This is a genomic window from Streptomyces sp. NPDC034084 (genome assembly GCF_055575535.1).
In genome coordinates this window covers 562,593-615,928 of sequence record NZ_JBVISK010000001.1, presented here as the reverse complement: position 1 = coordinate 615,928, position 53,336 = coordinate 562,593, and the positions used below count along the sequence as shown (strand labels likewise).

The following is a 53,336-nucleotide window of genomic DNA, read 5'->3' as shown; positions in this document are numbered from 1 at the left end:
CCAGCTCCGAGCCTCGCCGACGCCCCGCGCCGACCCCCTCCACCGCCTCGCGATGCAGGCCACCGGACGCCGCTCCCTGATCCGGCCTGCTCGACAAGACACCCCCTAGCGTCGCTCGCCGCCACGTACTACTCCCCGTGCTGTGTCCGCCGTGCCCGGTCCGGTTCATTCTCCCACCAGGTAAGGACGAACACACGGCCCGGTCAGTTCACTGCCACCGCGACGACATCCCGGTCACCACTGCACAGACTCACGAAGCGCCCGCTGCGGTCACGGCGGGGCCCCTCGCCGGTCACACCCCCGGAAGAGGCGACCGCCGGCCAGCAGCGACGCGAGGCCCGTCAACGCCGAACCCCAGCCACTCCCTGTCCCGGGGCCCATGCGTTTGCAGCACCCACCCCGACGCCATGTAGGCTGTTGCCTCTTCCACGGGTGCGTAGCTCAGGGGTAGAGCGCTGCTCTTACAAAGCAGATGTCGGCGGTTCGAAACCGTCCGCGCCCACCAGTAGGTAGCACGACAAAGGCCCAGGTCACCGGTACTGAACCGGGAGCCTGGGCCTTGTCCGTTCCCCGGCCGGGAAGGCGGGGAGGGGCGTCGTGCCAGTTACGTGCCAGATGCGTCGCCGGACTCGCCCGGCCGGACCTTCTTGATCTGCTCGTCGACGTGGGCGGCGATGACGTGGTCACGCCCGTTCACCAGGTGCTGATAGATCAGCGCGGCCCGCACGGACGAGTGCCCCATCCGCTGCATCAGCTCACGCGTCGTGGCACCGCCGGTCGCGGCGAGGGTGTTCCCGGTGTGGCGCAGATCGTGGAAATGGACGTCGCGGAGGCCGGTGTCCTTCAGAGCCCGCAGCCACAGCCGGCGGAAGTTGTTCCGACGCAGCTGCCCGCCGCGGGCCCCGGTGAAGACCAGCCCGGTCCGACCCGGCTCGGCGTAGACGGCGAGGTGAGTAGCCAGGCTCTTCGCCAGCGAGGCCGGGAAGGCGACGGTCCGGACACCGGCCGCGCTCTTGGGCGTCTTGACCAGAATGCCGTCGGTGCGGGTCTCCGCCAGAGAACGCCGCACGGCGACGGTTCGCCGGTCGAGATCGACGTCATGGCGCTGAAGCGCGGCGAGCTCCCCGAAGCGGAGGCCGGTGAAGGCCGCCAGCAGGATGAACACCCGGAAGCGCGCCGGCACGGCGTCGGCGAGCTGGAAGACCTCGGTGACGTCGAGGAACGGTCGCTCGGCTGTCTTGGCGGCCCCGGCGCCCTTGATACGGCAGGGGTTGCGCTGGATCAGCTCGTCGTCGACCGCGGTGTTCATGATGGCGCGGAGGATCTGGTAAGCCTTGGCGACCGTGGGCTCACCCACACCCGACTCCAGGAGGCCAGCTCGCCAGCGGCGGATCTGCGGCGTGGTGATCTCACTCAGGACCACGCCCGCGAAGGTCGGCAGGATGTGAAGGCGCAGAGCGCTGCCGTTGCGTTCGCGGGTGGTGGCCGCGTAGTCACGTTCCTTGAACCAGGCATCGGCGTACACCCCGAAGAGAACCTTGTCGTCCGGGTTCTTCCATTTGCCGTCGAGGATTTCCGCTTCCTTGCGGACGAGCCACCGATCGGCATCGGTCTGCGAGGCGAACGTCTCGGGCGCGGATCGCGTCAGCCCGTCGGGCCCCTGATAGCGAGCCTGGAAACGCCCTGAGGGCAGCTTCCGCACTGCACCGAAGCGGCGGCGCTTGCCTTTGCTGTTCGCCATCAGGCCACCGCCGCGAATCGGCGACGAGTGGTGATCGGCTGGACAGTGTGGGCGACGACGAATTCCTCCAAGGCCCGCTCAGGAATGCGGACATGCCGCCCCACCTTGACGAAGACGATGCGACGCTCGGCGATGAGCCGACGCGGAAACCTCTCGGTGGTGCCGAGGAGTTCAGCGGCCTGGCCCACGGTCAGCAGTCGGTCAGTCATGCGGTTGCTCCTTCCAAGGCGAATTGGTCGTGTAGGGCTTCGCGGGCGGTCTCACGGTTGAGCTGGATGTCCCTGGCGATGGAGGCGGCGAGGGCGGCCTCGCCGGGGGAGTGGCCCTGTCCGACGTAGGACCAGGAGGTGAGGACGAGAACGGTGTCCGGCTCGATGTCGTCGAGGCCGCGAGCGGTGCGTTCCTGGGCGGCGCGGTAGTCGGCGCGGGTCTGGCGGAGCTCGCCCAGGGTGGTGGAGTACTGGCGGGACTTGGTGGAGAAGTGGCCTCGGAAGCCGAGCATGTGGGCCCAGGCGAGGAGGCGCCGCTCCGGGTACAGCGGGTCGAGGTCGAAGCAGGCTTCGACGAGGCGACGGGTGTGGTCGGGGACGCCGAGGAGGGCCAGGGCCTCACGGTTGCCGATGCGGCGGTCGAGGCTGCCGGTGGTCTCGGCGGCTTTCGTGGCGTACTTGGCGATGTAGGAGGCGACGGCCTGCTCGGTGATGTCGGAGCCGTCACCGAAGGCCTTCACGGGCCGGATGTCGAGCTGGGTGCCCCACCGGAGGCGACGTAACGGCTGATCGCCAGCGGCGGGGACAGCCACGGTCGTGTACGCGTGGGTGGCGGCGGCGCGGATGGCATCGGTGAGGCGCTCGGTGGTCGCCCACGACGGCGGCGGGGAGTCGGGACCGTCCGGGCCGTCGATGCGGACGACGGCGTGGAAGTGGACGGCGCCCCGCTTCTGGAACTCGGCGACCTTCCCGTACGAGATCCGGGCGACAGCCTTCAGCTCCCTCTGCGAGAGGCCGGCCGTGGCGGCGATCTCCCGACGGAGGCGGTTCGTGAATCTCTGCCAGAGCTGCCCGGCGTGGTTGTTGAAGAGGACGGCGGCGGCGTAGTCGTACGACTCGGGGTCGAGCGGCGTGCCGAGGGCGGCATCGTCCTCGGCGTGGCGGACGCCGCAGCGACAGGGCCGGGTGCCGGGGCGGTTGTGGACCGGGCCGAAGGAGGGAGCGGTGAGGGTGAGGAAGACGCGGGGGTGCTCGCGGACGGCGGCGGGGATGTCTCGGGCGTTGTCTCCGGCGAGGCCGGCGCGGATGAGGTGGTACGTGTCTCCGGCGTAGGTCCAAGCGCAGGCGGGGCAGCGGGAGGCCCGGCGGTTGCCGCAGGCGATCCGGAGGCGTGCGCCCGGCTCGGTGTCGGTGGAGTACCGGTGGAGGGTCTTGCCGGTGGTCTTGTCCCGGGTGAGGGTCCAGCCCTGGAGGTGGATGGGGTGGGAACAGCCGCCGGTGCGGTGGATCTGCTCCTTCCAGCGGTCGAAGTCGGGGGATCCGGCCACCCGGAGCATGTCGCCCAGGGTGGCAGTGTCGAATCCCGCCGACGAGGCGGCTGGGACGGTCATCATGGAGTGCTTCCTTCTGGTTCTGCGAGCTGGGTAGGAGCGGGGCTTCCGGGCGGCGGAGACTTGGCGGTTGAGCCGCCCGGAGGCCCGACTAGCGGCGCCGCTGCTGGCCGTTGAGGAGCGAGCGCAGGACGACGGCGCACACGGCGACCGAAGCGGCGCTGACGGCGACGGCGAGGAGCATGGAGACCAGGACCGTGCCGACGACCAGGACGGCTCCGACGCCGCCGGCGACAACCACAGCCAGGCCGGCGGGGGTGAGGCGTACAGCGGCGGACGGCGTCGGGACCGGGGCGTGGTGGTGGTTGCAGACCACCGAGGCAGCCGTCTGGTGGGGCGCGATGTCGGCGGTGACGGTCGGCTGGACGAGCGGGGTGACGATGCCGGTCGGAAGCGGGTTGACCGGGATACGCGGCTGGAACATGACGGTTCTCCCTACTTGCTGATCGTGGTGTCGATGAGCGGGGCGAGGACGCTGTCGGCGAGCAGGTAGCCGCCGAGGAGGATCACGGCGACGAGCCACCAGGGCGGGCGGATGAGCTTGATGCCGAGGCCGCCGACGACGATCAGGGCGAGCCAGAGGGGGACGTCCACGAGGCGGGTTCCTTCGAGGTCAGCGGGGCTGGCAGCGGTGGGTGCGGGCGGCGAGCTGGGCGGCCGAGGAGCTGGAGTACTCGGTGGACCAGCCGCAGCCGTCGGCCGTGCACACCGCGGCGTACTTGGTGCGGCCGTGACGGTCGCGGTGGGTGCCGATCTGCACCGGGCCGATCCGCATCACGGAGTGGAAGTGATCGCGAGGGGTCATGAGGGTCTCCCTTCAAGCGAGTTGGGCGGCGATGGCGTTGGCCATAAGGGCCGGGACGCCGAGGCGGGCGCGGAGGGTGTCGGTGTCGATCGGGTAGCCGGTGCGGGCGCGGTAGTCGTCGGCGACTTTCCGGGCGTGAGCGACGAGCGCCGGCGGTACGGCCACGGGGGCGGGTGCGGGCTCCGGGACTGGCTCCGGTTCCGGAGAGGGGAGGGCCGGGGCGGCGGCGATCTCGGGCTCCGGCTCGACCACGTCATCCCGCTCGATGACCGCTCCCACGGCCGAGGGTTGCTCGGTGTCCGTGTCGGGTTCGGCAGGCTTGGCGACCGCCGGATGTCCGGGGGAGTGGACAAGAAGGGTCCCGCCGAGGAACGCGAGGGCAGGCCAGCCCGCGACGAGGATGCGCAGCCAGGCAGGGACGTTGCCGAGGTCGAGGAGACCGGCGGTGGCGACGTTCGCACCGAGCGACGCGGCCAGGGCGACCATGAACCACGTCCAGGCGGAGCGGGCAGGTTCACCGGCGGCCCGCGAGGTCCGAAGCCGGTGCCAGGCGGCGACGAGCAGGAGATCCACGGAGACCGGGTAGGCCCAAGCCTTCCAACCGGACTGTCCGGCAACCGCAGCCAGGTCGTGGAGATGAGCGAAGGACAAGGCGCCAGCGATCACGGCTTGTACGAGGACGGCGTCCGGTCGGCGGATGGGACGCATCGCGGGTCCTCCTTCCGGTTTCGGGCATGGGCGGGGTAGGGACCTGGCGTGAAGCGGTCACGCCACCGTCGAGCGAGGGGATTCAGGCGATCGCAGGAGCCGTGACGGCCGAGGGTGCCGCGGCTTTGCCCAGAGGCGGAAGGACGGGCCGGAAGGCGTCCAGTGCGGGGATCTCGGGCGTGCGGTGCGCGTGGGAGTTCGCGATGTTCACGGCCCGCCGGAGCGAGAGGTGGGGTGTACGGATGCGGACCCACCCACCGGAGGAGTCGCCGGCGACAGCGGTGCCGGGACGGTCGGTGCGAATCTGGACCGTGGCGAGGACGGCGTCCGGGGCGATGTCCCCGAAAGCCATGTTGGCGGAGGTCTCGTCGTTGACGCGGTGAGCGGTGCGGCCGGTGAGCTGGGCGCGGAGCATGGTGATGCCCTTGCCGAGCTCGGAGCCGAAGCGCTGCCCGCAGACCTCCAGGTAGATACCGGCGGCGCGGCCGAGCTGGGCGAGCCGGACGAGGGAGGTGATGATCCGATCCCGCCGCTTCTCCTCCTCCTTCGTGGCGAAGAGGGCGAGTTCGGCGACCTCATCGACCAGGAGCACGATCGGCTTCGGTCGCAGGTGATCGGACAGGTCCCAGATGTCGGCGGTGATCTCCGCATCCGGCAGGTCTGCGCTCAATCTCTGCTCGCGTCGGATCAGTTGGTAGACCTCCTCCATGTGCTCGACGAGGGCGTCGAGGAGGTCGGCAGCTGCGTCAGGATTGTCGGCCAAGGCGGTGAACCGTCGGGCGAGCGGGGCGAGTTCAACTCCCTGCTTGCAGTCGATCCCGACTAGGGCGACATCCAGCGTGGCGAGCGCGGCGACGAGGTTGCGCTGATAGACGGACTTCCCGGACTGGGTGGCACCGACGTTCAGGGCGTGCGGGGTCTGGCGGTAGTCGCGGTAGTAGACCTCCCCGTCCTCCCGCATGGCGATCGGAACCCGCATCACCCCACCGCGGGCAGCCGCGGGCATCTGGACCCGCTTGAGGACGTCGTACCCGGTCATCCGCAGCTCGACGACACCCGAGCGGACCTCCCGGGCGGTGACGTTCTGCATGACGAACGAGTGCCGGAGCCGGTCCGATGCGGCGGAGAAGTCGAACGCGTCCTGCCCGGGACGCAGCTTCACCCGCAGCACGAGCCCGGTACGCGTCGGCCGCAGCCGCAGGATCCGGGGCGCCCGCGAGTCGGGGATGGGCCGGCCGGTCATCCGGGCCAGCGCCAGGCGCCAGCGCGAGGGCGGGACGGTCAGCCCACACGCGTCCATGACCGACGCGTACCGGGCGAGGATCCGCACCACGGCGAAGATGACACCGAAGGTCATCCAGTACCAGGCCGGCCGCTGCCACCGCAGCAGCAGCGCGACCGAGGCGACCAGCGCGAGGGTGACCGTTAAAGCGGTCATGGGTCAGCCGACCTTCGCGGCGGCGAGCGAGGTGACGGCGACGGCGCGGAAGCTGATGCCGTGGCGCTTCTGGCCGTTGAACTCATTCTCCCAGGGCCGGGCGACGACGCCGGTCAGGGCGACCGGGGTGCCCATGGACAGCTCCTCGGAGATGCCGGTCTTGGGCACGGTCAGGTTGAGGATCTCGGCGTTCCCGTCCATGACGAACATGACGTCGATGGTCATCAGCGGGGCACCGGTGTCCCGGTCGGTAGCGATCTCGCCGGTCTGGCGGTTCGCGATCTTCGGGGCCGGGGGCTGGGCCACCATCACCATCGCGGCGGAGGTGTCGACGGGGATCTGACGCACAGTGGATCACTCCTCTATAGGGGTTGGTCTCCTTCACTCCTGTATAGGAGTGACATGAAGAAGAGTGCACCACTCCTGTACATGAGTCAACCCGCCGCAGAAGGAAACCGCAGCGGGTTGAGGGAAGTTGAGCGCGCGTCAGTCGGTCGCGGGGATCCGGTACTGGAAGACGAACTGGTCAGCAGCCATGAGGGTGTCGCAGACCTCCACGACCCGTCCCTCCTTCGTCACGGCATCCCGCAGCAGGTGCACCACGGAGGCGCCAGGACTCAGGGCCAGCTCGGACGCTTCCGCCTTCGAGGCCGGCCGGGCCTGAAGCGTTTCGACGAACTCGGCGAAGGTGTGGCCGTGGTCTTCGAGCCGGGCGTAGATGCCGCCGGGGCCGGGGTTCTCGGCGAACAGCTCGGGGATGTCCTTCACAACGTCCCACGGCAGGTACGACGAGGCGGTCTCGACGGGCGTCCCGTTCCGGAAGTACAGACGCCGCCGCGCGAGTACCTGTGTCCCCGCATCGACACCGAGCCGTTCGGCGATGTCCGCGGGCGCTTCCATGGGCCCGATGTAGAGAACGCTCACCTTTGCCGTGGCGCCGGACTGCTCGGACTCGGCGAGGTAGGCAGCCTTACCGCCCCACCGATGCGAAGCGCGAAACCGATCCGAGGACCGAAGTCGCACAGGAGGCCGGTCCTTCACGATCGACCCCTTGCCGTGCCGGGTCTCGACGAGCCCACTGGCCCGGACCTCCACCATGGCCTTACGGATGGTTCCGCCGGCGACCCCGTACCGCTCGACGAGCTCGGACTCACTGGGCACCATGTCACCGGGCTTCAGTACGCCGGACCGGATCTGCTGGACAATCTCGTCGGCGATCTGCACGTACCGAGGTACGGCCCTGCCAGCTCCTGCTGGAGTTCCCACAGTCCTACCCACTCTCATATGCTCCTGTACATGAGTAGTGGGAGCGCGGGAACAAAGTCAACGCCGCTGCATTCCGTGTCCGTAGCCGGAGCGGTAGTGCGCGAAGACGGCCGCCTCCTGGCGATCCGCCGAGCGGACAACGGCACGTGGGAGCTCCCGGGAGGAGTCCTCGAACTCGCCGAGGCACCGGAAGCGGGCGTCGCCCGCGAGGTCCTGGAGGAGACAGGTATCCACGTCGAGGTGGACGAGCTGACGGGCGTCTACAAGAACACCACCCGCGGCATCGTCGCCCTGGTTTTCCGCTGCAAGCCCGCCGGCGGCACGGAGCGAACCTCAGATGAGTCCACCGCGGTCGACTGGCTCACGCCGGCCGAGGTCAAGGAACGCATGGCCGAGGTCTACGCAATCCGCCTCCTTGACGCCCTGGACGACAACGGCCCCCACGTCCGCAGCCACGACGGCCGCCACCTCCTGGACACGTCCGCATGACCGGCGCGAAGCCCGTCAGCGAGTGGCGCGACGTCTATGACTTCCTGGAACAGGTCCGCTTGCGACCCGGGATGTTCGTACGCGGCGGTTCCCTCCTGGAGCTCCAGGCGATGCTGTACGGCTACCGAGTTGCATCCGAGATCCACGGCCCCGAGGCCATGACGGACTTCGAACACCGGGGTCTGTTCGCCGAATGGTTGTGGCCGAGACTTGGCCACACCTACGCCAGTCCCTTGGGGTGGGCTGTCGAGATCACGAAGGCTGCGGAAGCAAGCGGCAGAGCAGGCATCGACCTGTTCTTCGACCTGCTGAGCGAGTTCAGGGCCGAGCGAAGCCCAGAAGCGCGGTAAGACTTTCTCTACTTCATCAAGGCACCCGCCGCGCGCGGCGCGGCGCGCGCGGCCCGTCGCCCGGGCCTGCGCTCCTGTCTGCGCCCCGCTCCAGCCCGGCCGCCGGCCGCACGCCTGACGGCTCGGGTTGATGGGTGACGAACCACGATGCAACCGAGGCGGTACGCGAGTGCGGCTCAGGACGACGCCTCCGGCGGGGGCGCTCAGGCTCCGGGATGGAGGGGGCCCGTGCGCGGGTGCCGGCCGGTGGGGTGTGGCGGTGGGGACTCCCGTCCCGTCTGCCGTCGACCCAGGCAGAGCCGAGCAGACACGGCACCGGGCGTCCAGGTCGTTCGTACAGTGGCGCGCTCCACCTGGACGCCCGGCACCGCGCCTGCTCCACGGTATGTGGGTCGACGGCAGACGGGACGGGAGCCGGGGCAGCGGTGGGTAAGGTCGGCGAGCCCATGACAGCTGCAGGCCAAATGCTGTCCAGTGACCTTCGTTTAGCGGCAGGTGCAGTCCAGTGGCGGTGCTGTTGATCTGGATTGGATCGAGGAGGCAAGCTCAGGTCTATGGCACCCGAAGTCATCACAGCAATCATCGGCTTACCGGCAGTCCTCGTCGCTGCAACAGCTGCCTACGCCGCTGGACGGGCGCAAGGCCGCGGCAGCGTAGATGCCGTCCGCCGCCAGCACCAACGCGACGCATATGTCCAATTCCTTGATGCCGCATACGGCTTCAGCACTTCGTCTCGTTGGCCCACGTGTGTAGCCCGCGCCAAGCAGGAGGCACGTGAAGCGGGAGAGTCCCCGGATACTGGACGGATCTGCGTCCGCGCTGCCGAGCTCTGCGTTGGTGTCAGCACGGGTCCTCTGACCCTCGCTTCCATCGTGATCACTCTAGAAGGGCCAGACCACGTGGCCAGCGTGGCCGGCGAACTCGTCCGTCGGGCTCACGCTATCCACGATGACGCTGCCATGTTGGGTACGAGCAGCGCCGAGGAACTAGCACAGCTGAACATTGAGTTGCCGGAGAGCAGGGAAGCGGATACGCGGTTCATTGCAGCCATGGGCGCCTTCAGTCGCGTGGCCCGCCTTCACCTCAACGGAAGACGAACACCACGTGATGTGTGGGCGGTGAGACGTCGTTAACCACCCACCTGCACAAAGGCCCCCAGCCGACCTAGACTTGGGGGCCTTTAGCGGCTGGCCCGCGATGCGCATCCAGCAGAAGTACCAGCGATCAGGGGCAGACCTGTGGAGACGGTGGACATCATCGCGCCCGCAGCGCTCTGCGAGATCGTCTGCGAGGTTCCGATCAGCAGGTAACTGACCGGATCCAGATGGAGCTGTCCAGTTGGCCCGGCCGTGGAGGTAGTGGGGGTGCTCGCACTGGGTGTGCATGGTGACGACGGTACCTGTCAGGTCGGCGACGGTGTCCAGCCGCGTCTGAAAGTAGGTCGGACAGGTCTCCACCTGCGATGACGGGAACAGCCTGAACTGAACAGACCTGCGGCCTGATGAAACGCGCTAGGATCCTTGCACGATTTCTTGTGAGATCGCACGATGACCGCGCCGCCAAATTGGCGGTTCCGGATCAATCATTTTCAAGTCAGTGCGGCGGAGATGTAGCAGCTGCAGTGCATGCGTGATTAGCTCGACGCTTGCTGAGGGGGCACGATGGACGATTTTTCAGGGCTGCTCGAATTCTGGAAGGAGTTCAGTTCTCTGGGGCAGGAAGTTGATTTCTTTGTGACTGCCCGGCTGTTCGACGGAACACCCGCAGTGTGGCCTCAAGAACTCAACTACATCAAATGGCGGCATCTGGTCGCAACCGAGCTAGGGGTGGACCCGATGGCTGTCCAGCTGGTCGGAAGCGCTCGTCTGGGCTACTCCATGAACCCCAAGAAGAACTATAAGAAATTCCACGAAGGCTCGGACTTGGATATCGCGGTGATCTCGCCGGAACTGTTCGACAAGGCGTGGGGTGAGCTCCGGGAGATAATTGAGGACGATCGATTCTCTCAGAAGAAGAATTACTTGCGTAAGCTGGTTTTTGAGGAATGTATCGCCCTTGATATCGTACTGCCGCACCTGTCCTTCGGGGAGCATTGGTCACGGTCTAGGGATCTCTTCATTCAGGATATTGGTGGAGCCTTCAGGGACTGTGATATCAATTACCGTCTATACCGCAGCCACGGGTCGCTTAGAAACTATCAGGTGAAGAGCGTGAACATCGCGCGCGATCGCGCGATTGAGGAGGGTGTGCATCATGGCTGATCACGGACTTAAGTTTGAGATCGAGTCGAAGACGGTGGCGGAGTTCCGATCGCTGGACAAGTCAGGTGAGTTGATCCTCCAGCCTGAGTACCAGCGCAAGGCCGTTTGGCCCGATCGCGCCAAGGTGTCCTTGATGGAGACCATCCTCCTTGGGTACCCGATCCCGGAGATCTATCTCTCGTATGAGACGACGCCGGAAGGGGAGCAGACTGCTTCCGTTGTCGACGGTCAGCAGCGCCTCACTTCCTTGCTTGGGTTTCTGAACAACAAGTTTCCGTTGGACGGGCTGGAGGATGACGAACTAAGCGAGAAGTTCGAGGGGAAGTTCTTCAAGGAGCTGCCCGACGAGGTGCGCCAAGAGTTCTTCCAATATCGCTTCCCTATTCGTCGCCTTTCCAACCTTGCCGATGAGTTTGTGCGCGCAGTTTTCGCTCGCGTCAACAGGGTCAACATGGTGTTGACGGAACAAGAGCTCCGAAATGCTTTGCTTCCTGGCCCGTTCAATGATTTCCTCAAAGACTGTGCGGCTCACCAGCTAAGTGCAGTGTCCGGCGTCTTCAGCGGTGAACGACGTAAGCGAGGCGGCGATCTGGAGTTCTATGCCGAGGTATTTGGTACCTGTATCTTCGGACTGTCAAATAAGAAGACCGAACTCAATGAACGGTATGACAAGATCTCCGCAGATTTCGAGGACTATCGGGACCGTTCGGCGGAGTTTCTCGAACTGTTGACGCTCCTCATTGATACCAGCAGGTGGGTCGGTCGAACCAGGTGGTCGAACATTGTTGACATGTTTACGTTGCTACATGCCTCCTGGGGGCTGCGCGAGGAGCTGTTCAGTGCTGACAGGCACCAAAGGGCGCAGGTTCGGGACCTTCTTGACCTATTCCAGCGCGCAGTCTCTGCCAGGAAGCGCAATGGAGAAAATGGGGAAACTGCCAGTCTGTTGGCGGCTCTTGCGGCTATGGTCGGCATGACCGTTGAGGAAGTCGAGAAAATCGTCGAAGACTATACATCGGGCATCCGGAACTCGTCCGACCTGGGATCACGTCGAGTTCGCTCTCAGCAACTGACGTTGGTTCTTTCGAAGAAGCTCAAGAGTTGATCCGTCTAAGCTTGACGCTTAAGGTCTGACCTCGAATCCTCGCACCGGGCCTTTGGATGGGGATTTTCCGGGCATGGAGACGGCCTTCGTCTGATCCTTGGGAGTGCCACAGAGGGCAGGCCTTCGGAGTAGTTAGCTGATGCCTGCCGGTCCCAGCTGATGTCCGGAAGCGCCCTCCGCGAGGTGTGTCCCGGTGATGGACCGAGCGGGCTAGGCAGGGCACACGTAGGCGCCGCTGACCAGCGGAGACTCATGGGACTCACGGGGCTCTAGACCCGTGTGCAGAGCAGAGAAGCCCCGGGCTGACTCCGGGGCTTCTTCGTCGCTGTGGGTGCGTTGCTCGCTAGCCGAAGGCTGCCTCCGGCAGCATTGGGGTCTCGGTGTCGCTGTCATGGGGGCCCGGGCCGGACACCGGCAGGCGGTGACCGCGGCTCTCTGCTACACGCAGGGTGTTACGCAAGGCTTCCGTGAGGTCCGTCGCGAGGGCTCGCAGCTCTTCCGGATTAGCCTTCCTGTTGCCGAGTTCCTCGGACGCATAGTCAAGGAGCGCGCCCGCCCGGTCGAGTTGCATGGCTTCGGTGGCGTCGGCCAGGCGGGACAAGTGGCTGTTGCTGTCGTCGGTGCTCAGGAAGCAGGGCTTGCCGTCGGTGCCCGACCAGGGGAGGAGCCGCAGTTCGTTGTCGCGCGTCATCCTTCCGTCTTCCTCTCTTCGGTCGTGGGGTGTGTGGTAAAGACTGCGTCCGTGCGGTCGCCGGGGAGCACCAGGAGCGCGGCTTCCACTACGCGGCCGGTGGTATCGGTTGCCACGCTCGTGATCGCGAGGACGGCCAGGGTGGAGCTGATCCGGAGAGTTGTCGCTTCCTCTGGGGTGGGGAGGCGGGCGGTGACTGTCTCTCGGATCTCCGTTGATATCGGCTCCGCTCTCTGGGGCCACGGCGACAAACTGAGTTGGGCGGCTGGCGCCAGGTCCCGGGGGACGTAGATGCGGGCCAGGCTGTGCGGTGACTTTCCCTCGTGGGTGACGCAGAGGAACTCGGTCAAAGGACTGTTGGGCGAGACCTTCAGTAGGGCTCTGAGGTGCCCGCGCGCCCGGAGGTTGGTCGCGCGAATACTGACCTGGAGTGCGGGGTCGAAGGGTGTGCGGCCACCGCCGACGTACGTGATGCGGCGGAGTGGGGGACGGACGAAGTTCCCCTTACCGTGGACCTTTTCGATGAGCCCTTCGGCCTGGAGGAACGCGAGGGCGAGCCGCAGGGTCGCCGTGCTGACCTTGTAGTGGGCGGCAAGCTGAGGCTCTGAGGGGAGGCGTTCGCCGGCCCTGAGGCGGCCCGTTGAGATTTGGGCTCGCAGGTCATCGGCGATGGTGTGACGGAGGGAAGACACGGCGTGAGTCACCGCCTCTCAGCATCCGCAACGCGATGAGCCGGGTCCGGGAGTGCATCGTCAGCAGCTCGCCGGATTCGAAGAGGAGGCGTTTCGCGCCGCCGGGGAGTTGGAAGAGGTCGGCGACCCGGCACGGCTGACCGCCGATCTGGATGACGTCTCCCAGTTGCACGGTGACCGAGGTGATCTCGACGTTGGAGGCAAGGGCACCGCTGGGTGCCCATCCCCTCACTGGGGCACCTCCTTCGGTGTGCTCCGGTCGCCGGCCGGATGACAGGAGCAGTCGCACGCTTCGTAGACCACGGGGATGTCGACCGGCGCTGCGGTGGGGGCGGAGTGGGCGCACTCGTGATGTGTGCCGATCCGGCACGCGCTCGACCGGTAGGCAGCTGCGGAGCCTGTCACTCGCGACTGGTGACGACGAGGCATCAGAGGGCCTCCGTCGGTGCGAACGACGTGTGCGTGAGGAGATCGTGAGGCGGGGGCGTCGAGCGCCGCAATGCACGCTCCTCGCTGGCCAGTACGTATGGGCGTACGAGCGCGCTGTCCTCGCCAGCGAAGACGTCCGTGCGGTTGTGGTGCGGTGCCGTGAGCAGCGTCGGCCAGTCGTAGAGGCCGTGGTGAACGATCCTCGGTCGATGGGGTGTTAAGGGACGGCGATGCCTGTCTTTCGAGAGGTGTCGCTCTCTGGTGCGCGAGACCGCGCGGCGGATACGGTTAAACACGCTGATCAGCTCCTATCGCTGACGGCCAGGTCCCCGGACGTCGCCCGTCGCGGGGACCGCTTTGTGTACGGCGGCCCATAACGTGCGGCCGTTCAGACTGCTGGCGAGAAGCCCGAACCGATCGGCCTCCGCCACCACTTCCAGGGCCTCCCGCCATGCCTCGGCCGGGAGGGATTCCGGTACCTCCGCTTCGATCGACGTGTGTCGGGTGTGCTCCTCCACGCGTGTGGTGAGCCCGAGGGCGGACAGCCGGGCGGCGATGGCCTCAGCGCTTACTTCTGGAGCAGGCACAAGGAGCCTCCGTCGCCACGCGATCACTTTACGTGAAGCTAGTTAACTAGATTAGAGCTAGTGGACTAGATTTTCCATATGCCTGAGCAGCCGCCTTATCTCCGCATCGCGGATGTCCTTCGACAGCGGATCGCGGAGCATGAGTGGGCGCCTGGAGACCGGCTCCCCTCCCGTGCTCAGATCGCCCAGGAGTGCGGTGTCGGCGAGAACGTGGTCCGCCGGGCGCAGGAGCTACTGATCTCCCAGGGGGTCCTGGAGGGCCGTGCGGGTTCGGGCACGTACGTCGCCGAATCTCGTCAGCGTGTTCGGGTGGTTCGGTCCTCGGCGCGCGAGCAGCGCGGCGGTTCTCCGTTCCGGGCTGACATGAAGGCCGTGGGGAAGCAGGGGGACTGGGAGAGCCGGACGGAGGCGAAGGTGCCCGCGCCGGCGGAGATCGCTTCGCGGCTTGGCATTGGTGAGGGCGAGCTGTGCGTCCGGACCGTGTACGAGTTCCTCGCTGACGGTCGGCCTGTGCAGTTGTCGACGAGCTGGGAGCCGTACGACCTCACTGGCGGGACCCTTGTCGTCCTTCCCGAGGGTGGGCCGCACGCCGGGGCTGGCGTCGTGAATCGGATGGCCCAGATCGGCGTCACCATCAGCCACGCCGTGGAGCAGCCCGAGCCGCGGCAGGCGACTGCCGACGAAGCGTCGCTCCTCGGGGTTCAGAAGGCCTCGCTCGTCACCCACATCCGGCGGACCTACTACAGCGACCAGGGCCGCCCAGTGGAGACGGCGGACATCGTCGTCCCTGCCGCCCTGTGCGAGATCGTCTATGAGATCCCCATCAGCCGTTAGCGGGGGCGGATGTTGTGACCCTCCCCCATGCGCTGCGCCACGTCTTACCGTTGAGCTCGTGACGACACAGCCAGAGATGCTTCGCGTGGCACTGCACGGCTTCCACTCGGCGCGGGTGCGCTATTACAGCCAGCTAGACCAGGGCCATCCTGAGGAACACCTGATCATCCCTGCTATTGAGGTCATTTACTGGGGTTGTGTGCTCGACGAGCAACTAGAGGCGCGAGACGTCGTGTACAAGGACTGTCAGGACTACGGTCGCAAGATCATGCTGGGTACTCGATTCGCGAGGAATCGGGCAACGCACCAGCTGCCGATGCTCATAGAGAAGGTCTCAGGCATCGCTGCCCCGCTTAGGGCTCCCCTGCGTGCTGAAGAAATGGTTTGGCTGCCCGTTGACAGGCTTTCGGAGGGTCGGCCAGCGCCACGTCAGGAAGCCCAGTACACGAAGTACCTCGCGGGCAGGCCCGTAAGGAACACGCTGGATGACATCGCCGCTTGGTTTGCTGCGGAACAGAACAGGCCGGCATCGCCGCTGCTTTGTGTCGAGGCTGGGTAACTGGGTGCACAATGAGGCGCTGGTTCTCGAAGCAGCAGGAGACGTACGAAGTTGTGGGAGAGAAGCTGGCCACGTTGGTCGGGGCTGCCCGCGAGATGCTTCAGTCCGAGGACGATGTCGCCCCAGCCGCGCCGGAGCGGCGCCGTCGATGGTGGCGAGCGACGTAACTCTGCTGCGGACCAGTGGTGTTCGGCATGATGTCCCGGTGGACGTGTTCAAGCAGTACTTCGAGGACAACCCTGAGATCTTCGCCGCCTTGGTGGCAGCCCTCGCCATCATCGGCTCGTACCTCGCTGGCGTGCGTGGCGCGAAGATTCAAGCGAACGGGGGGCGGGACCAAGCGGCGGCGGCACGAGAGGCAGCGAGGATCGCGGCCGAGGCGCAGCGTGAGGCCGCCTTGTGGACTGTCAGGCAGGTCCAGACAGCCGAATTCATCCAGACGGTCCGTGATCTACGTCGTGCGATCGACCGCTTCTACGAGGAAGATCCGTCAGATGACACGGTGGACGAGCAATGGCAAGCTGCGGAGCAGGTGATGCTTCAGAAGTACGCCGAGGTTGAGCTTGTTGCATCCGAAGCCGTCGTCACGGCAGCAACATCTGTCCGAGATAACGTTATGAGCGCAGCGTTGAATGCCGCGCTGAACGGGCCCACAGAGTTCATACAGAACTTTCTCAGGATGCAAAGACGCAGTGACCATACGGGCTCGGCGGCCATTGCTCGACAGGCGATCGAAATGGTGGAGGCATATCAATCCGTCTTGCGAGACGGTGGTTCGGAGGAGACGGAAGGCGCTCGTCAACGTGCACACGACATCGTGCGTGAGGCTACAGGACTGCCCAGTAAGATGATCTTCGACGCCCTAGGAGATTTGAACTTCGACTGGCTGGCCACGACCGAGCGCGACAGGATAAACATCTCAATTGATCGAGATTTGGAGGCGCTCGTGGAGGCTGCCCGCGTCATGTTGAGGTCCAAGGGCGACACGGCCTCGGCGACGCCTGAAGCGAATGGCATAACAAGTTAAGCCCCCAGGGGCTGCGTTGGCCTGACGGCAGTCTGTGATGGCAACGTCGGTGCACTTGAGGGGTCACGCGCACCCTCGACGCCTGGAGTAGAGCTTGGCCACGGGCGTGGTCGTGAGGCTGGCGATGTAGCTGGGCGAACTTACAAAGCGGGCGTCGGTCGGGCGCCGCAGGCTCGGATACCTCGTCAGAGGCTGGCTGTCAGTGCTCGGTGGGAGGGTGCTGTCATGCAAGAGGTCCTCTTCGACTTGCCGGCGACGCCTCCGGAGCACGCCGTGATTGCTCCTTCCAGTTGGGTGGCGACGATCTTGGTGAACCTGATCAGTGATCACTGGTTTTTGAGGCCGAGCAGTCTATCGGGGCCGCAGTCGCAGCTGCGGGTGTCGGTGAGTTCGACGGTAATGAGTTCGGTGGGGGCAAGGCGGCCATCTTCGCCTATGGTCCTGATGCGGACGCTCTGTATCAGGTGATGGAGCCAGGCTTGCGTGCGCTTCCGTTTCGGCCGGCGCACGTCGTGCTCCGCTATGGGGAGCCTGCTGACGATGTCGTGAGCGAGCGGGTTGAGCTCTGAGCATGTGTGCCAGATGCGTGCCAGAACGAACGGTCAACCACGGTCACTGGGGGATCGCTGCGGGATCGACAGCTCGTGAGAGCCGTCGCAGCGCACAGAGGCTTGAGCTGCGGTGACGGATCAACTGCGGGCGCCAGGCTTACAAAGCAGATGTCGGCGGTTCGAAACCGTCCGCGCCCACCAGCACAAAGGCCCCTCGCCGATCATGGCGAGGGGCCTTTGACATCTATTTCTGACATCAACGCCCATGGTCACTGTGGCTGGGGGTCCAGGACCGGGACTTCGTCGAGGGGGAGCGGTGGAGGATCTGCGTCGCGCCTCTTCGGTGGCAGCGGCGATCGTCCTCGTAGACCTCCCCGGCGACCCGCTGGCGCTGAGTCCTGACCCGGATCTCCCGCTTGTCGAGGTCGACGTTCTCCCAGCGGAGCCCGACGACCTCACCGCGGCGGAAGCCGAGCGTCTCATCCAGCGAGCAGGGGGGGAGCTCCCGGGCGGCGACGGTGGGCGGCTCGACGAGTGTCGCGACGTTCCGGCTCACCAGCTCCTCACGGCAGGCCGCAGTGAGGGAGGTGTGCAGAAGGGGCGTCCTCGCCCATGCTGGCAAGATCGCACAGTCCAGTGGTTAGGACGCTGCTGAGATTCGGGCGCGCGGGGCACGCCGGGCGCTGAATCTCGTGGTGTGCCCGCCGTGGTGGGGAAGGTACCGCCTGTGGCAGCACCGCCCCCCTTGAGGCAGCCGCATCTACACGGCTTCTCGTTCTTCGCGGATGTCCTTGACGCTGGCGAGGAGAGTGCCCTCTGACTGCTCGTAGTGAGATAGGGCGAGGCCCAGCCCGAAGAAGGTGGGCGCCCACTCGCCGACGAAGATGCCCCACCGGTCGGCACGGTCGAGTCCCGCACCGGGTTCGGCCTTGAGGGATGTCATCCAGGTGGCGATGGAGAGGCCGATGGAAGCGAAGGCTGCCATGTACGCGTGTTCGCTTCGCATGCCCATGTCGTGAAGCTTCTTGATCATGGCTATCCCTAGTGTGTGAGGGTTCGGGATCTCTACCAGCGTTACCCGGTTGGCGGGCATGCGCATCCGGAGAGCCCTGGACCGCCGAACACCTACGGAACGGCTTTGGGCGGGAGCTGCCATGGGGCGAGAAGTCGGGGCCCGTACGCCGGCTGCGAATCGGGCGGTAAGGGGTGGGTCAGCGCCGACCCCAAGGCCTCCAGCCCGTAGGGCCTCCTCGCAACGAAGTACCGCTACCACAGAACCGCCTCCTTCCGTTGGCGCCTTTCCACACGGGAGCCCCCGGCTGTTGGCTGTACGCGGTTAACTTGTTCGAGCTTGCAAAGCAGATGCCGGCGGTTCGAAACCGTCCGCGCCCGCCAGTACGGAGGCCCCTCGTCGATCAGGCGAGGGGTCTTCGGCGTTCTTCGGGGTGGGTGTGGTCGGATGAAGGCATGAGCACCCTGTACTTGTTTGCGAGCGCTGCCGAGCCCGTTTTTGATATTGCTCGCGTCATCGAGGACGCGCAGGCCGACGGATGGGACGTCTGTCTCGGGCTCACCCCTACCGCGGCCCGTTGGCTTGCCGGGTCGCTTGAGGGGCTTGCCGTTCTTACCGGGCATCCCGTGCGCTGGGACTACAAGTTGCCCGGCGAGCCGGATGTGTGGCCGGAGGCCTCGGCGGTCCTTGTCGCGCCCGCCACCTTCAACACGGTCAACCAGTGGGCGCTGGGGATCACGGACAAGTTCGTCGTCGGTGTGGTCGCGGAGGGCATCGGCAAGGGGATTCCGATGGTCGCGATGCCGTGCTTGAACGCCGCCTACGCCCAGCACCCGCAGTTCGAGCGGTCCGTGGAGACGTTGCGCGGTGCCGGGGTCTCGGTGCTGTACGGCGAGGACGGATTCGTACCGCATCAGCCGGGGCAGGGGGAGCCCTACCCGTGGCGGCTGGCCCTCGATGCCGTACGGGAGCGGGCGGCGGTCGGCTGAGGCCGTTCCGGCGATCGGGGCGCGCGGGGCGGCGGGGCGTGATCAGGTGGTGGAGTGGAAGCAATCATCGCCAGTGCCATGGCCGTTGTGGGGACGCTGCTCGGCTCGGGGATCACCCTCGCCTTCCAGCGGCGCACGGCCGACAAGGGACACGAGTTCACGCGCGCGCCTACGACCTTCGGTCCGCGGCTCAGGAAGCCCTGTTCCGGGTGCAGATGCTGACCGACGACGACGGGCTCAGCCTGAGAGGTGGAGAACTCCTTGACGACATCACGCTCTTGCAGCGGGCCGGAAGCCGGGCCGAGCTGGAAGAGGTGCGGATACGGACGCGGGACGGCATCAGCGATTTCGTCCGTGAGGCCAAGCGGCACCTCTGAGGGTGGAAGTTGACGTGGCCGCTTCCTGGCCGGTGTACTCCCGGCATGTCTGAGATGGCGGACGCGTCCGAACCAGGTTTGCCCGACGGGGAGATGACCTCGCAGCGGTACATCGAGACGCGGCTCGTGCGGTACCAGGAGTGGTACGACACCAAGGCCACCCGGATGAAGGCCATGCATCTGCGGATGCGGACCGTGTCCGTCGTCGGCGGTGCGCTGGTGCCGGTGTTCGTGAACGTGGACCTCGGGTTCGCGCGGGTCGTCGCCACGGTGCTGAGCGTGGTGGTCGTCGCCGCCGTGTCGCTGGAGAGCGTGTACCGCTACCGGGAGCAGTGGAAGAACTACCGCTCGACGGAGCAGCTGCTCGGGCACGAACGGGTCTACTTCGAGGCCAGGGTCGGGCCGTATCGCGATCTGACCGAGCGCGAGGCGTTCTCCGTCCTCGTCGCCCGCGCCGAGAAGGCCATCGCCAGCGAGAACTCCGCGACCCTGAACGTCATGACCCTCGGCGGCCAGGTCGACTCCGATGTGCGGCAGCACGACGTTCCCGCCGCTCGGCGGGGGGCGGGGGAGGAGGTCCGGAGCGGCTGAGGTGTACGGGGAGGCGAGAAGGGGTGTGGGCCCCTGGCGGGGGCCCACCGGGGGTTACACGGCGTGCCGGGTCAGCACCACTTGTAGTCGACTCGCGTCGAGTTGTACGAGCAGGTGTCGACGCTCGTGCCGTTCGACTTGCGCAGCGTCGCCGTGTCCTTGTCGTTGTTCCAGACGTACGCGGCGCGGTTCTGGTACACGTTCGCGGCGGTGTTCGTGCCCCGGCCCGTGCGGACCGTCACGATCTTGCCCTTGCCGAGCGTGTAGTTGCCGAAGGTGTACTTGTGGTTGGCCGCGTCCGTCAGCGTCCAGCCCCGCAGGTTGACCGCCGCGCCGGTCGTGTTGCGTATCTGGACGTACTCGGCGTTGAGGCTGGTGTTGGAACGGTAGTCCGTCCCCGGGCTGTCGTAGTAGATCTTGTACAGGTGGACCGAGCCGGCCGCCTGCGCCTGCGAAGGCAGCAGGAGGACGCCGGAAGCCGCGGCTGCGGTCAGGGCCGCGAGCGTGCGTACGCGATGCATGAATGTCCCTCAGTTCTCTGCCGGACGCCCGCCGATGGGGCCCGGCGAGCACACAGGATACGCACGCTCTTCACCTGCTCCCCACATGTTCCAGCCAGTTGTCGGCGGCTCGGCCTAGACTCGGCGCATGGGCAGCGACTTGTTGCGAATCACCGTCCTCGGCTCCGCCACTCCCTTCCCCCGGCCCGGCAACGCCTGCTCCGGCTATCTCGTCGAGGGCGGCGGAGTCCGCCTCTGGGTGGACGCCGGCACCGGGTCCCTCGCCGAGCTCCAGCGGTACGTTGCCCTCGGCGAGGTCGACGCCGTGTGGATCTCCCATCTGCACGCCGACCACAGCGCCGATCTCCTCACCGCCTTCTACGCCCTGTTGTACGCGGGCCTCGACGTCCCGCTGCCCGTGCCCCTCTTCGGCCCGCACGGCATCGCCGACCGGCTGGCCGCCTTCCTCACCAACGGACCCCGGCGCAGTCCCGTCGAAAGCGCCTTCGCCGTCAGCGAGTTGCACGACGGCCATCACGTCCGCGTCGGTGGGCTCACCCTCCGGTCCCGCGCCGTCGACCACGGCGGCCTGCCCGCCTTCGCCCTGCGCGTGGAGGACGACCAGGGGCGTTCGCTCGTCTACTCCGGGGACTGCGAACCCTGCCCGGCGCTCGTCGAACTCGCTCACGGCTGCGACCTGTTCGTCTGCGAGGCCGACGGTGACACTCCGGGGCACCACTCGGCGGCGCAGGCCGGCCGGAGCGCCGCCGCCGCCCGCGCCGGCCGCCTCGTCGTCACCCACGTCGGCCCGGGGACCGCCCCGGTGGACGCCGTCGCCCTGGCCGCCGCCGAGTTCCCCGGCGACGTCGTCCACGCCGATCCCGGGCTGCGGTTCGACGTCGTCACGCGTCGAAGTCGTACTCCAGCACGTACGACGACGAGTCCAGCGTCATCTCGTTGAGCTCCACCGCCGCCCCGGGCCCCGTGAAGGCCGTGCGGCCGATGAGGACCACCGGCGTCCCGAACTCCAGGGCCAGCCGGTCCGACTCCTCCGCCGTCGGCATCCGGCAGCGGATCTCCTCCCGGAAACGCACCGGCCGGTGCCCCAGCTCCGTGAGCCGCGCGTAAGTGCCGCCGGGGCCCGTGTCCGGCTCGGTGATCGGCGTCCCCCGTACCAGCTCGGCGGAGAGGTACGACACCGAGAGCAGCACCGGCTTCGCGTCGAGGACGAACCGGCGGCGCCGGACGCAGACGGGGGCCCCGGGCGGCAGGTTCAGCACCTCAGCTACCCGCTCGCCCGCCTCCGTCTCGCCCACCTCGATCTGGTCGACGACCAGCTCCCGGTCCTCGACGTCCGCCGACCAGACCGAGCGGCCGTTGCCCCACCGCTCCCCGGCGAGGCGCGGGATGCCCCGGCGGCGCAGCGGACGGAAGGCCCGGACGAAGACCCCGGCGCCCTTGCGCGCCTCGGCGAGTCCTTCCGTACGCAGCACGGACAGCGCTTGGCGGGCTGTCATCCGAGCCACGTCGTAGGTCGTCATGAGGTCGTTCTCGCCGGGGAGCCGGTCGCCCGGCGCGAAGGCGCCCGACCGGATCGCTGTCCTCAACTCATCGGCGATGCGCTGGTACTTGGCCCGGCGAGCGCCGTCCTGGTCAGTCACGGGTGGACCACTCCCTTCATCTGCGGCACACCCTACGGCGCGCCCCCCGGCCCGCGTGCCCGCCTGTTCGCCGTCCCGGCCGGTCGATCCATCCATCGGGCGACATCTCTAGAGATACGTTGACAGGGCGGGGTCGCCGCGCTTCCCTGAGTCTCCCCATGTTTCAGGGTCCGGGACGGAGGGATGCGTGCAGCCACTGCCCGAGGTCGGTGACCTCGTCCGCGACACCGCCACGGGGCGGGTCGGTTTCTATGTGGAGAGCGTCTCCGGACGCCTTCGGATCCGCGCCGTCCACGGCGGTACGGAGTGGGAGGCGGAGGCCGCCGACGTCCATCCGGCCACGCCCCTGCACGAGCTGCGCGCCCGCACCGCGGAGATCAACGCCCGGAGCAGACGCGGGCTGGGCGGGTGAGAGGGGTGGTGCCGGTGGGTTACGGCAGATGTCCGCAGGTGACGGTGGACGGCTCGGAGGACTGTGGTTGGCGGTGGGTGACGGCAGGCGTCGGTGGGTGACGGCGGTTGTCAGTGGGGCGCGTCACACTGGAGGCATGTGCCGCAGCATCAAGACGCTCCGCCCGCCCGCGCTGCCCGAGGAGGCGACCGAGGACGACATCCGCGCCGCCGCCCTGCAGTACGTCCGCAAGGTCTCCGGCTTCCGCGCCCCCGCCGCCCACAACCGCGAGGTCTTCGAGCGGGCCGTGGACGAGATCGCCGACGCCACCGCGAGACTCCTCGACGGCCTGGAGGTGCGCGGCGCGCACCCCGGCGCCGTCAGGACGCGGGAGCGGGAGCCGCAGCCGGACGCCGTATGAGGAACGCGGCCAGGCCGCCCGCGAGGAAGAGCGCGAGGGTCGACACCCCCGCGCTGAACCAGGTCGCGCCCAGCCACTGACCGCCCAGCCAGCCGAGCCCCACGCTGTACGAGGCCCAGGTCACGCCCGCCAGCGCCGACCACGGCAGGAACTCCTCGATCCGGCGCTTCGACGCGCCCGCGCCCAGGGAGACCACGGAGCGGCCCGCCGGGGCGAAGCGCGCGAGCACCACGAGCAGTCCGCCGCCTCGGGCGAGCGCGGTGCCGAGACGTTCCTGCGCCAGTGAGAGGCGGCGCGAGCGGGCGATCGCCCGGTCCAGCCGGGCCCCGCCGCGCAGTGCCAGGCGGTACGCGAGGAAGTCGCCGAGCACCGAGGCGGTGGCCGCGCAGAGGAGCAGGGGGAGGAGCGACGGCACGCCGGAGGAGACCCCGGGGGCCGTCGCCGCCGCCGTGGCGGCGGTGATCACCAGGAAGCCGCTCGGCAGCACGGGCAGGAAGACGTCGAGCAGGATCGACGTCGCCACCGCCGGGTAGATCCACGGCCCGGCGGTGAGCGACCGCAGCGAGCCCAGGCTGTCGAGCAGATTCACGGGCCAGAGCCTACGCGGGGAAGGGGGACCTGCCGCCGGTGGGGCGGCGGGCTCCGGTGGCCCCGGTCCGGGTGGCCCCGGCCCGGGTGCCCCCGGCCGGGAGCAGGGGCGGGGCGGGGGTGGCCTCGGCCCTGCCACAGGCCTCGCTCCGGTCGTGCCGGGTCGGCCGCGCCTGGCCTTGGCCGAGATGCGCCCCCGTCCGCCCCCCAGCCCAAGAAGGGCCGGAAACCGTGGTGTGGTTTCCGGCCCTTCTGTGGTGCCTCAGGCTGCCACCGGCGCGCCCGGCTGGTCCTCGCGGGGCTTCGTGGTCGTGGGCTCACCGGTGCCGAAGAGGCGGTCCAGGGCGAGGGCGCCCGGGCCCGTGAAGACCAGGAGCGCGAAGGCCCAGCAGAACATGGCCGCACTCTCGCCGCCGTTCTGGAGCGGGAGGAGCGACTCCGGCTGGTGGACCTTGAAGTACGCGTACGCCATGGAGCCCGAGGCCAGGAAGGCGGCGATCCGGGTGCCGAGGCCGACCAGGACCAGGACGCCGGCGCCGAGCTGGATGACGGCCGCGTACCAGCTCGGCCACGTGCCGGCCGGTACCGCGCTGCCGCCGAGGACGCCGAAGAGCGAGGCGGCGCCGTGGCAGGCGAAGAGCAGGCCGACGACGATGCGGAAGAGGCCGAGTGCGTAGGGCTGGGCCTGGTTCAGGCGGCTCGTGAGGCTCGTGGTGGGGGTGGTGCTCGGAGCGGTCATGGGGGTGGGACTCCTTCGGCCTGGCCCCGTCCGTGGGGGGACGGGGCGCGGGGGACGTAAACCGATGAGGCCGTAAGGTTAGGCACCCCTCACTATTACTTGCAAGTTCAACATTCGGTCATCGGGGAGTGGATGGCAAGGCGCAACCCGTGGCGACCGTGGATGACGTTCAGTCAGGAAGTCGTGCCTCAGCAACCGTTGAGGATCGACTGCAGGGTGCTCTTCTCGGCGGAGTCGACACTGAGGTTCCAGTAGTACTTCACGTGCACCCACGCCCGGACGTACGTACAGCGGTACGCGGTTCGCGAGGGCAGCCACTTCGCCGGGTCCAGGTCGCCCTTGGCCTGGTTGACGTTGTCGGTCACGGCTATGAGCTGCGGGCGGGTGAGGTCGTTCGCGAAGGACTGGCGCTGCGCGGTGGTCCACGAGTTCGCGCCCGAGCGCCAGGCCTCGGCGAGCGGGACCATGTGGTCGATGTCGAGGTCCGAGGCGAGGGTCCAGGTGGCGCCGTCGTACTCCGAGTACCAGCTGCCGCTCGTGGCGGCGCAGTTGGAGTCGGTGACCACGTTCACGCCGTCCCGCTTGAGAACCGTCTCGCGCGTGTTGCAGGTGCCGGACTGGGTGATCCAGTGCGGGAACAGGTCCCTGCTGTAACCCGACGTCGAACCCTCCGCCTTGACCGTGAGGGCGGCCAGGTAGGTGCGGGCGGTCGCGGCGCTGACCGGGGTGGGCATGGCGGCCTGCGCGGCCGGGGCGGTGGCGAGGAGGCCGGTGACGGTGAGGGCGGCGGAGGTGGCGAGTACGGCGATTCGACGCGCGTAGATCTTGCCGATGGGCATGTGAACTCCCTTGATGTGAGGGGACCTTGGCTACTTCCGTCCCCACTGGCTGCCGGGCGTGGGCCCGGTCATCGTGGCGGCGCAAGGTTTCCGTGGGTGGTGCGCCAGGTAACAGGGTGGCGACATGGACACGTCACATCAAGGGGTGTGACGCTTCTGATGGAGCGCCAGATTCCGCCCGCGTCGGGAGCGGGGTCCCCAAAACGCCTCGCGCGCGGCCGGGAGTTCCGGCCGCGCGCGAGGGGAGGGGTGCGGGGTTACGTCAGGTGGTCAGGGTGATCCGGCCGTCGCCCGCCGGCTCCAACCGCAGCCGGGTGAGGTCGTCGACGTGCACGTCCGGCGCGAAGGCCGCCGCGCGCGGGCCCACGCCCACGACGCGCATGCCGGCCGCGCGGCCTGCCTGGATCCCCGCCTCGGAGTCCTCGAAGACCACGCAGTCCGCCGGCTCGAAGCCCAGCGCCGCCGCGCCCTTGAGGAAGCCCTCGGGATCCGGCTTGCTGGCGCCCACGCACTCGGCGGTGATCCTGGTCTCCGGCATCGGGAGGTCCGCCGCGCCCATCCGGGCCTGGGCGAGCGCCTCGTCCGCCGAGGTCACCAGGGCGTGCGGGAGGCCCGCGATCGCCGCCAGGAACGCCGGGGCGCCGGGGACGGGCACGACCCCGTCGAGGTCGGCGGTCTCCTCGGCCAGTATCACCCGGTTGTCGGCGTGGTTCTCGGCCATCGGACGGTCCGGGAGGAGGACGGCCATCGTCGCGTACCCCTGGCGGCCGTGGACCACCTTGAGCACCTCGTCCGCGTCGAGCCCCTGCCGGTCCGCCCAGCGGCGCCAGCAGCGTTCGACGACGGCGTCCGAGTTGACGAGGGTGCCGTCCATGTCGAGGAGGAGGGCGCGGGCGGTGAGCGTTGCCGGGGTGGGGGCAGGCATCGGGTCTCCAGAAGGGGTGGCGCGGAGAACGAAGTGGTCCCGCCCACCGGTCAGGGAGTGCGGGCGGGGCCACTTTGTTCTTGCACGATACAAAACCTGGGGCCGTCTTGGCCAGCCGGTCCGCCGGGCGGTCTTCCGGGGCGGTCCGCCGGTCCGTCCGCCGGTTCGTCCGCCGGTCCGTCCGCCGGACCGGTCTTCCGGCCCGGGCCCGCCGGTGCCGGGGGTCCGCACGGCCGGCGCGACCACGCCCGGCCGCGCCGGCCGGGTCTAGAGCCAGGTGCTCCGCTCCAGGGCCTCCCGCGTGTGGGGGCCGTACACGCCCTTCGGGTCGCCCTCGATGTACATCCAGGACTGGTAGCTCTTCACCGCGCGCCAGACCTCCTGGTCGTACACCCCGTCCACCTCTCCGTGGTACGCCCCCGCCAGCGTCAGCCGCGCCTGGAGCTCGACGACCTCCTCGCCCGTCGAGCCCATGCTCAGCGTGACCACCGTCTCCTCGGTCTCACGGGGCGGCTGCGAGGACGGCGTGGCCGTCGTCGGCGCGGCGGTCGTCGTCGGAGCGGCCGAGGAGGTCGCGGCCGGAGGGGCCACCGCGCTCGTCGACGCGCTCGGGCTCGCGCCGGTCCGGCTCGGGGAGGGGGTGGGGGTCGGGGACGGCGACGCGGACGTACGGTGCGGGGTCGGGGAGGAGGTGGTCGGCTCGGGGGTCTCGGAGGAGGGGGACGGCGCCTCCGACACGGCGACGTTCAGGGACGCGCTCGTGGTCACCTCCGGTACGGCCGCCCGGTCGCCGGTCTCCTCCGCGCCGCCGAGGACGGCCGCCGCCAGGGCCGCGGTGCCCGCGACGGCGACGGCGGCCACCGCCGCGACCACCGCGCCGCGCCTGCGGCCCCGGGCCCGCGTGCCCGCCCGGGGTGGTACGTCTCCGATGCCGCGCAGCAGCAGCGGCATCGTCTCGGAGGGGTCGCCCGCGATGCCGGGGTGCACCACCTGTTCGGTGGAGGCGCCGCGCTCGGGGTGGATCGCCGCCAGCCGGGTGGTCGGCGGATCCTCCGTCGCGTACGCGGACAGCTGGGCGGTCGGCTGCGCGTCGGGCCCCGCCGGGTCGACCCCGGCCCCGGCCTCCGGCCCCGCCGGGCCGGCCCCCACCTCGTACGGCCGCGCGGCCCAAGCCTCGGGCCCGGCCCCGGCGCCGTCCGGCCCCGCCGGGCCGCCCCCCGACCCCGACCCCGCCCCCGCCCCGTACGGCCCCTCCGGAGTCTGCGACCCCTCGGGCCCCTCCAGCGTCACGTACGGCCTGATCCGTAGGGGATCGAAGTCCTCGGCGGTCGTCGGCTCCGCCGCCCGGGCGCAGGCGCAGCCAGGTCTGTGTACACCGCATTCAGGACAGACGTGTCCGGTCATGATGGGTCCCCTCCCCGAGACAACTGCGAGCGATTATGCAGCCCAGCCCTCTCCGAAGGGCGAACGGCTGTGCCCTTCCGCAGGCCATAACGGGACATTCGGATCAGGATGGAGGAGCGGTTCACGGCGACGAGACGGAGACGGAGACCCCATGGCCCAGGACACACGCCCGTCCGAGCTCGGCGACGCCCCGGCGCCGGGGGAGGGACAGAGCCACCGCACCGTCCTCGTCGCGATCGGCGCGCTGCTGCTCGGCATGCTGCTCGCCGCCCTCGACCAGACCATCGTGTCCACCGCCCTGCCGACCATCGTCAGCGAGCTCGGCGGCATGGAACACCTCTCCTGGGTGGTCACCGCCTACATGCTCGCGTCCACGGCCGCGACCCCCCTCTGGGGCAAGCTGGGCGACCAGTACGGGCGCAAGAAGCTCTTCCAGGGCGCCATCGTCGTCTTCCTGATCGGATCGGCCCTCTGCGGCATCGCCCAGAACATGCCCCAGCTCATCGCCTTCCGTGCGATCCAGGGCCTCGGCGGCGGCGGCCTCATGGTCCTGTCGATGGCGATCGTCGGCGACCTCGTCTCGCCCCGGGAGCGCGGCAAGTACCAGGGCCTCTTCGGTGCCGTCTTCGGCGCCACCAGCGTCCTCGGCCCGCTGCTCGGCGGCCTCTTCACCGAGCACCTCTCCTGGCGCTGGGTGTTCTACATCAACCTGCCGATCGGGGTCGTCGCACTCTTCGTGATCGCCGCCGTGCTGCACATCCCGGTGCGGCCCACCCGTCACACGATCGACTACCTCGGCACCTTCCTCATCGCCTCGGTCGCCACCTGCCTGGTCCTGGTGGCCTCCCTCGGCGGCACCACCTGGGCGTGGGGCTCGGCGCAGATCATCGGGCTCGCCGTCCTCGGAGCCGTACTCCTCGTGTGGTTCGTGTCCGTCGAGCGGCGGGCCACCGAGCCCGTGCTGCCGCTCAAGCTGTTCCGGATCCGGACCTTCAGCCTCGTCTCCGTCATCAGCTTCGTCGTCGGCTTCGCCATGTTCGGCGCGATGACCTACCTGCCGACCTTCCTCCAGGTCGTCCAGGGCGTCAGCCCGACCATGTCCGGCGTCCACATGCTGCCGATGGTCCTCGGCATGCTGATCACCTCGACCGGGTCCGGCCAGATCGTCTCGCACACCGGCCGCTGGAAGGTCTTCCCCATCGCCGGCACCGCCCTCACCGGACTCGGCCTGCTCCTCCTCCACAAGCTGACGGAGACCAGCTCGACCTGGTCGATGAGCGTCTGCTTCTTCGTCTTCGGCGCCGGACTCGGCCTCGTCATGCAGGTCCTCGTCCTGGTCGTGCAGAACGCCGTCTCGTACGAGGACCTCGGTGTCGCCACCTCCGGAGCCACCTTCTTCCGCTCCATCGGCGCCTCCTTCGGCGTCGCCGTCTTCGGCACGATCTTCACCAACCGGCTCACCGCCGAACTCGACGACGTGTTCGCGAGCGCGGGTACGCAGCTCCCGCCCGGCACCGGCCCCGGCCGCGTGGCCGCCGACCCGCGCGCCATCGCCGAGCTCCCGCCCGCGCTGCGGCCACCCGTGCTGCACGCGTACGCCACGTCCATCACGGACGTCTTCCTGTACGCGGCGCCCGTCGTCCTCGTCGCCTTCGTCGTCGCCTGGTTCCTGAAGGAGGACAAGCTCCGCGCCTCGGTCACCGCGCCCGACACCAGCCAGACGCTCGCCTCCAACCCGGTCGAGCGCTCCTCGTACGACGAGTGCGCCCGCGCCCTGTCCCTCCTCGGCTCCAGGGAGGGCCGCAAGGCGATCTACGTGAAGATCACCGCGCGCGCAGGGCTCGACCTGCTGCCCGCCGCGAGCTGGATGCTGCTGCGCATCCGCCGCCACGGCACCGTCGAACCCGCCCGGCTCGCCGAGACCACCCCCGTACCACTGCGGGCGATCACGGAGGCGTCCCGGCAGCTGGAGGAGCGGCGCCTGGTCGTCCGGGAGGGGATCCAGATGAGTCTCACCGAGGACGGCGTACGGACCGCGACGGTACTCGCCAAGGCCCGGGAGGACTCGCTCGCCGAACTCCTCGGCGACTGGTGGGGGCCCGACCGGCCCACCGACCTGGTGAAACTCGTGGAGGAACTCACGGCCGAGCTGAGCGGCTCGGACGGGGAACGCCCCCACACGCCCGAGCCGCCCCGCGACCACCACGCCTGAGCGCCGCCCCGGGCCTCAGAGCGCCTTGCCGTACCAGATTTCCATGTACGGGCCGGTGCAGTACGCCGGGATCTCCGCGTACCCGTGCCGCGTGTACAGGCCGCGTGCCTCGACCAGGTCGAGCCGCGTGTTGAGGACCATCCGGCGGGCGCCGAGGCCGCGCGCCGCCTCCTCCAGGCTCCGCAGCAGGGCGCCCGCGCCGCCCGCGCCCCGGAAGGCGTGCCGCAGGAAGACCCGGGTCAGCTCGGCGCGCTCCTCGTCCAGCATGAGGACCCCGCCGCAGCCGGCCGGCTTCCCCTCGAACCGGGCCACCAGGAACTGCCCGGTCGGCGGGGTCAGGAACTCGACCCCGTCGTTCGTCAGGCCCTCGTCTATCTCGGCCTCGGTCGCGGGGCGCTTCCAGTAGCGGCTGGCCACGTCGTCGTAGTAGTCGCGCCGCAGGGCCGTCGCGTCCGGGGTGTCGACGCGCTCGGGGGAGAAGGTCCAGGTCATGCGGGCCATTGTGCGACCCGCACGACGGAGCTCGCCGCCGAATTCACTTCGGCGAGGCCTGCTGGACGACCTCGAAGGACCACAGGGTGGAGCCGGACGCGGCGGGCTTCGGCCGCTCGCCCCCCTCGCCACCGCCCTGGTGGGCGGCCTTCATGGAACCGTTCATCCAGTTCTGGAAGTCCTCCTCGCTGCGCCAGCGCGTGTACACCAGGTACTGGTCGGTGCCCTCCACGGGCCGCAGCAGCTCGAACCACTCGAAGCCGTCGGACCCCTCCACGGCCCCGGCCCGAGAGGCGAACCGCTGCTCCAGCACCTCACGCTGCTCGGCCGGCACGGTCAGGACGTTGATCTTCACGATGCTCATGGAGGGCAGGATATGACCCACGGCTCGGGCGTCCGTGACGCGAAGGGTGTCAGGGGCCACGGACGACTTGTCGATGGGTGAACTCCCCGCCCTGCGAGGGGAGCTCGACGCCTGGGTGCGGGAGGCACCGGCGGGCGGATCGAGCGGCTGCCCCTCGACCTCGACGGCTCCGAGGACCTGGTCCTGCTCGACGCGCTCGCCCTCCAGGCATCCTGGCTGGTCGCCTTCCCGGGCCCCCTCACCCGCGACGAGCCCTTCACCGACGGCTACGGCGGCACCCGGCCCGTACCGACCACGCGGCAGCGGATTCCGGCCGGGTGGGGCTGGTACGTGGACGGGGTCACCGTCGTCGAGCTGCCGTGCGCCGGTGCACGGCCGGTCCCGCCCCGCCCCAAGGGTGTGGAGCGGGTCGCGTTCGACCGGCCGTTCGGGGTCGTGGTGCTCGGCGGGGCGGGTGAGCTGCCGCTCTTCACCGGCTGGCGGTCCAGTCCCCCTGAGCGGAAGGAGCGCCCGGTCTATCCGACCACGCGGGCGAGCAGCAGGCCGTCGTAGCCCTTCGTGCCGACCGTCTGGACGGCCGTCGCGTCCAGGCGCGGTTCGCCGGCGATGAAGTCGAACATCTCGCGCGTGCCCGTGATGGCCGGGTCGTCCGGGTCCGGGGCGGCGACCCTGCCGTTGCGCACCACGTTGTCGACGATGATCACCGTGCCCGGACGGGAGAGCTTCAGGGCCCATGCCACGTAGTGCGGGTTGTTGGCCTTGTCGGCGTCGATGAAGACGAGGTCGAAGGGGCCCGCGGCCTCCGTCTCCAGCTGCGGCAGGCTGTCCAGGGCCGCGCCCGTCCTGACCTCGACGGTCTTGTCGAGTCCCGCGCGGGCGATGTTGGCGCGGGCGACCTCCGCGTGGGCGGGGTCGTACTCCAGGGTGATCAGCCGGCCGTCGGCGGGCAGCGCGCGGGCAAGCCAGATCGTGCTGTAGCCGCCGAGGGTGCCGATCTCCAGGATCTTCCGCGCGCCCTGCATCCCGGCGAGCAGGTGGAGCAGCTTGCCCTGGTTGGGGGTGACGGCGATCTCCGGCAGGCCCGCCGCCGTGGAGGCGGTGAGCGCGGCCGTGAGCGCCTCGTCGTCCGGGGCGATCGTCTCGCCGAAGTACTGGTCGACTGCGGTCCACTGAGGGTTCGTCATGCGGGCGAACGTACACCGGAGTCCACGGCGCGGCTCCGCCTTTTCACCCGTACGGCGAGCAGCGCCGCGGCCGCCGCGAGCAGCAGGCCGCCGCCCACGGTCAGCAGCCAGACCGGGATGCCGCCGGCGACGGTGAGGAGCCGGTCGGTGTACTCGACCTGGCGGTACGGGGTGTCGGCGACGGTCCGCAGACGGTGGTCGTCGTCGATGCGTTCGGGGTGGGGGAACCTCTGCTCCAGGGCGGTGAGATGCACCGGGGCGCCGCCGGTGAGTCCGGCGAGGGCGGCGCTCTCGTCACCCTCGATCCGGCCGGCGAAGGTCACCTCGGGGCGGTCGCCGCCGATGGGGGAGCGGGGCTCCATCCGGTGGTCGGCGAGGACGTACAGGCCGAGGGTCTGGGGTGTCCGCGCGAGGCGGGAGAGCCGCATGGGGTAGACGAGCTCGGGGGAGGCGAAGGCGATCCGAAGCGGCGTCAGTTCGCCGTGGAGGGCCGCGTCCTTCTCCTGCGGGGCCAGGCGGACGGCGACGTACTCCCACTTCCGGTCGACGTAGGGCTGGAGCGCGCCGGGGAGCCGCTCGGGCAGCTCGAAGCCGTTGGCGCGCAGCCAGTCGCCGAGGGCCCCGGGGTCGGTGGCGGTGAGCCGGGCGACGTCGAAGGGGCCGAGGCGCTCGCGGCCGACGACACCGACGCCGGTGCCCGCGCCGGGCGGGGCGGCGCCGACCGCCCCGTCGCCGTAGGCGCTGTCGAAGGGCCAGTCGCCCTCGCGCGGCCAGAAGTAGTGCCGGTCGCGTTGTTCGGGCGCGGTGAGTGATTCCAGCGCGTCGAAGAGGGCCGGCTCGCCGAGGGTGACGTCCGCGCGGCTCGGCACCGGCATGATCCAGGCGGCCCGCCGCGCGGTGCCGTGGACGTGGAAGCGCATGACCACGGTCTCGGTGCGCCCGTCCCAGCGGACGGCCGACTCCTCCCGGTCGACGCCGATGCGCTCGGACCTGTCCGGGATCATCGCGCCGCAGCCGCAGGCGTAGGCCGGTGCGACGAGCGAGCCGAGCTGGAGCGCCAGCAGCGCGACGACGATGGTCAGGATGTGTCTCTGTGTCCCCCGCATGCTGGGTCGGACGTGGCCGATCGCCTTCCGGTTCCGCGGGTGCGGACGGGTCAGGCGGAGGTCCGGACCCGGAGTTCCTTCACCCCGTTCAGCCAGGCGGCCCGCAGCCGGCGTGGTTCGCCGGCGAGGGTGAGGTCGGGCAGGGCGTCGGCGATCGCGTTGAAGATCAGTTCGATCTCCTTGATCGCGAGGGACTTGCCGAGGCAGAAGTGGGGTCCGCCGCCGCCGAAGCCGAGGTGGGGGTTGGGGTCGCGGGTGATGTCGAAGCGTTCGGGCTCGGTGAAGACCTCGGGGTCGTTGTTGGCGGAGGAGTAGAAGAGACCGACCCGGTCGCCCTTGCGGATCTTCTGTCCGCCGAGTTCGGTGTCCTGGGACGCGGTCCGCTGGAAGGAGACGACCGGGGTCGCCCAGCGCACGATCTCCTCGGCGGTGGTCGCGGGCCGCTCGCGCTTGAAGAGTTCCCACTGGTCGGGGTGGGTGAGGAAGGCGTGCATGCCGTGGCTGATGGCGTTGCGGGTGGTCTCGTTCCCGGCGACGGCGAGCAGCAGCACGAAGAAGCCGAACTCGTCGGAGGAGAGGTTGCCCTGGCCCTCGGCCGCGACGAGCTGCGACACGATGTCCTGGGCGGGGCACTCCTTGCGGGCGGCGGCCATGTTCATCGAGTAGCCGATGAGTTCCATGGCGGCCTCGGCGCCGATCTCCTCGGTGATGGCGTACTCGGGGTCGTCGTACGCGACCATCTTGTTCGACCAGTCGAAGATCCGGGTGCGGTCCTCCTGGGGGACGCCGATGAGTTCGGCGATGGCCTGGAGGGGGAGTTCGACGGCGACCCGGGTGACGAAGTCGAAGGTGCCGTCGGCGTCCGCGCCGCGCTTCGCCTCGTCGACGATGGCGTGCGCGCGCTCGCGCAGGGCCCTCTCCAGGCTCCGGATCGCGCGCGGGGTGAAGCCGCGCTGGACGATCTGGCGGACCCGGGTGTGCTCGGGCGGGTCCATGTTGAGCATGATCAGCTTCTGGACCTCGATCTGGTCCCGCGTGATGTGCTCGTTGAAGCGGATGACGGCGGTGTTCTCGTTCGAGGAGAACAGTTCGGGGTGGGTGGAGACGTACTTGACGTCCGCGTGGCGCGTGACCGCCCAGTACCCGGCGTCCCCGAAGCCGGTGACGCCGGCGGGCTGGGGGCACCACCACACGGGCGCGGCCTGCCGCAGCCGGGCGAACTCCGGGAAGGGGACGCGGTCGCGGAGCAGGTCGGGGTCGGTGGCGTCGAACCCCTCGGGGAGACCGGGGAGCCCTTCGGGGAGGTGCCCCGAGGGGAGCCGTCCTTCGGGGAGGTGGGGGCAGGCCATCGGCAGCACTCTCCATATCTGATGGTCCATCAGAAGTCGTCGGGAAAGTTAGTAACGAGTTCTACAGGTAGCAAGGGGCGGAGCGGGAACTGTTGCGTCCCGGACCCTTGCGTACCGGCGGTAGCAGTCATAAGACTGCACTCAGAACTAGAACGCGTACTAGTTCCCCGTGACGCCGACCGACCGGGGTGCCGGGACATCCCGGTCGGTCGAGGAGAGGACGAGCTCATGGCCGCGGAACCCGTCATCGTCGAAGCCGTACGCACCCCCATCGGCAAGCGTGGAGGCGCACTCGCCAACCTCCACCCCGCCTACCTCCTGGGCGAGACCTACCGCGAACTCCTCGGCCGCACCGGCATCCACGCCGACTGCGTCGAACAGATCGTCGGCGGTACGGTCACCCACGCCGGCGAGCAGTCCATGAACCCGGCTCGCACCGCCTGGCTCACCATGGGCCTGCCGTACGAGACGGCCGCCACCACCGTCGACTGCCAGTGCGGCTCCTCGCAGCAGGCCAGTCACATGGTCGCCAACATGGTCGCGGCCGGCGTCATCGACATCGGGATCTCCTGCGGCGTCGAGGCCATGTCCCGCGTCCCGCTCGGCTCCGGCTCCAAGCACGGCCCGGGCAAGCCGTTCCCCGACGAGTGGAACGTCGACCTGCCCAACCAGTTCGAGGCCGCCGAGCGCATCGCCCGCCGCCGCGGGCTCACCCGCGAGCGCGTCGACTCCCTCGGCCTGCTCTCCCAGGAGCGGGCCGCGACCGCCTGGGCCGAGGAGCGCTTCAAGCGCGAGACCTTCGCCGTCCAGGTCCCCACCACCGAGGCCGAGCAGGCCGCCGGGCAGGGCATGTGGCGGCTCGTCGACCGCGACGAGGGCCTGCGCGACACCACCATGGAGGGCCTGGCCCGCCTCAAGCCCGTCATGCCCACCGCGGTCCACACCGCCGGGAACTCCTCCCAGATCTCCGACGGCGCCTCCGCCCTCATGTGGGCCTCCAAGCGCATGGCCCGCGCCCTCAAGCTCCGCCCCCGCGCCCGGATCGTCGCCCAGGCCCTCGTCGGCGCCGACCCGCACTACCACCTCGACGGGCCGATCGACGCGACGCGGGCCGTCCTCGGCAAGGCCGGGATGAGCCTCAGGGACATCGACCTCGTCGAGATCAACGAGGCCTTCGCCTCGGTCGTGCTCAGCTGGGCGCAGGAATTCGAGCGGGACCTGGACGGGCTCACCAAGGTCAACGTCAACGGCGGCGCCATCGCCCTCGGTCACCCCGTCGGCGCCACCGGCGCCCGGCTCATCACCACCGCCCTGCACGAGCTGGAACGCGCCGACAAGGAGTTCGCCCTCATCACGATGTGCGCGGGCGGGGCGCTCGCGACCGGGACGATCATCCAGCGGCTCTGACCGGGCCCGCCGCCGCGCAAACGCCGCAGGCCCCGCCCCTCCGTGAGGAGGGCGGGGCCTTGCGGGTGCGCGGTGCGGCAGTGGTGTCTCAGTACCAGCCGTTGGCCTGCCAGAACGCCCAGGCGGCGTTCGGGGAGCCGTAGCGCTCGTTCATGTAGTTGAGGCCCCACTTGATCTGGGTGGCCGGGTTGGTCTTCCAGTCGGAACCGGCCGTGGCCATCTTCGAGGCCGGCAGGGCCTGGACCAGGCCGTAGGCGCCGCTGGACGAGTTGGTCGCGGTGTGGTTCCAGTGCGACTCGTGCTCGACGATCTTGCTGAACGAGGCGTACTGCGAGGCGGGGACGATCTGACGAGCGAGCTCCTGCGGGCTGGCGGCCGAAGCCGAGCCCGTCGTGCCCAGCACCGCACCCGACGCACCCAGCAGCACGGCTGCGGAGGCGGCGATCTTCTTGTTGCGGGCAGAGACACGAGTGGTGAGCGAGCGGATCAAGGTATCGACCTAACGTCGGGGACAAGGGGCGCGCCAGGCGTTTTCGGCAAGCCGGAACCAGAGCCCGGGAGACCCGGGAGCTGGGGGGAACCGGCCGTCCGAGGCGCTGCGATGAGCACCGGCTGCCTGGCGACGTCCACCAGACAAGCAGGGCCGGAACGCCGATGCAACGACCCCCTGTACGAGGGAGGTTCGGACCCGGGGGGTCGGAGGACCGTGCCGGGTGTGCCATATTTCCGCAGGTCATGGACCCTTGTGGGGGGATTTGTACCGTCCTGCCGGTCTACTATTCCGATTCGTACGTGACGTAGGTCCTGTGGGGCGCCTCACCCGGGGAGGGCCCTTCCGGGGCCTCGAATGTGACCTGGGCCTCGAAGTTCGCCCGCCGCGTGGCCCGCCGGAGCGCCCTCAGGAGCGGGCCGCCGACGGTGAGGGTCAGAACGACCGTGAGGGCGGCGCGGCCGAGGTCCCAGCCGAGCGACGTGGCCAGGACGTAGGCGAGGAAACGGACCAGGTTCTCGTGGAGTGGGGCGCCCGGCTGGAAGGCCGCCCCGCTGTTCGGGGCCAGGATCAGGACCCAGCCCTGCAGATTCATGACCGTGCCGTACGCGAACGCCGCCACGAATCCGTACGCGGACAGCAACAGCAGCTCGGCCCGCCCCCGCAGCCGGTCCGGGCCCGGAAGCAGCCCCGCGCCCATCGTGAACCAGCCCATCGACAGCATCTGGAACGGCATCCACGGGCCCACCCCGCCCGTGAGCAGCGCCGACGCGAACATCGTCACCGACCCCAGGACGAAGCCGAAGCCCGGCCCGAGGACCCGGCCGCTCAGCACCATCAGGAAGAACATCGGCTCCAGACCGGCCGTCCCGGCCCCCAGGGGGCGCAGCGCGGCGCCCACCGCGGCGAGCACGCCCAGCATCGCCACCGCCTTCGCGTCCATCCCGCAGTCCGCGATCGTCGCCACCACCACCGCGACCAGGAGCGGCAGCAGCGCAGCGAACAGCCACGGCGCGTCCCCCGCATGCGAGGTCACGGCGGAGCCGGCGTCCGCGAAGAGGGGCCAGCAGAAGGCGAGGACCCCGACGAGGGAGACCAGGACCAGCGCCGCGACCGAGCGGGGGCCGAGGCGGACGGGGCGGGTCGTCTTCACAGGGCCGCCTCCACCTGCTCCACCGTGAGCCACGGCTGCGGGGCCAGGATCTTCGCCACCTGCGGCGAGAACGCGGGCGAGGACACCACGACCTCGGCCGTCGGGCCGTCCGCGACCACCTCGCCGTCCGCGACGATCACCACCCGGTGCGCCAGCTCCGCCGCCAGCTCCACGTCGTGCGTGGCCAGCACGATCGCGTGCCCGTCCGCCGCGAGCGCGCGCAGATGGGCCACCAGTCGGGCCTTGGCCGCGTAGTCCAGGCCGCGGGTCGGCTCGTCCAGCAGGAGCAGGGGCGGGCGGCCGGTCAGGACGACGGCCAGGGCGAGCGCGAGCCGCTGGCCCTCGGAGAGGTCGCGGGGGTGCGTGCCGTCCGCCACCCCCGGCAGCAGCTCCTCCACCAGCGCCCGGCAGGTCCCGGGCTTCGCGCCCGCGTCCGCGTCCGCCGCCGCGCACTCGGCGGCGACGGTGTCCGCGTACAGCAGGTCGCGCGGCTCCTGCGGGACCAGGCCGACCTGGCGGATCAGCTCGCGGGGGTCGGTGGCGTGCGGGACCCGGCCCGCGACCCGGACGGTGCCGGAGGTCGGCTCGATCATGCCCACGAGGGTGGAGAGGAGGGTGGACTTGCCGGCGCCGTTGCGGCCCATGAGGGCGACGGTCTCGCCGGGGGTGACGGCCAGGTCGACGCGGCGGAGCGCCTCGACGCGGCCGCGGCGGACGGCGAGGCGGTCGACGAGGACCAGGGGGGTGGGGGTGGGGGCGGGGGTGGCGGGGGTCTGGGTCTGGGTGCGGCGTCGTCGGAGCAGGGAGAAGCCCCCAACCCGCCCCTTCCCGAAACCGGGGCTCTGCCCCGGACCCCGGCCGGCACGTGCCGAACGGACTGGATCGCCTCCTTGCCCGGACACGGGGGCTCCGCCCCCGGACCCCCGCGCCTCAAACGCCGGCGGGGCTGATGTGGCCTCCCGCGCCTCAGGCGCCGACGGGGCTGAATCGGCCTCCCGCGCCTCAAACGCCGGCGGGGCTGATGTGGCCTCCCGCGCCTCAGGCGCCGACGGGGCTGAATCGGCCTCCCGCACCTCGGACGCCGGCGGGGCCGGGGTCGCGAACCGGCCCTCCAGCCTCGCCTTCAGCTCACCCGCCCGCCGCCTCGCGTCCCGTACCGTCAGCGGCAGCGGATCCCAGCCCGCCAGACGGCCCAGGGACACCACCGGCGGGTGCACCGGTGACACCGCCATGATCTCGGCCGGGGGGCCCATCACCGCCTCCGGCAGGAGGAGGACCTGGTCCGCGTACTGGACGACCCGCTCCAGGCGGTGTTCCGCCAGGAGGACCGTCGTCCCCAGGTCGTGGACCAGGCGCTGGAGGACCGCGAGGACGTCCTCCGCCGCCGACGGGTCGAGCGCGGAGGTCGGCTCGTCGAGGACGAGGACCTTGGGGTGCGGGGTCAGGACGGAGCCGATCGCGACCCGCTGGCGCTGGCCGCCGGAGAGCGTCGCGATCGGACGGTCGCGCAGCTCCGCGAGGCCCAGCAGGTCGAGGGTCTCCTCGACGCGGCGCCGCATGACACCGGGCGCCAGCCCCAGGGACTCCATGCCGTACGCGAGCTCGTCCTCGACCGTGTCCGTCACGAAGTGCGCGGACGGGTCCTGCCCCACCGTGCCCACGAGGTCCGCGAGCTCGCGCGGCGGATGCGTGCGGGTGTCGCGGCCGTCGACCGTCACCCGCCCGGTCAGGGTGCCGCCCGTGAAGTGGGGGACGAGGCCCGACACCGCGCCCAGGAGGGTCGACTTGCCGACGCCCGACGGGCCCACGAGCAGCACCAGCTCGCCCTCCGGGATCGTGAGGTCCACGTTCCGCAGGGTCGGCCCGGCGTTCTCCTCGTACCTCACCGAGACGTTCTCGAAGCGGATCACGGGTTCTCCTTCGGTACGGGCGCCACGAACGCCGGGATCAGGCCCACCAGGACCGACACCGCCGGCCACAGCGGCAGCTCCGGCGCCTCCAGCGGGACGACACCGGGGTGCAGCGCCTCCGGGGCGTACGCGTTCGCCCAGATCATCAGGACCGCGGCCGCCACCCCGGAGCCCGCCACCAGCCACGCGCGCGTACCCCAGCGGTCGGGCCGGTAGCGCGTACGGACCGTCCGGCGCCCGCCGAGCCGGAGCCCGGCCATCGCCGCGAGCAGCCCGGCGCCGAGCAGCGGAAGCCCGTACCCCGCGCCCTCCGCCGCGAGCAGCCCGTACGAGCCGGCGCACACGCCGAGGAGCCCGCCCAGGGTCAGGACGTTCGTGGTGCGCCGTACGGAGGCGGGGACCCGGGCCGTCCGGCCGTAGCCCCGCGCGTCCATCGACGCGGCGACCGCGATCGATCGCTCCAGGGCTCCTTCCAGGACCGGCAGGCCGATCTGGAGCACCGCCCGCACCCCGCCCGTGGGCCGCCCCCGCAGCCGGCGGGCGGTCCGCAGCCGGACCACGTCGGCGACCATGTTCGGCGCGAAGGTCATCGCCACGACGACGGCCACCCCGGCCTCGTACAGCGCCCCCGGCAGCGACTTCAGCAGCCGCGCCGGGTTGGCCAGCGCGTTCGCGGCGCCCACGCAGATCAGCAGGGTCGCCAGCTTCGCGCCGTCGTACAGCGCGAACACCAGCTGCTCGGCCGTCACCCGGCCCCCGATCCGCACCCCCTGCACCCACTCGGGCAGCGGCACCTCCGGCAGGGTGAACAGCGCATGCTCACCGGGAAGGGGGGAGCCGAGGAGGAGCGAGAAGACGACCCGCAGGGCGACCACGAACAGGCCGAGCTTCACGAACGCGCCGTACGAGCGGGCCCACGGCGCGTCCGTGCGGCGGGCCGCCACCACGTAACCCGCCACCCCGACGAGCAGCCCGAGCAGCAGCGGATTCGTGGTCCGGGAGGCGGCGACGGCCAGGCCGAGCGCCCACAGCCACCACGCACCCGCGTGGAGGGCGTTGGCCCGGCTCGCCTCGGGAGCCGTCAACACGCTACGGGCCGTACTCATCCGCGCCGGCGGGCCTTCCAGATCGCCGCTCCACCGAGGGCCAGAACGGCCGCCCCGCCCGCGAGCACGCCGAAGGACGGGCCGCCGCCGTCGGATCCCCGGGAAGCCGCCGAAGCCGTCGGCGCCGGGGTCTTCCCCGCGACGCCCGACTCGCCGGCCTCCACCTGCTCTCCGCAGCCCCGTGCCGGGTAACCGGCGATCCCGCACAGCATGGCCGCGCTGTCGTACCGCAGCGGCTTCGCCACCGCGGCCAGCGCCTCCGCGCCCGTCGCGTCCTCGCGGACCTCCGCGCAGCCGACCTTGACCGGCTTCTCCGGCGGTGTCTCCCCGTGCGGCGCGTCCGCGGGGCCGCCGAAGTCGACGACGACCGCGACCCGCTTGGTGCCGTCCTTCTTCTCCACACCCCCGCAGACTCCCGGGAAGTCCGGGACGACGGAGGGCAGGGAGGTGTCGTCCGTGCCGTCGCTGACCGCGAAGCGGAAGCCGAGGGAGTCGCCGTCGGCGGGCCGGGCCGTCGCCGGGCCCTGCGTGGCGTACGTCCAGGGCTTTCCGCCGTCGCTCTCCCAGAACGACCAGTAGCGGTAGCCGGCCGCCTGCGCCGGAGCCGCCGCGACCGCCGTCACGGTCAGGAGCGCCCCCGTCGCGGCGCCCGCGAGCCGCACCCCCCGGATCACTTCTTGCGGCCGCTCACGAGGAAGCCGATGCCGACGCCGACGACCGTGCCGATGCCGATGATCCACCAGAGGTCGAAGCCGGAGTCCTCGTCGTCGGTGGTGGAGGTGGCGGAGGTGTCCGGGGTCTTGGGCGCGGGGCCGGTGGCGTTGAGCTGTTCCACCAGGTCCGCCGTCCCGAACTCGCGGGGATCGGTCTCCGTCGCGCGGGCCGCCAGGATCAGCTGCGCGTAGGCGGCCGGGCCGCCCTCCTTCGCCCACGCGGCGGAGTTCTTCTCCAGCCACGTCAGGGCCGGCTCGGCCTCCTTGGCGGCACCGGAGGCGCCGAGCGCGACGACGGCGTCGGCGGTGTTGCCGATGTCGGGCTGCTCGGTGGTGTCGGTTGCGCCCGGCATCGGCGGCAGGGTGAGGTGGCCGGTCTTCGCGAGGGCCTTCGCCAGGTAGGAGGCGCCGTTCAGCGCGGCCCGCTCGACGGTCGGCTTCGACAGGTCGGTGCAGACCGGCGGCTGCTCGGGGGAGGCCTTGGTGGCGATGACGCTCTTGCCGAGCCCGGCGAGGGTGGCCGCCGCGGTGGCGTCGGCGTTGGCGAGGAGCTTGCCGGTCTTGTCCGGCTGGTACGCGAACGCTCCGGCGCCCCCCTCGTCCGAGCAGGGCAGGGCGAAGCCGAGGAGCGCGTCGTACGGGGAGCGGCCCTCGGCGGAGGTGTACGTACCGGGCCGCTCGCCGATCGCGGCGAGCGCGCCGACGACGACCGAGGTGGAGTTCGCGTCGCTCGCGCCGCCGGCGCCGTAGCCCCAGCCGCCGTCCTTGTTCTGCACGGTCCGCAGCCAGCCGGAGCCCGCCTTCACGGCCGTGTCGATCTTCTCCGGGGCGGCGGCCTGGTGGCGCACGGCGCGGAGCGCCTGGACGGCGACGGCGGTGGCGTTCGTGTCCCGCGTCGTCTTCGCGTCACAGGGCTTCGACACGTCCGCGCGGTACGAGGCGAAGGACCCGTCGGCGCACTGCTGGCCGAGCAGCCAGTCCACGGCCTGGTCGGCGGGCTGGTAGCCGGTGGCGCGCTGGGCGAGGAAGGCGAGCGACTGGCGCCAGACACCGTCGTACGTCGGGTCCTTCGTGCCGTACAGGCCGGGCGGGAGGGAGACGGCGGAGGGCGTCGGCGACGGTGCGGCGGAGGCCGCCCCGGCTGCTCCGGTGCCGAGCACGGATGCGGCGGCGGCGAGCGCGGCGGCGCCGCGGCGGACGGTGTTCATGGGGCCCTCTCCTGCGGCCGGGCACCGGCGCGCCACGGGGGCACCAGGCTCCGGCTCCGTATTCCTCGACGGTGCCGGCGGTCACGTCCCCGAAGCAGAGCCTGGGGAAGGGTCAGTGCCGGATTTCCCCCGGCTTCCCCCCGTACGGGCATGATGACGACCCGCTCACTCTACCGGCCGTACACCCGCCGCCCCGGGGTGGGAGGCGCCTCACACCGGGCGCGGAAGCGGGTCCGCCGACCCGCTGCTGGGAACCGGACCGCTGTGCCATGCCGATGGCCGCCTTCCTCGCGGGCGGTGGGTGGCGATCCCGGTGCCGGTACTCGGCGGCGGCGCCTCCCCGCTGGTCCTGGGCATGTCCCTCATCCGCCTCTTCGAGGCCCGAGCCGGGCCCTCATACCGCGACGTACGTGACCGGGTCCGTGCCCGCCACCGGTTCCGCGCGGCCGAGCTTCACCAGGCGGCGGACGTGCGCCTCGGCCTCGCTGACGGCGATGTTGCGGGAGCCGTACGGGATCTGCTCCCAGGGACGGTTCCACTCCATGCGCTCGGCGAGCTGCCAGGGCGTGAGCGGGGTGGCGAGGAGGCCGAGGAGGCCGGTGAGGCGCTCCTCGTGGTGGTCGAGGAGCTCGCGGACCCGGCCGGCGGCGTCGGTGAAGGCGTACTGGTGGGCGGGGAGGACCTCGGCGACCCCGAGCCGGCCGACGCGTTCGAGGGAGTCGAGGTAGTCGCCGAGGGGGTCGGTGGCGGATGGGTGGCCCTGCTCGAACGGAGTGGAGAGCTCGGGGGAGTCGTCGGGGTCCTCGTACAGGCCGATGTGCGGGGAGATCTCCGGCAGCAGGTGGTCGCCGGAGAAGAGCCGGCCGTGGCCGGGCAGCCGGGAGGGGTGCTCCTCCTCCAGGTGCAGGCAGACGTGCCCGGGGGTGTGGCCGGGGGTCCAGATCGCGCGCAGCCGCCGCCCCGCCAGGTCGAGGAGTTCGCCGGGGACGATCTCCCGGTCGGGGAGGGCGGCGCGCAGGCCGGGCAGGGTCCGCGTCCGGCCGGAGGAGCGGGCGGCCCGCAGCGGGGCGATGTGGTCCTCGGGGGCGCCGACGGTGGTGAGTTTGCGGGCGAGGTAGTCGAACCAGGTGCCCGGTTCGGCCTCGCGGGTGCGGCGGACGACGGCCGTGTCGGCGGCGTGCATGGCGATCCACGCCCCGGACTCCTCGCGGACCCGGCCCGAGAGGCCGTGGTGGTCGGGGTGGTGGTGGGTGATGACGACCCCGTGGATCTCCCGCGCCGAGAGGCCCAAGGCGGTGAGCCCCGCGGTGAGTTCGGCCCAGGAGGCCGGGTCGTCCCAGCCGGTGTCGACGAGGACCGGACCGCGGCCGGTGTCGAGGACGTGGACCAGGGTGTGGCCCAGCGGATTGTCCGGGATGGGCACCCGCAGGGACCAGACGCCACCGCCGTGCTCGGTCACCTGAGTCATGAGCGTCCTCGTCTCTGCGCACCGGTACGACCATTGCCCACCATAACTAGAACTGGTATCAGTTCTGAAGCATCGTCAGGAACTCAGGGCAATTCCTTCGCCTCGGGAGGCAGCGGTCATGACCGAGCTTGTGCAGCACGGAAAGCTGTTCATCGGCGGGGAGTTGACCGATCCGCTCGGAAGCGGGCTCATCGAGGTGATCTCCCCGCACACCGAGCAGGTCATCGGCCGCGTCCCGCACGCCTCCGAGGCCGACGTCGACCGGGCCGTGGCCGCCGCCCGCCGGGCCTTCGACGAAGGGCCCTGGCCCCGGATGACGGTCGAGGAGCGGATCGCCGTCGTCACCCGCGTCAAGGACGCGATCGCCGCGCGGTACGAGGAGATCGCCCGCTCCATCAGCGCGCAGAACGGCTCCCCGTACTCCTGGTCCGTCCTCGCCCAGGCGCTCGGCGCCATGATGGTCTGGGACGCGGCGATCACCGTCGCGCGGGACTTCCCGTACGAGGAGCGGCGCGGTGGCGTCCTCGGGCCGCTGCTCGTGCGGCGTGAACCGGTCGGTGTCGTCGCGGCCGTAGTCCCTTGGAACGTGCCGCAGTTCACCGCCGCCGCCAAGCTGGGGCCCGCGCTGCTCGCCGGCTGCACGGTGATCCTCAAGCCCTCGCCGGAGACGCCCCTCGACGCGTACATCCTCGGTGAGATCGCCGCCGAGGCCGGGCTGCCCGAGGGGGTGCTGAGCATCCTGCCGGCGGGCCGTGAGGTCAGCGAGTACCTCGTCGGCCACCCCGGTGTCGACAAGGTCTCCTTCACCGGCTCGGTCGCCGCGGGCAAGCGGGTCATGGAGGTCGCCTCCCGCAACCTCACCCGCGTCACCCTCGAACTGGGCGGCAAGTCGGCCGCCGTGATCCTGCCCGACGCGGACCTGGCGACCGCCGTCGCCGGGATCGTCCCGGCCGCCTGGATGAACAACGGGCAGGCGTGCGTGGCCCAGACCCGCATCCTCGCGCCCCGCGCGGGGTACGAGGAGATCGCCGAGGCCCTCGCGGCGGCGGCCGGCGCGCTCGTCGTCGGCGACCCGCTCGATCCGGCCACCCAGGTCGGCCCGCTCGTCGCCCGGCGCCAGCAGCAGCGCTCCCTCGACTACATCGGCCTCGGCCAGGCGGAGGGCGCCAAGCTCCTCACCGGTGGCGGCCGCCCGGACGGCCTCGACCGGGGCTGGTACGTCGAGCCGACCCTCTTCGGCGACGTCGACAACTCCATGCGGATCGCCCGCGAGGAGATCTTCGGCCCCGTCATCTGCCTCCTGCCGTACGGGGACGAGGCCGAGGCGCTGCGGATCGCGAACGACTCCGACTTCGGGCTCAGCGGCAGCGTCTGGACCGGGGACGTGGAGCACGGCATCGACTTCGCGCGGGGCGTGCGCACCGGCACCTTCAACGTCAACACCTTCAGCCTCGACATGCTCGGCCCCTTCGGCGGCTACAAGAACTCGGGCCTGGGGCGGGAGTTCGGCCCCGAGGGCTTCGGCGAGTACCTGGAGCACAAGATGATCCACCTGCCGGCCGGATACGGGGACGCGTGATGGGTGACCGCTGGCACGTCGAGGTCGACCGGAGCGTCTGCATCGGCTCCGGCATGTGCGTCAACCACGCCCCGGACGGCTTCCGGTTGGACGCGGCCCGCCAGTCCCATCCGCGTGAACCGGAGACGGACGCGGGCGAACGCCTCCTCGCGGCGGCGGAGGGCTGCCCGGTGGAGGCCATCCTGATCACCCTGGCGGACGGCGGAGAGCCGGTGTTCCCGCCGGAGGACGACTGACCGCAGCCCGGTTCGCGCCGCCCTGCCGTTCCCACGTGCAAAACTAGGCCCTTGGTCACGGGGGCAAGGGGCCTTCGTGCGCGCGGATTTGGGAGTGTTGTGCGCAAGGCGATGTGGGCGGCCGCGGCCGCCGGTGTGGTGCTGCTCGTCGCGGGCTGTGGCAGCGAGGGCGGTACGGACAAGGGCGGCTCGTCCTCGGCCGGTTCGGCCACGACGGGCGGCTCCGGCGCGGGCGGTTCGAGCGAGGAGAAGCTGGACGCGGCCGCGGTCGAGAAGGCGATCGGCGACGCCGCGACCGGGGCCGGCTTCACGCGGGACGCCTCGGGCGAGGCCGTGCCGCCGGCGCTGAAGGACTGCATGGTCTCCTGGACGGCCGACGGCGAGAAGGCCACCGACCCCAAGAAGTCCTACGCGGACACGGTCGCCACCCTGACCGGCGGCGGCTGGAAGGAGGGGAACTCGGTCGACCAGATGGGCTCGCAGGTCAAGTCCCTGACGAACGGCACCTGGATGCTCCAGGCCAGCAACCACTCCGGGGGCCCGCTCAAGCTGGTGATGTTCGTGGCCACCGACGCCGGCCCGGAGTGCGAGGCGGTCCTGAAGGCGGAGAACGCCAAGCACACGAAGTCCTGACCGAGGCGGCGTCCGCGCTGCCCTCCTGACGGGGCCGCTCGCGTCCCCGCCGGGGGTGCGGGCGGCGTGGCCGGGGGCGGGCGGTGCCGCTCAGGCCGTCGTCTTCGGCGTCGGCTCCGGCGCCGTCAGGCCTATCAGCCGGCAGACCGTCTCGATGTCGATCTTCACCTGTGCGATCGAGGCGCGCCCGGACAGCCAGGTGATCAGCGCCGAGTGCCAGGTGTGCTCGATCACCCGGACCGCGGAGAGCTGGCTCGGCGTCGGGTGCTCCGCCCCCATCGCGTCCAGGATGATCGCGGTCGTCAGCCGGGAGACCGTGTCGACCTCGGGGCTCACGCTGCGGTCCGCGAAGGTCAGCGCCCGCACCATCGCGTCGGCCAGCTGCGGTTCCCGCTGGAGCGCCCGGAAGGCGCGCATCAGGGTCTCGGCGACGCGCTCCGCCGGGTCCGCGCCGGCGGGCGGCCGCTTCCGCAGCGTGGTGTGCATGTGCTGGAGCTGGTCCTGCATGGTCGCCACCAGCAGGTGGATCTTGGAGGGGAAGTAGCGGTAGAGGGTGCCGAGGGCGACCCCCGCCGCCTCGGCGACCTCCCGCATCTGCACGGCGTCGAAGCCGCCCCTGGCCGCGAGCTGGGCGCTGGCGTTCAGGATGCGGCGGCGGCGCGCCTCCTGGCGCTCCGTGAGGGGCGGCGACGCGGGTCTGTGGTCCGCTCTGTTGTCTGCGGTCATGAGGTCCCGTTCCGTGCGGTGGGGAGCGACAGTATGGCGGTGCGGCCGCCGTGGCGCGAATCACCCGTTCCGGCTCTCACCACGGAGCTACCTGCCGGTAGATTCTGTCCTCCTTGATCAGGCGGACGTTCAAGTCTGAAACTTGTTCTAGATTAGCGCGAGCGGTTACGCTCCGGCGAAACGCACGCTCGAAGGGGGTCGCGCATGACCGCTGAGGCCACAGAGGCAAGCCCCCGGCAGGGCGTCACCGCGGCCGGTGACATCCCCCGAGCTCTCGGCTCCGCTCGAACAGGGGGGACCCCCATGTTGCGGATCGCTCTTCTCACGTACAAGGGGAACCCGTTCTGCGGCGGTCAGGGCGTCTACGTCCGGCACCTCTCCCGCGAACTCACCCGCCTGGGTCACACCGTCGAGGTCATCGGCTCCCAGCCGTACCCGACGCTCGACGAGGGCGTGCCGCTCACCGAGATCGCCAGCCTCGACCTCTACCGCTCGCCGGACCCCTTCCGGACCCCGAAGCGCGAGGAGTACCGGGACTGGATCGACGCCCTCGAGGTCGCCACCATGTGGACCGGCGGCTTCCCCGAGCCGCTCACCTTCTCCCTGCGGGCCCGGCGCATGCTCGCCGCCCGCCGCGGCGACTTCGACGTCGTCCACGACAACCAGACCCTCGGCTACGGACTCCTCGGCGGCCCCCGCGCGATCGGCGCGCCCCTGGTCACCACGATCCACCACCCCATCACCGTCGACCGGCAGCTCGAACTCGACGCCGCCGCCGACTGGAAGCGCCGGGTCTCCGTCCGCCGCTGGTACGCGTTCACCGGCATGCAGAAGAAGGTCGCCCGCAGGCTGCCGTCCGTGCTGACCGTCTCCGGCACCTCCCGCCAGGAGATCGTCGAGCACCTCGGCGTCCGCGAGGACCGCATCAAGGTCGTCCACATCGGCGCCGACACCGACCTCTGGTCCCCGGACCCGTCCGTCGCCGAGGTCCCCGGCCGGATCGTCACCACCTCCAGCGCCGACGTCCCCCTCAAGGGCCTGATCCACCTGATCGAGGCGCTCGCCAAGCTCCGTACCGAGAACCCCGGCGCGCACCTCGTCGTCGTCGGCAGGCGCGCCGAGGACGGCCCGGTCGCCCAGGCCATCGAGCGGTACGGGCTCGACGGCGCCGTCGAGTTCGTCAAGGGCATCAGCGACGCGGAGCTCGTCGACCTCGTGCGGTCGGCGCAGGTCTCCTGCGTGCCGTCCCTGTACGAGGGGTTCTCACTGCCCGCGGCCGAGGCGATGGCCACCGGGACGGCGCTCGTCGCGACGACCGGTGGGGCGATTCCCGAGGTCGCCGGGGCCGACGGGGAGACGTGCCTGGCGGTGCCCCCGGGCGACGCCGGGGCGCTGGCCGCGGCTCTGGGACGGGTGCTCGGCGACCCCGAGCTGCGGGCGCGGCTCGGCGCCGCGGGCCGCGCGCGCGTGCTGGACCGGTTCACGTGGGCGCGTGCCGCGCAGGGGACGGCCGAGCTGTACCGCGAGGCCGTGGCCCGTCAGGGAGCCGGAGTCCGCCGGTGAGGACCCGCCCGGTGTACCGGGCACGACCCGGTGGACGGGTGGTGCCCGCCCGTTCCGCCCCGCGGCACGCCTGCCCACGACCCGGCGGCGGCACCCGCCCCCAACCCTCCGTCAACTCCGAAAGGCAGACCTCGTGCTGACCGTCGACTTCACTCGCTTCCCGCTCGCCCCCGGCGACCGCGTGCTCGATCTGGGCTGTGGTGCGGGCCGGCATGCCTTCGAGTGCTACCGGCGCGGCGCCCAGGTCGTGGCCCTCGACCAGAACGGCGAGGAGATCCGCGAGGTCGCCAAGTGGTTCGCGGCCATGAAGGAGGCCGGGGAGGCCCCCGCCGGCGCGACGGCCACCGCGATGGAGGGCGACGCGCTCAACCTGCCCTTCCCCGACGAGTCCTTCGACGTCGTCATCATCTCCGAGGTCATGGAGCACATCCCGGACGACAAGGGCGTGCTCGCCGAGATGGTCCGCGTCCTCAAGCCGGGCGGCCGGATCGCGATCACCGTGCCCCGGTACGGCCCCGAGAAGGTCTGCTGGGCGCTCTCCGACGCGTACCACGAGGTCGAGGGCGGCCACATCCGCATCTACAAGGCCGACGAGCTGCTCGCCAAGATCCGGCAGGCCGGCCTCAAGCCGTACGGCACCCACCACGCGCACGCGCTGCACTCGCCGTACTGGTGGCTGAAGTGCGCCTTCGGCGTCGACAACGACAAGGCGCTGCCGGTCCGCGCGTACCACAAGCTCCTCGTCTGGGACATCATGAAGAAGCCCGCTCTGACCCGGGTCGCCGAGCAGCTGCTCAACCCGGTCGTCGGCAAGAGCTTCGTGGCGTACGCGACCAAGCCCCACCTTCCGAAGGTCGACGCCAAGTGACGTTTCCCGAGCGGATCGCGGAGCACCTCGTCCTGCCCGGGGTGCTCACCGCCGAGCAGGCCGCCGAGACCGTGGCAGGGATACTCGCCGTGCAGCGCGAGGACGGCGCCATCCCCTGGTTCCGCGGCCACCACCTCGACCCGTGGGACCACACCGAGGCCGCCATGGCCCTGGACGCGGCCGGCGAGCACGAGGCCGCCACGCGCGCCTACGAGTGGCTCGCCCGGCACCAGAACGCCGACGGCTCCTGGTACGCGGCCTACCACGACGGCGACCCGGAGCAGGTGACCGACCGGAGCCGCGAGTCCAACTTCGTCGCGTACATCGCGGTCGGCGTCTGGCACCACTACCTCTCCACCGGCGACGACGCCTTCCTCGACCGGATGTGGCCCGTCGTCTACGCCGCCGTCGAGTTCGTCCTCGGACTCCAGCAGCCCGGCGGCCAGATCGGCTGGAAGCGCGAGGACAGCGGCGAGGCCGTCAACGACGCGCTGCTCACCGGCAGTTCCTCCATCTACCAGGCGCTGCGCTGCGCCCTCGCCGTCGCCGAGGCCCGCGAGGAGGCGCAGCCCGACTGGGAGCTGGCCGCCGGAGCCCTGGGCCACGCGATCCGCCGGCACCCCGAGCGCTTCCTCGACAAGTCCCGCTACTCGATGGACTGGTACTACCCGGTCCTGGGCGGCGCCGTCACCGGCCCCGAGGCGACCGCCCGGATCGCGGCCCGCTGGGACGACTTCGTCGTCCCCGGCCTCGGCGTCCGCTGCGTCGTCCCCAACCCGTGGGTCACGGGCGGCGAGAGCTGCGAACTCGCCCTCGCCCTCTGGGCGACGGGGGAGTCCGACCGGGCCCTCACGATCCTCCAGGACATCCAGCACCTGCGCGCCGGGAACGGCATGTACTGGACGGGGTACGTCTTCGAGGGCGCCACCGAGAGCGACAAGGCCATGTGGCCCGAGGAGCAGACCAGCTGGACCGCCGGCTCCCTCCTCCTCGCGGTCGCGGCCCTGGGCGGCGAGGAGGCGACCGTCGCCGTCTTCGGCGGCGAACGGCTCCCCACGGGTCTCGAACCGGACTGCTGCGGGACGTAGCCCCGGGAGGGGCCCGGCGGGGGCCCCGTACGGAGTCGTCCGGGTGGCGGGCGCGGCGGGCCCGGGTGAGGCTGGCGGCACTGTCGTCAGGGAGGTCCCCGTCGTGTCCGGAAGAGTCTCGCGCGGAGTCGTGGCGCTGCTGATGTCCTGCGCCCTGCTCCTGACCACCGCCGCCTGCAAGGACGACGACTCGAGCGCGAGCGCCGCCGCGACCCCCACGGCCTCCGCGAGCTTCGAGCAGCAGAAGCTGGCGAAGACGCGGTTCGTGGCCAACGCCGGTCTGGCCGCGGGCGCCACGTACCAGTGGATCGTGAAGCCGTACCGCGCGGGCACGTTCAAGAAGGGCGCCGACGGCCGGACCCTCGCCCTGGTGAAGGCGGGCCTCGCGGGCGCGTTCACGTACAACCGGCTCAAGGCGGCGGTGAACAACGCCAAGGGCGACCCGCTGCTCTCGAAGGCCGTCGCGCCGCTCTCCGCGGGGATCGAGTCGCTCAAGGACCTCGGGACCAAGCTCCGGAAGGGCGAGGCGGGCGCCGCGGACGTCGGCGCCTTCGAGAGCGTCATCAACAGCGTGAAGGACGCCGGCCGGAGCGCCGGTGCGAACGTCGTGGACAAGGTGCCCAGCGCCTCACAACTCAGTGGCTGAACCTATGAGTTGAGCTCCGCCAGGAGGCGGAGTGTGGCGGGGTCCGGAGCCGTGACCAGGAGGTCCGTCACCGGACCCCGCCGCCATGCCTCCAGGCGCCCGGCGATCCGCCTCCGGGGGCCGACGAGCGAGATCTCGTCCGCGAAGGCGTCCGGTACGGCGAGCACGGCCTCCTCACGCCGGCCCGCCGCGAACAGCTCCTGGATCCGGCGGGCCTCCTTCTCGTACCCCATGCGCCCCATCAGGTCGGCGTGGAAGTTGCGGGCCGTGTGCCCCATGCCGCCGATGTAGAAGCCGAGCATCGCCTTGACCGGGAGCAGCCCGACCGCCACGTCCTCGCAGAGCCGCGCCCGGACCATGGGGGCGACGAGGAAGCCCTCGGGAAGCGTGTCCGGCAGGGCGTACACCTCGGCCCAGCGATCGGGCGTCCAGTAGAGAGGAAGCCAGCCGTCGGCGATGGCGAGGGTCTGCGCGATGTTCCTGGGGCCCTCGGCGCCGAGCAGGACGGGGACGTCGGCCCGCAGCGGGTGCGTGATCGGCTTGAGGGCCTTGCCGAGGCCGGTGCCGTCCGGGCCGCTGTACGGGTGGGAGTGGTGGCGTCCGTCGAGCCGGACGGGGGTCTCGCGCCGCAGCACCTGCCGGACCACGTCCACGTACTCACGGGTCGCGGTCAGCGGGGAACGGGGGAAGGGGCGCCCGTACCAGCCCTCGACGACCTGCGGCCCCGACAGGCCGAGGCCGAGCAGGACGCGGCCGCCGGAGAGGTGGTCGAGCGTGAGCGCGTGCATCGCGGTCGTGGTGGGAGCGCGGGCGGCCATCTGCGCGACGGCGGTGCCCAGCCTGACGCGGCTGGTGTGCGCGGCGATCCAGGTCAGCGCGGTGAAGGCGTCGGAGCCCCAGGCCTCGGCGGTCCACACGGAGTCGTAGCCCAGCCGCTCGGCCTCGCGGGCGAGCTCGAGATGGGCGGGGGAGGGGCCGCGGCCCCAGTAGCCGAGAGCGAGACCGAGCCGCATGCCCCACATCCTCTCTGACGCATCGTCAGGTAAGCGCTGCGGGGACTGTACGGCAACGGCCCCCCGCCCGGAAGGGATCCGGGCGGGGGGCCGTTCGCGGGAGGGGCGTCAGCCGCGCTGGATGCCCGTGGTGTCCTGGAGGACGCCGCGGCGGCCGTCCTGCGTCTGGGCCACCAGGGCCTGGCCGCGCTGCTCGACCGCGAGGTACCAGGTCCCCGGGGCCAGCTCGGCGATCGGCGCCTGCGAGCCGTCCTCCGCGTACAGCGGGCGCGCGACCGGGACCGCGAACCAGAACGGCGCGAAGTCCGAGGCCGGCTGCGGGGCCGGGGCGGCCGCCTGCGGCTCGGGCTGCTGAGCGGCCTGCGGCTGCGGGGCGGCGGCCTGCGCGCCGAACGAGTGGCCGGCACCCTGCGAGGGGTCCTGCGGCCCGCCGTACTGCGGCTGCTGCGCGCCCGGGTAGCCGTAGCCGCCGGGGACGCTCGGCTGACCCGGGTGGCCGTGCTGCACGCCGTACGGCTGGGGGGTCTGCGGCGCGGGCGCGCCGACGAGCGGGGCCTTGAGGGCCGGGACCAGCGGACCGGCGACGGCGGCACCGGCCAGGACGAGAGCGGCGATGAGACCGAGGATCAGGCCCGCGCCGGCGTTCTCCGACTCGAAGATCCACATGAGGAGGGTCCAGGCGGACGCGATGGTGAACGCGGCGCCGACCTGGCCGAGTTCCAGGCCGGCCACCTTGCGCTGCGCCGGCAGGGCGCGGGCGGCGATGACGAGGGCGGCGCCGGCGATGCCGAGGAAGAAGGAGCCCCAGCCGAGGTACGAGATCTCCCACGAGTTCGTGGTGGGGATCTGGTCGCAGATGTCGTCGGCGGCCTTGCAGCCGGAGATGTCGAGGAACGAGGCGATGAACAGCACCACCGCTGCACCGATCAGCACGCCATCGCCTCGGGTGAGGGAGCGGATATTCACGTAAGAGTCCTTCGTCGGGTCGTCGGTCGTCGCGTCGGGGTGGCGCTCGGGTTCGTGGCGCCCGGGTTCATGGCACGGGGCGGCCCCATCGTACGGAGCGAATCTATCGCCCGCGGGTTCTACCCCTTGAGGTAGGTCGCGATGCCGTCCGCCAGTCCCTGCGCCGCCTTCTGCCGCCATGTCGACGACGTGAGCAGCTGGGCGTCCTTCGGATCACGCATATTGCCGCATTCGACGAAGACCTTGGGCACGGTCGAGAGATTGAGGCCGCCGAGATCGTCCCGTA

The 53,336-nt window shown here is 70.5% G+C and carries 62 protein-coding genes and 1 tRNA gene (1 of these 63 only partly in view); 24 read left to right on the top strand and 39 right to left on the bottom strand.

The annotated features are described in order from the left end of the window. Window positions 1-430 precede the first annotated feature (430 nt). Window positions 431-505 (top strand) — tRNA-Val (locus ACZ51I_RS02845). Between the two features lie 99 nt (window positions 506-604). Here ACZ51I_RS02845 and ACZ51I_RS02840 read toward each other — a convergent pair. From ACZ51I_RS02840 to ACZ51I_RS02795, 10 genes are all read right to left on the bottom strand, one after another. Next, window positions 605-1,741 carry a tyrosine-type recombinase/integrase gene (locus ACZ51I_RS02840; RefSeq protein ID WP_468871067.1) on the bottom strand — a complete coding sequence of 379 codons (1,137 nt, stop codon included), beginning with the start codon at window positions 1,739-1,741 and terminating at the stop codon, window positions 605-607. Continuing rightward, complete coding sequence (locus tag ACZ51I_RS02835) at window positions 1,741-1,950, bottom strand: excisionase family DNA-binding protein (RefSeq protein ID WP_341623205.1); 210 nt, start codon at window positions 1,948-1,950, stop codon at window positions 1,741-1,743. The genes ACZ51I_RS02840 and ACZ51I_RS02835 overlap by 1 nt, the downstream gene beginning before the upstream one ends. Continuing rightward, window positions 1,947-3,344 (bottom strand): replication initiator protein RepSA, encoded by a 1,398-nt coding sequence (repSA, locus tag ACZ51I_RS02830; protein WP_468871065.1) that lies wholly within the window; start codon window positions 3,342-3,344, stop codon window positions 1,947-1,949. Before repSA ends, ACZ51I_RS02835 begins: the two co-directional genes overlap by 4 nt. Window positions 3,345-3,432: 88 nt before the next feature. Next, window positions 3,433-3,765, bottom strand: coding sequence for a SpdD-like protein (locus ACZ51I_RS02825; protein ID WP_468871064.1), 333 nt, complete (start codon window positions 3,763-3,765; stop codon window positions 3,433-3,435). Between the two features lie 11 nt (window positions 3,766-3,776). Further along, window positions 3,777-3,935 (bottom strand): hypothetical protein, encoded by a 159-nt coding sequence (locus tag ACZ51I_RS02820; protein ID WP_107425749.1) that lies wholly within the window; start codon window positions 3,933-3,935, stop codon window positions 3,777-3,779. A 19-nt stretch (window positions 3,936-3,954) separates the two neighbouring features. Next, the gene (locus tag ACZ51I_RS02815; protein WP_468871063.1) at window positions 3,955-4,146 is read right to left on the bottom strand and encodes a mobile element transfer protein; all 192 of its coding nucleotides are present in this window, start codon (window positions 4,144-4,146) and stop codon (window positions 3,955-3,957) included. A 12-nt stretch (window positions 4,147-4,158) separates the two neighbouring features. Beyond that, entirely contained in the window at window positions 4,159-4,854 is a 696-nt protein-coding gene (locus ACZ51I_RS02810; RefSeq protein ID WP_468871062.1) for a DUF2637 domain-containing protein, read from the bottom strand. Between the two features lie 82 nt (window positions 4,855-4,936). Beyond that, the gene (locus tag ACZ51I_RS02805; protein ID WP_468871061.1) at window positions 4,937-6,292 is read right to left on the bottom strand and encodes an FtsK/SpoIIIE domain-containing protein; all 1,356 of its coding nucleotides are present in this window, start codon (window positions 6,290-6,292) and stop codon (window positions 4,937-4,939) included. A 3-nt stretch (window positions 6,293-6,295) separates the two neighbouring features. After that, complete coding sequence (locus ACZ51I_RS02800) at window positions 6,296-6,640, bottom strand: SCO3933 family regulatory protein (RefSeq protein ID WP_468871060.1); 345 nt, start codon at window positions 6,638-6,640, stop codon at window positions 6,296-6,298. Window positions 6,641-6,778: 138 nt separating this feature from the next. Then, window positions 6,779-7,576, bottom strand: a complete 798-nt coding sequence (locus ACZ51I_RS02795) for a GntR family transcriptional regulator (protein WP_468871059.1) — start codon at window positions 7,574-7,576, stop codon at window positions 6,779-6,781. On the opposite strand from ACZ51I_RS02795, the gene ACZ51I_RS02790 reads away from it, so the two are divergent. From ACZ51I_RS02790 to ACZ51I_RS02775, 4 genes are all read left to right on the top strand, one after another. Further along, window positions 7,577-8,047, top strand: a complete 471-nt coding sequence (locus ACZ51I_RS02790) for an NUDIX hydrolase (protein WP_468871058.1) — start codon at window positions 7,577-7,579, stop codon at window positions 8,045-8,047. Further along, complete coding sequence (locus ACZ51I_RS02785; RefSeq protein ID WP_468871057.1) at window positions 8,044-8,397, top strand: hypothetical protein; 354 nt, start codon at window positions 8,044-8,046, stop codon at window positions 8,395-8,397. The genes ACZ51I_RS02790 and ACZ51I_RS02785 overlap by 4 nt, the downstream gene beginning before the upstream one ends. Before the next feature lie 1,661 nt (window positions 8,398-10,058). After that, window positions 10,059-10,658 (top strand): hypothetical protein, encoded by a 600-nt coding sequence (locus ACZ51I_RS02780; RefSeq protein ID WP_468871056.1) that lies wholly within the window; start codon window positions 10,059-10,061, stop codon window positions 10,656-10,658. Then, window positions 10,651-11,763, top strand: a complete 1,113-nt coding sequence (locus tag ACZ51I_RS02775) for a DUF262 domain-containing protein (RefSeq protein WP_468871055.1) — start codon at window positions 10,651-10,653, stop codon at window positions 11,761-11,763. Before ACZ51I_RS02780 ends, ACZ51I_RS02775 begins: the two co-directional genes overlap by 8 nt. Before the next feature lie 343 nt (window positions 11,764-12,106). On the opposite strand, the gene ACZ51I_RS02770 is transcribed toward ACZ51I_RS02775, so the two are convergent. The 4 genes from ACZ51I_RS02770 to ACZ51I_RS02755 form a co-directional block, all read right to left on the bottom strand. Next, window positions 12,107-12,454, bottom strand: coding sequence for a hypothetical protein (locus ACZ51I_RS02770; RefSeq protein WP_468871054.1), 348 nt, complete (start codon window positions 12,452-12,454; stop codon window positions 12,107-12,109). Beyond that, window positions 12,451-13,158, bottom strand: coding sequence for a GntR family transcriptional regulator (locus tag ACZ51I_RS02765; RefSeq protein WP_468871053.1), 708 nt, complete (start codon window positions 13,156-13,158; stop codon window positions 12,451-12,453). The genes ACZ51I_RS02770 and ACZ51I_RS02765 overlap by 4 nt, the downstream gene beginning before the upstream one ends. Next, the gene (locus ACZ51I_RS02760) at window positions 13,115-13,378 is read right to left on the bottom strand and encodes a hypothetical protein (RefSeq protein ID WP_468871051.1); all 264 of its coding nucleotides are present in this window, start codon (window positions 13,376-13,378) and stop codon (window positions 13,115-13,117) included. Before ACZ51I_RS02760 ends, ACZ51I_RS02765 begins: the two co-directional genes overlap by 44 nt. 505 nt (window positions 13,379-13,883) lie before the next feature. Next, window positions 13,884-14,162 (bottom strand): hypothetical protein, encoded by a 279-nt coding sequence (locus ACZ51I_RS02755; protein ID WP_468871050.1) that lies wholly within the window; start codon window positions 14,160-14,162, stop codon window positions 13,884-13,886. A 78-nt stretch (window positions 14,163-14,240) separates the two neighbouring features. Between ACZ51I_RS02755 and ACZ51I_RS02750 the strand changes: the two genes are divergently transcribed. The 3 genes from ACZ51I_RS02750 to ACZ51I_RS02740 all read left to right on the top strand — a co-directional run bounded on the left by ACZ51I_RS02750 (window position 14,241) and on the right by ACZ51I_RS02740 (window position 16,582). After that, window positions 14,241-14,996 carry a GntR family transcriptional regulator gene (locus ACZ51I_RS02750; RefSeq protein ID WP_468871049.1) on the top strand — a complete coding sequence of 252 codons (756 nt, stop codon included), beginning with the start codon at window positions 14,241-14,243 and terminating at the stop codon, window positions 14,994-14,996. A 58-nt stretch (window positions 14,997-15,054) separates the two neighbouring features. After that, complete coding sequence (locus ACZ51I_RS02745) at window positions 15,055-15,555, top strand: hypothetical protein (RefSeq protein ID WP_468871048.1); 501 nt, start codon at window positions 15,055-15,057, stop codon at window positions 15,553-15,555. Between the two features lie 205 nt (window positions 15,556-15,760). Next, window positions 15,761-16,582, top strand: coding sequence for a hypothetical protein (locus ACZ51I_RS02740; protein ID WP_468871047.1), 822 nt, complete (start codon window positions 15,761-15,763; stop codon window positions 16,580-16,582). Between the two features lie 807 nt (window positions 16,583-17,389). Here ACZ51I_RS02740 and ACZ51I_RS02735 read toward each other — a convergent pair. Both ACZ51I_RS02735 and ACZ51I_RS02730 read right to left on the bottom strand, forming a co-directional pair. After that, window positions 17,390-17,689: a hypothetical protein gene (locus ACZ51I_RS02735; RefSeq protein ID WP_468871046.1), complete on the bottom strand. Its 300-nt coding sequence runs from the start codon at window positions 17,687-17,689 to the stop codon at window positions 17,390-17,392. Window positions 17,690-17,893: 204 nt separating this feature from the next. Then, window positions 17,894-18,166: a hypothetical protein gene (locus tag ACZ51I_RS02730; protein WP_468871045.1), complete on the bottom strand. Its 273-nt coding sequence runs from the start codon at window positions 18,164-18,166 to the stop codon at window positions 17,894-17,896. A 434-nt stretch (window positions 18,167-18,600) separates the two neighbouring features. Between ACZ51I_RS02730 and ACZ51I_RS02725 the strand changes: the two genes are divergently transcribed. The 3 genes from ACZ51I_RS02725 to ACZ51I_RS02715 all read left to right on the top strand — a co-directional run bounded on the left by ACZ51I_RS02725 (window position 18,601) and on the right by ACZ51I_RS02715 (window position 20,102). Beyond that, window positions 18,601-19,134, top strand: coding sequence for a flavoprotein (locus ACZ51I_RS02725; protein ID WP_468871044.1), 534 nt, complete (start codon window positions 18,601-18,603; stop codon window positions 19,132-19,134). A gap of 215 nt (window positions 19,135-19,349) precedes the next feature. Further along, entirely contained in the window at window positions 19,350-19,511 is a 162-nt protein-coding gene (locus ACZ51I_RS02720; protein ID WP_468871043.1) for a hypothetical protein, read from the top strand. A gap of 45 nt (window positions 19,512-19,556) precedes the next feature. Continuing rightward, entirely contained in the window at window positions 19,557-20,102 is a 546-nt protein-coding gene (locus ACZ51I_RS02715) for a DUF4231 domain-containing protein (protein WP_468871041.1), read from the top strand. Window positions 20,103-20,173: 71 nt separating this feature from the next. Here the strand turns inward: ACZ51I_RS02715 and ACZ51I_RS02710 are convergent, their stop codons facing one another. Beyond that, on the bottom strand, window positions 20,174-20,623 hold the full coding sequence (locus ACZ51I_RS02710; RefSeq protein WP_468871040.1) for a lamin tail domain-containing protein: 450 nt from the start codon (window positions 20,621-20,623) through the stop codon (window positions 20,174-20,176). A 127-nt stretch (window positions 20,624-20,750) separates the two neighbouring features. On the opposite strand from ACZ51I_RS02710, the gene ACZ51I_RS02705 reads away from it, so the two are divergent. Then, a complete protein-coding gene (locus ACZ51I_RS02705; RefSeq protein WP_468871038.1) occupies window positions 20,751-21,563 on the top strand; it encodes an MBL fold metallo-hydrolase in 813 nt (270 codons plus the stop codon). Here ACZ51I_RS02705 and ACZ51I_RS02700 read toward each other — a convergent pair. After that, window positions 21,505-22,263: a GntR family transcriptional regulator gene (locus ACZ51I_RS02700; RefSeq protein WP_468871037.1), complete on the bottom strand. Its 759-nt coding sequence runs from the start codon at window positions 22,261-22,263 to the stop codon at window positions 21,505-21,507. The genes ACZ51I_RS02705 and ACZ51I_RS02700 overlap by 59 nt on opposite strands. A gap of 187 nt (window positions 22,264-22,450) precedes the next feature. Between ACZ51I_RS02700 and ACZ51I_RS02695 the strand changes: the two genes are divergently transcribed. Both ACZ51I_RS02695 and ACZ51I_RS02690 read left to right on the top strand, forming a co-directional pair. Further along, a complete protein-coding gene (locus ACZ51I_RS02695) occupies window positions 22,451-22,675 on the top strand; it encodes a hypothetical protein (protein ID WP_468871036.1) in 225 nt (74 codons plus the stop codon). Between the two features lie 136 nt (window positions 22,676-22,811). Then, window positions 22,812-23,075, top strand: coding sequence for a DUF2277 domain-containing protein (locus ACZ51I_RS02690; protein ID WP_468871034.1), 264 nt, complete (start codon window positions 22,812-22,814; stop codon window positions 23,073-23,075). Here ACZ51I_RS02690 and ACZ51I_RS02685 read toward each other — a convergent pair. From ACZ51I_RS02685 to ACZ51I_RS02665, 5 genes are all read right to left on the bottom strand, one after another. Beyond that, complete coding sequence (locus ACZ51I_RS02685; RefSeq protein ID WP_468871032.1) at window positions 23,035-23,664, bottom strand: DedA family protein; 630 nt, start codon at window positions 23,662-23,664, stop codon at window positions 23,035-23,037. The two genes, ACZ51I_RS02690 and ACZ51I_RS02685, sit on opposite strands and share 41 nt — an antisense overlap. Window positions 23,665-23,925: 261 nt before the next feature. After that, window positions 23,926-24,402, bottom strand: a complete 477-nt coding sequence (locus ACZ51I_RS02680; protein ID WP_468871031.1) for a DoxX family protein — start codon at window positions 24,400-24,402, stop codon at window positions 23,926-23,928. A 188-nt stretch (window positions 24,403-24,590) separates the two neighbouring features. After that, window positions 24,591-25,235 carry an HNH endonuclease family protein gene (locus ACZ51I_RS02675; protein ID WP_468871680.1) on the bottom strand — a complete coding sequence of 215 codons (645 nt, stop codon included), beginning with the start codon at window positions 25,233-25,235 and terminating at the stop codon, window positions 24,591-24,593. A gap of 268 nt (window positions 25,236-25,503) precedes the next feature. Next, window positions 25,504-26,166 carry an HAD-IA family hydrolase gene (locus tag ACZ51I_RS02670; protein WP_468871030.1) on the bottom strand — a complete coding sequence of 221 codons (663 nt, stop codon included), beginning with the start codon at window positions 26,164-26,166 and terminating at the stop codon, window positions 25,504-25,506. A 267-nt stretch (window positions 26,167-26,433) separates the two neighbouring features. Further along, window positions 26,434-27,456, bottom strand: a complete 1,023-nt coding sequence (locus ACZ51I_RS02665) for a peptidoglycan-binding domain-containing protein (RefSeq protein WP_468871028.1) — start codon at window positions 27,454-27,456, stop codon at window positions 26,434-26,436. A 265-nt stretch (window positions 27,457-27,721) separates the two neighbouring features. On the opposite strand from ACZ51I_RS02665, the gene ACZ51I_RS02660 reads away from it, so the two are divergent. Next, on the top strand, window positions 27,722-29,782 hold the full coding sequence (locus ACZ51I_RS02660) for an MDR family MFS transporter (protein ID WP_468871027.1): 2,061 nt from the start codon (window positions 27,722-27,724) through the stop codon (window positions 29,780-29,782). A gap of 15 nt (window positions 29,783-29,797) precedes the next feature. On the opposite strand, the gene ACZ51I_RS02655 is transcribed toward ACZ51I_RS02660, so the two are convergent. Both ACZ51I_RS02655 and ACZ51I_RS02650 read right to left on the bottom strand, forming a co-directional pair. Continuing rightward, on the bottom strand, window positions 29,798-30,283 hold the full coding sequence (locus tag ACZ51I_RS02655; RefSeq protein WP_468871025.1) for a GNAT family N-acetyltransferase: 486 nt from the start codon (window positions 30,281-30,283) through the stop codon (window positions 29,798-29,800). A gap of 34 nt (window positions 30,284-30,317) precedes the next feature. After that, a complete protein-coding gene (locus ACZ51I_RS02650) occupies window positions 30,318-30,638 on the bottom strand; it encodes an antibiotic biosynthesis monooxygenase family protein (RefSeq protein WP_030688139.1) in 321 nt (106 codons plus the stop codon). A 111-nt stretch (window positions 30,639-30,749) separates the two neighbouring features. On the opposite strand from ACZ51I_RS02650, the gene ACZ51I_RS02645 reads away from it, so the two are divergent. Then, window positions 30,750-31,190, top strand: coding sequence for a serpin family protein (locus tag ACZ51I_RS02645; RefSeq protein ID WP_468871679.1), 441 nt, complete (start codon window positions 30,750-30,752; stop codon window positions 31,188-31,190). Here the strand turns inward: ACZ51I_RS02645 and ACZ51I_RS02640 are convergent. Genes ACZ51I_RS02640 through ACZ51I_RS02630 form a run of 3 tightly spaced genes read right to left on the bottom strand, consistent with a single transcriptional unit; the run spans window position 31,154 to window position 34,277 of the window. Beyond that, window positions 31,154-31,822, bottom strand: a complete 669-nt coding sequence (locus ACZ51I_RS02640) for an O-methyltransferase (protein WP_468871024.1) — start codon at window positions 31,820-31,822, stop codon at window positions 31,154-31,156. The genes ACZ51I_RS02645 and ACZ51I_RS02640 overlap by 37 nt on opposite strands. Continuing rightward, entirely contained in the window at window positions 31,819-32,928 is a 1,110-nt protein-coding gene (locus tag ACZ51I_RS02635) for a DUF2330 domain-containing protein (protein ID WP_468871022.1), read from the bottom strand. Before ACZ51I_RS02635 ends, ACZ51I_RS02640 begins: the two co-directional genes overlap by 4 nt. A gap of 50 nt (window positions 32,929-32,978) precedes the next feature. Continuing rightward, window positions 32,979-34,277, bottom strand: a complete 1,299-nt coding sequence (locus tag ACZ51I_RS02630; RefSeq protein ID WP_468871677.1) for a cytochrome P450 — start codon at window positions 34,275-34,277, stop codon at window positions 32,979-32,981. A gap of 228 nt (window positions 34,278-34,505) precedes the next feature. Between ACZ51I_RS02630 and ACZ51I_RS02625 the strand changes: the two genes are divergently transcribed. Further along, window positions 34,506-35,684, top strand: a complete 1,179-nt coding sequence (locus ACZ51I_RS02625) for a steroid 3-ketoacyl-CoA thiolase (protein WP_468871021.1) — start codon at window positions 34,506-34,508, stop codon at window positions 35,682-35,684. An 88-nt stretch (window positions 35,685-35,772) separates the two neighbouring features. Here ACZ51I_RS02625 and ACZ51I_RS02620 read toward each other — a convergent pair whose 3' ends face one another. The 7 genes from ACZ51I_RS02620 to ACZ51I_RS02590 form a co-directional block, all read right to left on the bottom strand. Next, complete coding sequence (locus tag ACZ51I_RS02620) at window positions 35,773-36,174, bottom strand: aggregation-promoting factor C-terminal-like domain-containing protein (RefSeq protein ID WP_468871019.1); 402 nt, start codon at window positions 36,172-36,174, stop codon at window positions 35,773-35,775. 286 nt (window positions 36,175-36,460) lie between these two features. Continuing rightward, a complete protein-coding gene (locus ACZ51I_RS02615) occupies window positions 36,461-37,327 on the bottom strand; it encodes an ECF transporter S component (RefSeq protein ID WP_468871018.1) in 867 nt (288 codons plus the stop codon). Further along, entirely contained in the window at window positions 37,324-39,237 is a 1,914-nt protein-coding gene (locus ACZ51I_RS02610) for an ABC transporter ATP-binding protein (RefSeq protein WP_468871017.1), read from the bottom strand. Before ACZ51I_RS02610 ends, ACZ51I_RS02615 begins: the two co-directional genes overlap by 4 nt. Continuing rightward, window positions 39,234-40,343, bottom strand: a complete 1,110-nt coding sequence (locus ACZ51I_RS02605) for an energy-coupling factor transporter transmembrane component T (protein WP_468871015.1) — start codon at window positions 40,341-40,343, stop codon at window positions 39,234-39,236. Before ACZ51I_RS02605 ends, ACZ51I_RS02610 begins: the two co-directional genes overlap by 4 nt. Beyond that, complete coding sequence (locus tag ACZ51I_RS02600) at window positions 40,340-41,014, bottom strand: SCO2322 family protein (protein ID WP_468871676.1); 675 nt, start codon at window positions 41,012-41,014, stop codon at window positions 40,340-40,342. Before ACZ51I_RS02600 ends, ACZ51I_RS02605 begins: the two co-directional genes overlap by 4 nt. Beyond that, on the bottom strand, window positions 41,014-42,264 hold the full coding sequence (locus ACZ51I_RS02595; RefSeq protein ID WP_468871014.1) for a prenyltransferase/squalene oxidase repeat-containing protein: 1,251 nt from the start codon (window positions 42,262-42,264) through the stop codon (window positions 41,014-41,016). The genes ACZ51I_RS02600 and ACZ51I_RS02595 overlap by 1 nt, the downstream gene beginning before the upstream one ends. A 394-nt stretch (window positions 42,265-42,658) precedes the next feature. Beyond that, window positions 42,659-43,732, bottom strand: a complete 1,074-nt coding sequence (locus tag ACZ51I_RS02590; RefSeq protein ID WP_468871013.1) for an MBL fold metallo-hydrolase — start codon at window positions 43,730-43,732, stop codon at window positions 42,659-42,661. 118 nt (window positions 43,733-43,850) lie between these two features. Here ACZ51I_RS02590 and ACZ51I_RS02585 point away from each other — a divergent pair, with 118 nt between their 5' ends. The 3 genes from ACZ51I_RS02585 to ACZ51I_RS02575 all read left to right on the top strand — a co-directional run bounded on the left by ACZ51I_RS02585 (window position 43,851) and on the right by ACZ51I_RS02575 (window position 46,180). After that, the gene (locus ACZ51I_RS02585) at window positions 43,851-45,311 is read left to right on the top strand and encodes an aldehyde dehydrogenase (protein ID WP_468871012.1); all 1,461 of its coding nucleotides are present in this window, start codon (window positions 43,851-43,853) and stop codon (window positions 45,309-45,311) included. After that, complete coding sequence (locus ACZ51I_RS02580) at window positions 45,311-45,547, top strand: ferredoxin (RefSeq protein WP_468871011.1); 237 nt, start codon at window positions 45,311-45,313, stop codon at window positions 45,545-45,547. The genes ACZ51I_RS02585 and ACZ51I_RS02580 overlap by 1 nt, the downstream gene beginning before the upstream one ends. A gap of 99 nt (window positions 45,548-45,646) precedes the next feature. After that, window positions 45,647-46,180, top strand: coding sequence for a hypothetical protein (locus tag ACZ51I_RS02575; RefSeq protein ID WP_468871010.1), 534 nt, complete (start codon window positions 45,647-45,649; stop codon window positions 46,178-46,180). Between the two features lie 90 nt (window positions 46,181-46,270). Here the strand turns inward: ACZ51I_RS02575 and ACZ51I_RS02570 are convergent, their stop codons facing one another. Continuing rightward, on the bottom strand, window positions 46,271-46,906 hold the full coding sequence (locus ACZ51I_RS02570; RefSeq protein ID WP_468871009.1) for a TetR family transcriptional regulator: 636 nt from the start codon (window positions 46,904-46,906) through the stop codon (window positions 46,271-46,273). A gap of 204 nt (window positions 46,907-47,110) precedes the next feature. Between ACZ51I_RS02570 and ACZ51I_RS02565 the strand changes: the two genes are divergently transcribed. The 4 genes from ACZ51I_RS02565 (at window position 47,111) to ACZ51I_RS02550 (ending at window position 51,071) form a co-directional block, all read left to right on the top strand. Beyond that, on the top strand, window positions 47,111-48,469 hold the full coding sequence (locus tag ACZ51I_RS02565) for a glycosyltransferase family 4 protein (protein WP_468871008.1): 1,359 nt from the start codon (window positions 47,111-47,113) through the stop codon (window positions 48,467-48,469). 133 nt (window positions 48,470-48,602) lie between these two features. Continuing rightward, window positions 48,603-49,337 carry a class I SAM-dependent methyltransferase gene (locus ACZ51I_RS02560; RefSeq protein ID WP_468871007.1) on the top strand — a complete coding sequence of 245 codons (735 nt, stop codon included), beginning with the start codon at window positions 48,603-48,605 and terminating at the stop codon, window positions 49,335-49,337. Next, on the top strand, window positions 49,334-50,425 hold the full coding sequence (locus ACZ51I_RS02555; protein WP_468871006.1) for a prenyltransferase: 1,092 nt from the start codon (window positions 49,334-49,336) through the stop codon (window positions 50,423-50,425). Before ACZ51I_RS02560 ends, ACZ51I_RS02555 begins: the two co-directional genes overlap by 4 nt. 142 nt (window positions 50,426-50,567) lie before the next feature. Beyond that, complete coding sequence (locus ACZ51I_RS02550) at window positions 50,568-51,071, top strand: hypothetical protein (protein ID WP_468871675.1); 504 nt, start codon at window positions 50,568-50,570, stop codon at window positions 51,069-51,071. Between the two features lie 2 nt (window positions 51,072-51,073). Here the strand turns inward: ACZ51I_RS02550 and ACZ51I_RS02545 are convergent, their stop codons facing one another. The 3 genes from ACZ51I_RS02545 to ACZ51I_RS02535 form a co-directional block, all read right to left on the bottom strand. Next, window positions 51,074-52,084, bottom strand: coding sequence for an LLM class F420-dependent oxidoreductase (locus ACZ51I_RS02545; RefSeq protein ID WP_468871005.1), 1,011 nt, complete (start codon window positions 52,082-52,084; stop codon window positions 51,074-51,076). Between the two features lie 108 nt (window positions 52,085-52,192). Then, entirely contained in the window at window positions 52,193-53,050 is an 858-nt protein-coding gene (locus tag ACZ51I_RS02540; protein ID WP_468871004.1) for a hypothetical protein, read from the bottom strand. Window positions 53,051-53,169: 119 nt separating this feature from the next. Then, window positions 53,170-53,336 carry the final stretch of an N-acetylmuramoyl-L-alanine amidase gene (locus tag ACZ51I_RS02535; RefSeq protein WP_468871003.1) on the bottom strand. Its footprint extends 763 nt past the window's final position, so only the last 167 of its 930 coding nucleotides appear in the window; the start codon falls outside the window, past its right edge — the gene reads right to left on this strand; it ends in the stop codon at window positions 53,170-53,172.

What these genes read in the sequence shown, in the direction of transcription:
- ACZ51I_RS02840 (WP_468871067.1), bottom strand. Translation starts at nt 1,741, where the DNA reads ATGGCGAACAGCAAAGGCAAGCGCCGCCGCTTCGGTGCAGTGCGGAAG.
- ACZ51I_RS02835 (WP_341623205.1), bottom strand. Translation starts at nt 1,950, where the DNA reads ATGACTGACCGACTGCTGACCGTGGGCCAGGCCGCTGAACTCCTCGGC.
- repSA (WP_468871065.1), bottom strand. Translation starts at nt 3,344, where the DNA reads ATGATGACCGTCCCAGCCGCCTCGTCGGCGGGATTCGACACTGCCACC.
- ACZ51I_RS02825 (WP_468871064.1), bottom strand. Translation starts at nt 3,765, where the DNA reads ATGTTCCAGCCGCGTATCCCGGTCAACCCGCTTCCGACCGGCATCGTC.
- ACZ51I_RS02815 (WP_468871063.1), bottom strand. Translation starts at nt 4,146, where the DNA reads ATGACCCCTCGCGATCACTTCCACTCCGTGATGCGGATCGGCCCGGTG.
- ACZ51I_RS02810 (WP_468871062.1), bottom strand. Translation starts at nt 4,854, where the DNA reads ATGCGTCCCATCCGCCGACCGGACGCCGTCCTCGTACAAGCCGTGATC.
- ACZ51I_RS02805 (WP_468871061.1), bottom strand. Translation starts at nt 6,292, where the DNA reads ATGACCGCTTTAACGGTCACCCTCGCGCTGGTCGCCTCGGTCGCGCTG.
- ACZ51I_RS02795 (WP_468871059.1), bottom strand. Translation starts at nt 7,576, where the DNA reads ATGAGAGTGGGTAGGACTGTGGGAACTCCAGCAGGAGCTGGCAGGGCC.
- ACZ51I_RS02790 (WP_468871058.1), top strand. Translation starts at nt 7,577, where the DNA reads ATGCTCCTGTACATGAGTAGTGGGAGCGCGGGAACAAAGTCAACGCCG.
- ACZ51I_RS02785 (WP_468871057.1), top strand. Translation starts at nt 8,044, where the DNA reads ATGACCGGCGCGAAGCCCGTCAGCGAGTGGCGCGACGTCTATGACTTC.
- ACZ51I_RS02780 (WP_468871056.1), top strand. Translation starts at nt 10,059, where the DNA reads ATGGACGATTTTTCAGGGCTGCTCGAATTCTGGAAGGAGTTCAGTTCT.
- ACZ51I_RS02775 (WP_468871055.1), top strand. Translation starts at nt 10,651, where the DNA reads ATGGCTGATCACGGACTTAAGTTTGAGATCGAGTCGAAGACGGTGGCG.
- ACZ51I_RS02770 (WP_468871054.1), bottom strand. Translation starts at nt 12,454, where the DNA reads ATGACGCGCGACAACGAACTGCGGCTCCTCCCCTGGTCGGGCACCGAC.
- ACZ51I_RS02750 (WP_468871049.1), top strand. Translation starts at nt 14,241, where the DNA reads ATGCCTGAGCAGCCGCCTTATCTCCGCATCGCGGATGTCCTTCGACAG.
- ACZ51I_RS02730 (WP_468871045.1), bottom strand. Translation starts at nt 18,166, where the DNA reads ATGATCAAGAAGCTTCACGACATGGGCATGCGAAGCGAACACGCGTAC.
- ACZ51I_RS02725 (WP_468871044.1), top strand. Translation starts at nt 18,601, where the DNA reads ATGAGCACCCTGTACTTGTTTGCGAGCGCTGCCGAGCCCGTTTTTGAT.
- ACZ51I_RS02720 (WP_468871043.1), top strand. Translation starts at nt 19,350, where the DNA reads ATGCTGACCGACGACGACGGGCTCAGCCTGAGAGGTGGAGAACTCCTT.
- ACZ51I_RS02715 (WP_468871041.1), top strand. Translation starts at nt 19,557, where the DNA reads ATGTCTGAGATGGCGGACGCGTCCGAACCAGGTTTGCCCGACGGGGAG.
- ACZ51I_RS02710 (WP_468871040.1), bottom strand. Translation starts at nt 20,623, where the DNA reads ATGCATCGCGTACGCACGCTCGCGGCCCTGACCGCAGCCGCGGCTTCC.
- ACZ51I_RS02705 (WP_468871038.1), top strand. Translation starts at nt 20,751, where the DNA reads ATGGGCAGCGACTTGTTGCGAATCACCGTCCTCGGCTCCGCCACTCCC.
- ACZ51I_RS02690 (WP_468871034.1), top strand. Translation starts at nt 22,812, where the DNA reads ATGTGCCGCAGCATCAAGACGCTCCGCCCGCCCGCGCTGCCCGAGGAG.
- ACZ51I_RS02680 (WP_468871031.1), bottom strand. Translation starts at nt 24,402, where the DNA reads ATGACCGCTCCGAGCACCACCCCCACCACGAGCCTCACGAGCCGCCTG.
- ACZ51I_RS02670 (WP_468871030.1), bottom strand. Translation starts at nt 26,166, where the DNA reads ATGCCTGCCCCCACCCCGGCAACGCTCACCGCCCGCGCCCTCCTCCTC.
- ACZ51I_RS02660 (WP_468871027.1), top strand. Translation starts at nt 27,722, where the DNA reads ATGGCCCAGGACACACGCCCGTCCGAGCTCGGCGACGCCCCGGCGCCG.
- ACZ51I_RS02655 (WP_468871025.1), bottom strand. Translation starts at nt 30,283, where the DNA reads ATGGCCCGCATGACCTGGACCTTCTCCCCCGAGCGCGTCGACACCCCG.
- ACZ51I_RS02650 (WP_030688139.1), bottom strand. Translation starts at nt 30,638, where the DNA reads ATGAGCATCGTGAAGATCAACGTCCTGACCGTGCCGGCCGAGCAGCGT.
- ACZ51I_RS02640 (WP_468871024.1), bottom strand. Translation starts at nt 31,822, where the DNA reads ATGACGAACCCTCAGTGGACCGCAGTCGACCAGTACTTCGGCGAGACG.
- ACZ51I_RS02635 (WP_468871022.1), bottom strand. Translation starts at nt 32,928, where the DNA reads ATGCGGGGGACACAGAGACACATCCTGACCATCGTCGTCGCGCTGCTG.
- ACZ51I_RS02630 (WP_468871677.1), bottom strand. Translation starts at nt 34,277, where the DNA reads ATGGCCTGCCCCCACCTCCCCGAAGGACGGCTCCCCTCGGGGCACCTC.
- ACZ51I_RS02625 (WP_468871021.1), top strand. Translation starts at nt 34,506, where the DNA reads ATGGCCGCGGAACCCGTCATCGTCGAAGCCGTACGCACCCCCATCGGC.
- ACZ51I_RS02605 (WP_468871015.1), bottom strand. Translation starts at nt 40,343, where the DNA reads ATGAGTACGGCCCGTAGCGTGTTGACGGCTCCCGAGGCGAGCCGGGCC.
- ACZ51I_RS02595 (WP_468871014.1), bottom strand. Translation starts at nt 42,264, where the DNA reads ATGAACACCGTCCGCCGCGGCGCCGCCGCGCTCGCCGCCGCCGCATCC.
- ACZ51I_RS02590 (WP_468871013.1), bottom strand. Translation starts at nt 43,732, where the DNA reads ATGACTCAGGTGACCGAGCACGGCGGTGGCGTCTGGTCCCTGCGGGTG.
- ACZ51I_RS02585 (WP_468871012.1), top strand. Translation starts at nt 43,851, where the DNA reads ATGACCGAGCTTGTGCAGCACGGAAAGCTGTTCATCGGCGGGGAGTTG.
- ACZ51I_RS02580 (WP_468871011.1), top strand. Translation starts at nt 45,311, where the DNA reads ATGGGTGACCGCTGGCACGTCGAGGTCGACCGGAGCGTCTGCATCGGC.
- ACZ51I_RS02570 (WP_468871009.1), bottom strand. Translation starts at nt 46,906, where the DNA reads ATGACCGCAGACAACAGAGCGGACCACAGACCCGCGTCGCCGCCCCTC.
- ACZ51I_RS02565 (WP_468871008.1), top strand. Translation starts at nt 47,111, where the DNA reads ATGACCGCTGAGGCCACAGAGGCAAGCCCCCGGCAGGGCGTCACCGCG.
- ACZ51I_RS02550 (WP_468871675.1), top strand. Translation starts at nt 50,568, where the DNA reads ATGTCCTGCGCCCTGCTCCTGACCACCGCCGCCTGCAAGGACGACGAC.
- ACZ51I_RS02545 (WP_468871005.1), bottom strand. Translation starts at nt 52,084, where the DNA reads ATGCGGCTCGGTCTCGCTCTCGGCTACTGGGGCCGCGGCCCCTCCCCC.